45 protein-coding genes (1 of these 45 running past the window's edge) are annotated in these 52,096 nt (G+C 34.5%); 20 read left to right on the forward strand and 25 right to left on the reverse strand.

Translation table 11 applies throughout. The features are described from left to right. On the forward strand, positions 1-184 hold the end of the coding sequence (locus A8143_RS13670; protein WP_070138388.1) for a VWA domain-containing protein. The gene continues 1,271 nt to the left of window position 1, outside the view; 184 of the gene's 1,455 nt are visible here — the last part of the coding sequence; the start codon falls outside the window, past its left edge; the stop codon is at positions 182-184. Positions 185-460: 276 nt separating this feature from the next. On the opposite strand, the gene A8143_RS13675 is transcribed toward A8143_RS13670, so the two are convergent. Further along, entirely contained in the window at positions 461-1,930 is a 1,470-nt protein-coding gene (locus tag A8143_RS13675; RefSeq protein WP_070138389.1) for a glycosyltransferase family 39 protein, read from the reverse strand. Between the two features lie 19 nt (positions 1,931-1,949). Beyond that, positions 1,950-2,660, reverse strand: coding sequence for a TapB family protein (locus A8143_RS13680; RefSeq protein ID WP_070138390.1), 711 nt, complete (start codon positions 2,658-2,660; stop codon positions 1,950-1,952). Positions 2,661-2,841: 181 nt separating this feature from the next. Here A8143_RS13680 and amaB point away from each other — a divergent pair, with 181 nt between their 5' ends. Next, on the forward strand, positions 2,842-4,398 hold the full coding sequence (gene amaB, locus A8143_RS13685) for an L-piperidine-6-carboxylate dehydrogenase (protein WP_070138391.1): 1,557 nt from the start codon (positions 2,842-2,844) through the stop codon (positions 4,396-4,398). A gap of 75 nt (positions 4,399-4,473) precedes the next feature. Here amaB and A8143_RS13690 read toward each other — a convergent pair whose 3' ends face one another. Beyond that, positions 4,474-8,490, reverse strand: a complete 4,017-nt coding sequence (locus A8143_RS13690; protein WP_245676513.1) for a T9SS type A sorting domain-containing protein — start codon at positions 8,488-8,490, stop codon at positions 4,474-4,476. A 119-nt stretch (positions 8,491-8,609) separates the two neighbouring features. Between A8143_RS13690 and A8143_RS13695 the strand changes: the two genes are divergently transcribed. Genes A8143_RS13695 through A8143_RS13710 form a run of 4 tightly spaced genes read left to right on the forward strand, consistent with a single transcriptional unit; the run spans position 8,610 to position 12,932 of the window. Further along, positions 8,610-10,346 (forward strand): DUF255 domain-containing protein, encoded by a 1,737-nt coding sequence (locus A8143_RS13695; protein WP_070138393.1) that lies wholly within the window; start codon positions 8,610-8,612, stop codon positions 10,344-10,346. Between the two features lie 40 nt (positions 10,347-10,386). After that, complete coding sequence (locus tag A8143_RS13700; protein WP_083261396.1) at positions 10,387-11,610, forward strand: MFS transporter; 1,224 nt, start codon at positions 10,387-10,389, stop codon at positions 11,608-11,610. 18 nt (positions 11,611-11,628) lie between these two features. Further along, positions 11,629-12,447, forward strand: a complete 819-nt coding sequence (locus tag A8143_RS13705) for a UbiA family prenyltransferase (protein WP_070138395.1) — start codon at positions 11,629-11,631, stop codon at positions 12,445-12,447. Then, positions 12,444-12,932: a hypothetical protein gene (locus A8143_RS13710; RefSeq protein ID WP_070138396.1), complete on the forward strand. Its 489-nt coding sequence runs from the start codon at positions 12,444-12,446 to the stop codon at positions 12,930-12,932. The genes A8143_RS13705 and A8143_RS13710 overlap by 4 nt, the downstream gene beginning before the upstream one ends. On the opposite strand, the gene A8143_RS13715 is transcribed toward A8143_RS13710, so the two are convergent. Beyond that, on the reverse strand, positions 12,907-13,788 hold the full coding sequence (locus A8143_RS13715) for a hypothetical protein (protein WP_070138397.1): 882 nt from the start codon (positions 13,786-13,788) through the stop codon (positions 12,907-12,909). The genes A8143_RS13710 and A8143_RS13715 overlap by 26 nt on opposite strands. 25 nt (positions 13,789-13,813) lie before the next feature. After that, positions 13,814-15,439 (reverse strand): hypothetical protein, encoded by a 1,626-nt coding sequence (locus A8143_RS13720; protein ID WP_070138398.1) that lies wholly within the window; start codon positions 15,437-15,439, stop codon positions 13,814-13,816. Positions 15,440-15,469: 30 nt separating this feature from the next. Here A8143_RS13720 and A8143_RS13725 point away from each other — a divergent pair, with 30 nt between their 5' ends. From A8143_RS13725 to A8143_RS13765, 9 genes are all read left to right on the forward strand, one after another. Then, positions 15,470-16,381, forward strand: coding sequence for a histone deacetylase family protein (locus A8143_RS13725; protein ID WP_317040036.1), 912 nt, complete (start codon positions 15,470-15,472; stop codon positions 16,379-16,381). A 132-nt stretch (positions 16,382-16,513) separates the two neighbouring features. Continuing rightward, positions 16,514-16,849: an arsenosugar biosynthesis-associated peroxidase-like protein gene (locus A8143_RS13730; RefSeq protein ID WP_070138399.1), complete on the forward strand. Its 336-nt coding sequence runs from the start codon at positions 16,514-16,516 to the stop codon at positions 16,847-16,849. 1 nt (position 16,850) lies between these two features. Beyond that, entirely contained in the window at positions 16,851-17,903 is a 1,053-nt protein-coding gene (gene arsS / locus A8143_RS13735) for an arsenosugar biosynthesis radical SAM (seleno)protein ArsS (protein WP_070138400.1), read from the forward strand. A gap of 80 nt (positions 17,904-17,983) precedes the next feature. Beyond that, the gene (locus A8143_RS13740; RefSeq protein WP_070138401.1) at positions 17,984-18,472 is read left to right on the forward strand and encodes a hypothetical protein; all 489 of its coding nucleotides are present in this window, start codon (positions 17,984-17,986) and stop codon (positions 18,470-18,472) included. A gap of 40 nt (positions 18,473-18,512) precedes the next feature. Further along, positions 18,513-19,220, forward strand: a complete 708-nt coding sequence (locus A8143_RS13745) for a PKD domain-containing protein (RefSeq protein WP_070138402.1) — start codon at positions 18,513-18,515, stop codon at positions 19,218-19,220. A gap of 63 nt (positions 19,221-19,283) precedes the next feature. Then, a complete protein-coding gene (locus A8143_RS13750) occupies positions 19,284-20,018 on the forward strand; it encodes an SOS response-associated peptidase (RefSeq protein ID WP_070138403.1) in 735 nt (244 codons plus the stop codon). A 103-nt stretch (positions 20,019-20,121) separates the two neighbouring features. Beyond that, positions 20,122-21,867 (forward strand): helix-turn-helix domain-containing protein, encoded by a 1,746-nt coding sequence (locus tag A8143_RS13755; protein ID WP_070138404.1) that lies wholly within the window; start codon positions 20,122-20,124, stop codon positions 21,865-21,867. 99 nt (positions 21,868-21,966) lie between these two features. Then, positions 21,967-22,965, forward strand: a complete 999-nt coding sequence (locus A8143_RS13760) for an NAD(P)-dependent alcohol dehydrogenase (protein ID WP_245676514.1) — start codon at positions 21,967-21,969, stop codon at positions 22,963-22,965. 2 nt (positions 22,966-22,967) lie between these two features. Continuing rightward, on the forward strand, positions 22,968-23,597 hold the full coding sequence (locus tag A8143_RS13765) for a DUF4386 domain-containing protein (protein WP_070138405.1): 630 nt from the start codon (positions 22,968-22,970) through the stop codon (positions 23,595-23,597). 188 nt (positions 23,598-23,785) lie between these two features. Here A8143_RS13765 and A8143_RS13770 read toward each other — a convergent pair whose 3' ends face one another. The 3 genes from A8143_RS13770 to A8143_RS13780 form a co-directional block, all read right to left on the reverse strand. Next, positions 23,786-24,274, reverse strand: coding sequence for an AAA family ATPase (locus A8143_RS13770; RefSeq protein WP_070138406.1), 489 nt, complete (start codon positions 24,272-24,274; stop codon positions 23,786-23,788). Continuing rightward, complete coding sequence (locus A8143_RS13775) at positions 24,271-24,738, reverse strand: DUF1801 domain-containing protein (RefSeq protein ID WP_070138407.1); 468 nt, start codon at positions 24,736-24,738, stop codon at positions 24,271-24,273. The genes A8143_RS13770 and A8143_RS13775 overlap by 4 nt, the downstream gene beginning before the upstream one ends. Before the next feature lie 61 nt (positions 24,739-24,799). Continuing rightward, entirely contained in the window at positions 24,800-25,702 is a 903-nt protein-coding gene (locus A8143_RS13780; RefSeq protein ID WP_070138408.1) for a hypothetical protein, read from the reverse strand. 121 nt (positions 25,703-25,823) lie between these two features. On the opposite strand from A8143_RS13780, the gene A8143_RS13785 reads away from it, so the two are divergent. Further along, entirely contained in the window at positions 25,824-26,456 is a 633-nt protein-coding gene (locus tag A8143_RS13785) for a hypothetical protein (protein ID WP_070138409.1), read from the forward strand. A 120-nt stretch (positions 26,457-26,576) separates the two neighbouring features. Here the strand turns inward: A8143_RS13785 and A8143_RS13790 are convergent, their stop codons facing one another. The 4 genes from A8143_RS13790 to A8143_RS13805 all read right to left on the reverse strand — a co-directional run bounded on the left by A8143_RS13790 (position 26,577) and on the right by A8143_RS13805 (position 33,465). After that, the gene (locus A8143_RS13790) at positions 26,577-27,899 is read right to left on the reverse strand and encodes a hypothetical protein (RefSeq protein WP_070138410.1); all 1,323 of its coding nucleotides are present in this window, start codon (positions 27,897-27,899) and stop codon (positions 26,577-26,579) included. 79 nt (positions 27,900-27,978) lie between these two features. After that, on the reverse strand, positions 27,979-28,722 hold the full coding sequence (locus A8143_RS13795) for a LytR/AlgR family response regulator transcription factor (protein ID WP_070138411.1): 744 nt from the start codon (positions 28,720-28,722) through the stop codon (positions 27,979-27,981). A gap of 36 nt (positions 28,723-28,758) precedes the next feature. Then, positions 28,759-31,722, reverse strand: coding sequence for a sensor histidine kinase (locus tag A8143_RS13800; RefSeq protein WP_070138412.1), 2,964 nt, complete (start codon positions 31,720-31,722; stop codon positions 28,759-28,761). Positions 31,723-32,340: 618 nt separating this feature from the next. Beyond that, positions 32,341-33,465, reverse strand: coding sequence for a Fic family protein (locus A8143_RS13805; protein WP_070138413.1), 1,125 nt, complete (start codon positions 33,463-33,465; stop codon positions 32,341-32,343). A gap of 210 nt (positions 33,466-33,675) precedes the next feature. Here A8143_RS13805 and A8143_RS13810 point away from each other — a divergent pair, with 210 nt between their 5' ends. Next, positions 33,676-33,888, forward strand: a complete 213-nt coding sequence (locus tag A8143_RS13810) for a helix-turn-helix domain-containing protein (RefSeq protein ID WP_070138414.1) — start codon at positions 33,676-33,678, stop codon at positions 33,886-33,888. 315 nt (positions 33,889-34,203) lie between these two features. On the opposite strand, the gene A8143_RS13815 is transcribed toward A8143_RS13810, so the two are convergent. After that, on the reverse strand, positions 34,204-34,797 hold the full coding sequence (locus A8143_RS13815; RefSeq protein ID WP_070138415.1) for a type I restriction-modification enzyme R subunit C-terminal domain-containing protein: 594 nt from the start codon (positions 34,795-34,797) through the stop codon (positions 34,204-34,206). Positions 34,798-35,464: 667 nt separating this feature from the next. Between A8143_RS13815 and A8143_RS13820 the strand changes: the two genes are divergently transcribed. Continuing rightward, positions 35,465-36,127, forward strand: coding sequence for a hypothetical protein (locus A8143_RS13820; protein WP_070138416.1), 663 nt, complete (start codon positions 35,465-35,467; stop codon positions 36,125-36,127). On the opposite strand, the gene A8143_RS13825 is transcribed toward A8143_RS13820, so the two are convergent. The 12 genes from A8143_RS13825 to A8143_RS13885 all read right to left on the reverse strand — a co-directional run bounded on the left by A8143_RS13825 (position 36,124) and on the right by A8143_RS13885 (position 49,691). Further along, entirely contained in the window at positions 36,124-37,602 is a 1,479-nt protein-coding gene (locus tag A8143_RS13825) for a DUF3883 domain-containing protein (protein WP_070138417.1), read from the reverse strand. The two genes, A8143_RS13820 and A8143_RS13825, sit on opposite strands and share 4 nt — an antisense overlap. A 24-nt stretch (positions 37,603-37,626) precedes the next feature. Further along, the gene (locus A8143_RS13830; RefSeq protein ID WP_070138418.1) at positions 37,627-38,328 is read right to left on the reverse strand and encodes a M48 family metallopeptidase; all 702 of its coding nucleotides are present in this window, start codon (positions 38,326-38,328) and stop codon (positions 37,627-37,629) included. Further along, positions 38,328-41,456 carry a type I restriction endonuclease subunit R gene (locus tag A8143_RS13835; protein ID WP_070138419.1) on the reverse strand — a complete coding sequence of 1,043 codons (3,129 nt, stop codon included), beginning with the start codon at positions 41,454-41,456 and terminating at the stop codon, positions 38,328-38,330. Before A8143_RS13835 ends, A8143_RS13830 begins: the two co-directional genes overlap by 1 nt. Next, positions 41,449-42,567, reverse strand: coding sequence for a PDDEXK nuclease domain-containing protein (locus tag A8143_RS13840; RefSeq protein ID WP_070138420.1), 1,119 nt, complete (start codon positions 42,565-42,567; stop codon positions 41,449-41,451). The genes A8143_RS13835 and A8143_RS13840 overlap by 8 nt, the downstream gene beginning before the upstream one ends. 434 nt (positions 42,568-43,001) lie before the next feature. Then, positions 43,002-43,736, reverse strand: a complete 735-nt coding sequence (locus A8143_RS13850; protein WP_070138422.1) for a DUF3800 domain-containing protein — start codon at positions 43,734-43,736, stop codon at positions 43,002-43,004. Positions 43,737-43,747: 11 nt separating this feature from the next. Further along, positions 43,748-44,842 (reverse strand): protein kinase domain-containing protein, encoded by a 1,095-nt coding sequence (locus A8143_RS13855; protein ID WP_070138423.1) that lies wholly within the window; start codon positions 44,840-44,842, stop codon positions 43,748-43,750. A 2-nt stretch (positions 44,843-44,844) separates the two neighbouring features. Then, the gene (locus tag A8143_RS13860) at positions 44,845-45,264 is read right to left on the reverse strand and encodes a DUF3010 family protein (protein ID WP_070138424.1); all 420 of its coding nucleotides are present in this window, start codon (positions 45,262-45,264) and stop codon (positions 44,845-44,847) included. A 4-nt stretch (positions 45,265-45,268) separates the two neighbouring features. Next, positions 45,269-46,489, reverse strand: a complete 1,221-nt coding sequence (locus tag A8143_RS13865; RefSeq protein ID WP_070138425.1) for a restriction endonuclease subunit S — start codon at positions 46,487-46,489, stop codon at positions 45,269-45,271. Between the two features lie 88 nt (positions 46,490-46,577). Further along, positions 46,578-46,928, reverse strand: a complete 351-nt coding sequence (locus tag A8143_RS13870; RefSeq protein WP_139134364.1) for a hypothetical protein — start codon at positions 46,926-46,928, stop codon at positions 46,578-46,580. 172 nt (positions 46,929-47,100) lie between these two features. Further along, positions 47,101-48,618: a type I restriction-modification system subunit M gene (locus A8143_RS13875; RefSeq protein ID WP_070138427.1), complete on the reverse strand. Its 1,518-nt coding sequence runs from the start codon at positions 48,616-48,618 to the stop codon at positions 47,101-47,103. Between the two features lie 21 nt (positions 48,619-48,639). Next, entirely contained in the window at positions 48,640-49,134 is a 495-nt protein-coding gene (locus A8143_RS13880; RefSeq protein WP_070138428.1) for a hypothetical protein, read from the reverse strand. A gap of 2 nt (positions 49,135-49,136) precedes the next feature. Beyond that, a complete protein-coding gene (locus A8143_RS13885; RefSeq protein WP_070138429.1) occupies positions 49,137-49,691 on the reverse strand; it encodes a restriction endonuclease subunit S in 555 nt (184 codons plus the stop codon). Between the two features lie 324 nt (positions 49,692-50,015). Here A8143_RS13885 and A8143_RS13890 point away from each other — a divergent pair, with 324 nt between their 5' ends. After that, positions 50,016-51,125, forward strand: coding sequence for a DUF4268 domain-containing protein (locus A8143_RS13890; RefSeq protein ID WP_070138430.1), 1,110 nt, complete (start codon positions 50,016-50,018; stop codon positions 51,123-51,125). A gap of 83 nt (positions 51,126-51,208) precedes the next feature. Then, on the forward strand, positions 51,209-51,631 hold the full coding sequence (locus A8143_RS13895) for a hypothetical protein (protein WP_070138431.1): 423 nt from the start codon (positions 51,209-51,211) through the stop codon (positions 51,629-51,631). The last annotated feature ends 465 nt before the right edge of the window (positions 51,632-52,096 follow it).

The raw sequence follows: 52,096 nt of genomic DNA on the forward strand, positions 1-52,096 counted from the left end.
ACATTACGAGAAACAAGGCATTATTTTTTCAGTTGTAGGAATAAAAACATCGAAATACATCACCAGTCATATGGAAAATGTAGTTTCAAAAGGCGGAGGAGATTTCATTGAAGTTCGGTCGGTTGAGGATGCCGAAACGAAAATCATTTCTGAAATCAAAAGAACATCATTTAGAGGAAGATGATCTATACCTAGCAGCCAATTATTTTAATTCATTACAATTACTTTAAGGCAAGTGCTTAAAAGTCTAGCCTATTCATTTTACTTAAGCTAAAAAGCCAGAAGCAATAATGAATACAGCCAATAGCAATATCATTAATCTTGTACGCATAGTTTTTTGTTTGTACTTTCAATAACGAGCAAATTGGGTTTGGGTGCCAGTGATTTTAAATGGAGTTACTCACAAGTTTTGAACAAAATCAGTAATCATGCGGGATAAGGAAGAATAGAAACAAGTTATCTACACACCTGTTTTCCAAATTTCTATATATTCATTCCGATTTCTAGGGTTAAGCCAACGTAATAAAGCATCTACCAAGCTAGGTTCACAAACTTTAACAAGATGCATTTTCGGGTAAATGGTCTTGTATGCTGAAATTCGCTCTTCTAACATCTCATCGTCACAAAAGAGGATGTAATTATATTGATAGCCTTCGTGCACACTCAAGCTTTGTTCTTGATTTATTCGTGGGATAATTTTTAATTCCCAATTTGTAGAATAAAACTTAGGTAACATTGAAGGATCAGCTTTACCACTCGACTCCTGTAAAATCATCATTTCACGCGTATCAATATTCGCAAAATAATACATTGATTCTACACGTGACTTTTTAGTATAAGTTAAACTCGCAAAGATTAATAGCGGTATGTTCAAGATCCAAAATAGGCGCCACGACAAGCGCTTAAATTTTAGCACAAAATTCGTTTGTTTCAAAAGATCATAACCCATGACACCGAGCATAATAAAGAAGGGTAAAACCGGTAGAATAAAACGTTCTTGTTTACTCGGATAAATCGAATGAAAAATAATAAAAAACAACACGGGAAGAAATAAAAGTAAATACTTTTTCCAGCTTCTAAAAAAGCCTATACCCAAGAGAATTCCTAATGGAAACAAAGTAGCTCCCATCAAAACCAACAAATACATGAAATAATTATTATTTGGAATATAAGCAGTACCCTCATTTACATTATAGGTAGTATAACCAATAAATTCAGCAAAAGGATAACCCCAGATCAAATAATCAACCAATCCTTGAGTTAAACCGATGCAAATAAAAATACCTATTGAAAACAATATAAAGCCACGCGATTTCTTTTCAACGAGCAATACTAATCCCATTCCCAAGGCAAATACTGCAACTTGATAACGAAAAGAAACTGCCATTCCAATTAATAATCCTGCAAAAATAAATCGACTTCTATGATCAGATTTAATCAACACCCAAACACTCCATAGCATAAAAGGAATACAGGTTATTTCGACCAGATTACGAACGGATAAAAAAGGAAGAATCCATAGAATCGCCAATGTCCAACCCACCAAAACAGCTTGATGCTTATTACCCAGTTTTTCTGTAATCTTATATCCAAAATGAACAATGAGCAGCGAAAATGCGCCGTGAATAAGACGACTAATCAACATGAGTAATTTAGGATCCTGTAAACCTATTGATTTAAAAAATAAAAAGATAAAATAATTTAGACCAACGTAAGTAAAACTATGACCCTCGGGGCCATTATTCAATTCAGACCATGGCAACCAATTATTATAATCAAACCCATCAACCCAAGACGCGGAAGACTCAACAATCAAAAAATGATCATCATGCATACCATAGCCCTGTGAAAAAATAGCAGCTATTAACCGAATGATAATAGCTGCTAATAAAATTGTTTTATACGATGTAAAGTCTAAATTTTTCGTCATTAATTAAGGGGGGAATAATCTATTTAATGGCTGAAAGAATACGAACAAATTCTAGCTTATCCTTATCCGTATATGTTTCAGAGCGCACAGCACCTAATTCTTCAACCAACCAAGTTTTAGTCTTCGATTTTCTATTCATAAACATCATTTTGGTTTCTTGAGATTCGGTTAAAACCATTGCACTAAAAGTACCTGCTGGCGTCGTTATCTCTTCTATTCCTTCAACTTTTCGATCGGTAATATCAATATTCATGGTCATCATCACTGAACCGTTTGCCTTTATTTTCATTGTCAGATTAGCATCAGGTAAAGATTCCCCAACAGCGATTGAACTCGGAATTACTAATTCAGACTGTTCAATTTCCATCTCCATATCTTCATATGCCTCTAACATGTCTTGTTGTAGGTAAGACTTAAGGTCCATTTTAAAATTACCATCAACACAAGCGTATTCCATTTCTTGCTCTGATGTTAACTCCCCTTTTTTATCAAAAGTTTTTGCCAGAATTCCAATCTCAATGTTTTCGCCAACCTCTTTTATAGATTGAATGGTCATTTCATCCGATCCTGTAAGTTTTTCCTTACCATTAAAATTTTCATACCGTAAAGTCACACCTTCCTCTAAAGGAATAAAGACTTTACATATATTCTCTCCAGCTGAAATTAACGAGGCTGAAAACGCAAAAAACGTGAAGATTAGAGCAGTACTTAAAAGAAATAATTTTTTCATTTTGAATTGTATTTAATTTTCTCCTTTATGCCACGATTTAACATTAAAGTAACCGATTTTCGGTCTAAAATTAATTAAATCCTGTAAATTCACTTCAAAAAATAAGAAAAACTAAGGAACAAACTAACCCTTTGTTTTACACAAAAATCCTTACTTTTGTTAAGAATTTAAACAAGAAACTATGGCTACAATGACAGTTGGGACCGAAATTAAAGAAGTTTTAGAACAACTCGGTTTAAAAGAAAATAATAATGGTGCATCAACCGGAAAAGGTTGGTTTTCATCTAACGGGGAAGAAATCAAATCATTCTCACCAGTAGATGGTACCTTAATTGGAAGTGTAAAAAGTGCAACACTCGCAGATTACGAAACAGCAATAACAAAAGGTCAGGCGGCATTTAAAGAATGGCGTGAAATTCCTGCTCCAAAACGAGGAGAAATTGTTCGACAATTGGGTGATAAACTGAGAGAATATAAAATTCCACTTGGTAAATTGGTATCATATGAAATGGGAAAATCATACCAAGAAGGATTGGGAGAAGTACAAGAGATGATTGATATCTGTGATTTTGCAGTTGGCTTATCGAGACAATTAAATGGATCAACTTTACATTCTGAGCGACCAGTTCATAGAATGTACGATCAATATCATCCACTTGGTGTTGTTGGTATTATATCGGCGTTTAATTTTCCAGTTGCAGTTTGGTGCTGGAACACAGCTTTAGCTTGGATTTGCGGCGATGTTTGCGTTTGGAAACCGTCTGAAAAAACACCTTTAACTGCAATTGCATGCCAAAACATTACGCAAGAAGTTTTTGATGCGAACGATGTACCTGAAGGAGTATCAAGCGTATTAATTGGAGATGCTGAACTTGGAAAGGCTATGGCAAATGACAAACGTGTACCTTTAGTTTCGGCAACAGGATCAACAAGAATGGGAAAATCAGTTGGTGAAGCAGTTGGAAAACGTCTTGGAAAATCATTATTAGAATTAGGTGGAAATAATGCCATCATCATTACACCATCAGCAGATTTAGAATTAGTAATTCCAGGTGTGGTTTTCGGTGCAGTTGGAACAACGGGACAACGATGCACATCAACCCGCCGATTAATTATCCATGAATCAATCTACGATAAGGTAAAAGACATCCTCGTAAATGCTTATGGACAAATCAAAATTGGTAATCCATTAGATGAATCTAATCATATGGGACCTTTGATTGACAAAGATTCAGTTGAAACCTATCTTGCTGCGATTGAAAAAGTGAAAGCAGAAGGCGGAAAAGTATTGGTAGAAGGTAAATCTTTAAGCGGTGAGGGATACGAGTCTGGATGCTATGTATCACCCTCTATTGCTGAGGTTGAAAACAGTTATAGCATCGTTCAAGATGAAACATTTGCACCATTGCTCTATTTAATTAAGTATAGTGGAGATGTTAATAATGCCATTGAAATTCAAAACGACGTTAAACAAGGACTATCTTCTTCTATTTTCACAAATAATATTCGTGAGTCTGAGCGCTTTTTATCAGCTGGCGGATCAGATTGTGGAATTGCCAATGTAAATATTGGAACATCTGGTGCTGAAATTGGTGGAGCCTTCGGTGGAGAAAAAGAAACCGGTGGTGGTCGTGAGTCAGGATCTGATGCTTGGAAAGTATATATGAGAAGACAAACGAATACGATTAACTATTCGTCTGAGCTACCTTTAGCACAAGGAATTAAATTTGATTTTTAAGCTTCCTTTAGGTAAAAAATATAAAACCTCCATCAGTAAAGCTGTTGGAGGTTTTTTTATTTAGAATAATTTATTTTATAGTTTAGAAATATCAATCAATCGCATAGCGCCATACCATTTGATAATTTTCTCTCCAACACCTGGTACTTCAATATGCACGATATACATTCCACTTGCAATCGGCACTCCCAAATGATTCTTTAAATTCCAATCCTGAAAAGTTAAATCATTTGCTTTGCTCAACTGCCTCACTACACCTCCATTCATATTAAATATAGTAATATTACACACTTCTGGAAGGTTTGTTATTTTGACACGATTATCTATCGAATTGGTTTCATATTCGGAATAAGCGTAATACGGATTTGGAACAATTCTAATCTGATCTAAAGCTGAGGTAGCTGTGGATAGATCATTATATACAGATTGAACTCCATCGGTTGTGAAACGATAAGCAGGTAGGCCATTATTAATTCCTGTAAATTCTTTAGTTTGATAAGGATGACTAACGCGCATCGACATACGAACATCTGTACTTAAAAACTCTTCACCTGGGACAAGTATCGGTTCAAAAACCCAAATACAGTTCTTCCAAGCATTGATATAATTCCCTGTTGTTTCGTTAGCCAATTGATCGTACAACCAAGCCCCTTCATCATAAACTGGCATACCACTATCGTCTACATCTTCACCAAAAATGTAAACAAAGTGTCCTCCACCAATTATCGGATCACCAGACAAAGCACTCCCTATTTCATCAGTTGGATTCCAAAGCATATCTGAACCATTAGACCCATGATACCATGAATTCTCACCGAAAGCCAAATTTAATCTTTTACCACTTTCCACGTCAATCGCATAACCAGGAAACCAACTCATTCCAGTAGTTTCAAGCTCATTGCCATTAATATCTTTAGATTTTGAAGACCTCAATTTCATAATTGAAGAACCGCCTATCGCTTGATTTTTATTGTGCCCAGTTTCAATAACAGGACATTTTGACCATTTTGACTGATCAGACGTTATTACTAAATCTACGCCATGTATATCCGCAAAACTCACTTTAGATTGACTTATTCCTGGACTGTACCAAGAAGTTGGGTTACCATCGGCATTATAGACTACATCAGGATAACCAATTGGCATGCCTACATATTCATTCCCTAAAAGATTAAATGGGCCAACAATCCCATTTAACAAATTTTCAAAGTTTTGCTCTACATCTTTATTCTTATCCCTATAGAAACATGGATTATTAGAAACCACACCAATACACTCATCGGCATCCGGAATGTTGATTCCTGATCGAATCCAATTCGTTGCGTTATAGAGATCAGAATCAGGACTACCAGTTAACCATCGTTTTGATGAATCTGCAAAAACGATTTGTCCGTCAATTGGATCAGTTTCATAAGCATAATAACCCGCCGTCCTATTCCTATATTTAGTTTGAATTATTTCAACTGAAATTCCCCACTCTGGTATTAATTGATCACCCGCAAAATCAATGGTTTGTTTTGCAAAAACTGTATCATTCATTCCCTTATTCACAATATACCAGGATGCTGTATCCAAATCATCCGGATCATCGGCTGTAAAATACAATTCAAAGTCGGCATTTGGCAAATTCAATGGGTCAATAACTTTTATTATAATCGGTCCTGCACCAGGTGCATATGTCAATTCATCTAAGGATTTATTCGTTAATATCTTTTCTTCTGACTTTGGGTCAAGCACCGTCCAATTCCCTCCATTACCCCAACCGTCAATTCGCGTAATGGGCAATTGATAGCCATATGGGACAGCTTGAATAGTTCCCCCACTTTCTGGGTTGGGCGAATGGGGAATTCCGAGATAAGACACTATTTCCCCAATTGCGGCTTTCCTGCTAGATAAGTAGGGTAATTTTTGTCCATCTATTAATGTTGGATCATCGGGGTCATAGGGCTTAAAATTATTACTTGCATAGGAAATTGCCATGTAATAGTATTTTTTAAAATTAATCAACTTTCGATCACCAGTCGCAAATTGATCAGTTGTCACACTAAACGAATGACGGATTCCTTCATTGGCACCATCGACTTTAACTTCTGGCAAAGCAGCTCCAATTTCTTCATCAAAAGTGTAATTTACTAATTTGGTGATTGTATCTCGAATGTCACATTGGAAAACCAGACGTGCTTTTGAGATATCACTTAATTCAGTGGGAGAAACAGTTTCATCAATAATTTGAAATACCTGATACCCCTGAAAGCGGTATAAATTGTCAAACCCCTCAACACCGTCTACATTAACAATAAATGGATCCAGCTCTGCATAGTTTTCATCAAAATTATTAGAGCCGGTTGCATTATATATAGAAATTACTAATTCATTTTCAAGTTCTTGAATTGATAATTCAGGCGCATGTGGACCATCCAAGACTTTGAAACAATTATCAAATAATGCTTGGGCTTTATCATCCGCCTTTTGCAATGCAATAACCGATTGAAAAGGATCACCTTCGTTAGAGCGAGCCCAAACAATACCGGTTGTAATATTATTGACAGCACCTGGATCTAATCTAAACGGTCCAGCAGATTGAGCAAACCTTCTATCAAAAGGAACATTTCCAGCAGTTTGCTCTGTCCATACAGCTTGCGGATCACCGTCCGTTCCCCAACCCAATGGATCAGTATCACCAGGAAACATATAATTAGAATGAACTGAAGGCAGAGCACCATCACTACTCACGTGCCCACTGCCCCCATACACAAAAGGAGTACCATCTTTCCAAAATCCACTCAAATAATTATAATAATCTTGCCCAGTTGTTGGATCAGTTTGCGCTTCAATGCCGCCCCCTCCAAGATTATTATAATATAAAAAACGTCTCATTCCTAAACGTTCATTATCAACAATTCCATCACCATAGCCAATTCCCAAACCAGCGTAAGGAATACCGTTTCCAGAGTAAACCTCGCTCATGGAGACACTATCTTCAACATAAATAGGATTATCTATTCCATCATTATCCAAGTATGGACCTTCAAAAAAATCGACCCCAGCGGCAGGAGGATTAAAACCATAACCTAAATAACCGCCATCAGTTGCATCGTAAGCATTTCCGTTATATGTGTATCCGAGGCCCCGACTTACATCACAACCCACATAATCATCATTTGGACCACCTAAGGCACCATCAATAAAAACGCCAAAATAAGTGTCATATAAGGTTTGAGTAGAACGATTCACTAACTCATAATTATAAAAAGTCATATTATTAATGTCATCATTGGTAGCGAACGCAAAAGCCTGACATCGAATCTCCATTCCTAGCGGGTCAGCTCCTGTTTCGGTATGAATATTCCCTTTATCGTTCATTACCCACCAGATCGTTTGATCTCCGTATAATGTCACAGCCCTATTCGTTTTACAATCAATTTCCTTTTCAATATCATACAAGGGGTAATCACCTTGTTCGGGTTCATAAATTCCGTTTTCATCTCGATCATAAAAAGGTGCTAAATAAAAATCTTGATTTAAATCCGGATTACCGTGGGCTGGCCATTCAAGAATAGATTCTGGAATTATGTAATCCCCAAATTCATCTTCCTGAGTTGATGTACCATTTTCTGCATCAAATAATCCTGCTTTAAACCAAGCATCAAACTCTCTTACCTCATCCTGACTTATGACAAAATGGCGATCATACTCCTCACAAACTTCAGGCGTAATTTCAGCTTCTCCCGTTGTGGTAAGTGGGCCTGTCCAATAATCTTGACCATTACGATATCGCACGGCAGCAATCTTTAATTGACCATTAAAATCAATACCACCTAGCCAAAGAGCAGAAGTAAACAACGCCATTATTCCGGATCCTTTTGGTACCTCGTATTGCGAAAAATTTTGACCAGATATCTGCCATAAATTTCCACCGGTATGTATCAAAGCACGAACATTGTTAAACTCTAAATAAGTTGTACCAGAGGCTGGCGCACATCCAGCCGCACGTTCATCTTCGACAGGATGAGGTACATGACCATTATTATACAGTTGTCCTTTTGCTACCCCACCTAAAAGAAAAACAAATACCAATGTTAAATATCGCATAATGCGCAATTTATAAAAATTTAACATTTAAAGGCATTCGGATTTGAATCAATCTACTCAAAAATATAACGATCTAAAATCCATAATGATAAATCAGCCGTAAATTGAAGTAAATCGTTATGAAAAATTCAATTAAAATCATCTTAATAACCTTGTTTACCATACTTTTTTCAGGCTGTAATGAGCCGCAAAAAGAAGAAAAGTTTGAATGGTTAGCATTTACCGAACAGGTTTATGAAAAAGCAAAGGAAAAGAATAAACTAATTTTATTGGATATAGGTGCCAATTGGTGTCATTGGTGCCATGTCATGGACGATAGTACATATTCAAACAAAACTGTTCAATCATTTTTGACTAAGAACTTTATTTTAACAAAAGCCGATCAAGATGAGCGACCAGATCTTTACGCTGCTTATCGAAAATGGGGATGGCCTGCAACAATTATCATGAACAGTAAAGGAGAAGATATTCTTCGTTTAAGAGGGTACCAAAATCCAGAAAAATTCATTTCCATCCTTAAAAACGTAATTCTGCACCCTGAACCCATCACCCAAAAATCTATCGATCAATCAGAGTCTAGGTTAACAATTAAGGAATTAGACGAACTTTTTAAGGGAACACTAGACACTTTAAAAGGCGGGTACCAGTGGAGCAATAAATCTTTATACTTAAACGGAATCAATTACGCATTAAATCAAAAATCAAACCCAATATTGTATAAATGGGCTAACCTCTCTATTCAAAATTCAAGAAATATATTGGATACTGTTTGGGGAGGCGTTTATCAATATAGTGCAAGAGGTAATTGGAATAACCCGCATTATGAAAAACTGCTAAAATACCAAGCGCGGTATATATCCATTTTTGCAAAGCATTTTTACAACGAAAAAGATAGTTCTTCTTTAAATAATGCAAATCAGATAGTTGGATACTGTAATCGCTTTTTAAAAAACTCAACTCCATTGTTTTATAATAGCCAAAATTCAGATTTAGTTTCAGGTGTTCATGCAGAAAATTATTATGCGCTTGATGAACAGAGTCGTTTAAAAAAAGGAGTTCCATCTATAGATAATAATATCTACCTGAAAGAAAATGCACTTTTGATTCAGTCTTTTATTCATTTATGGGCTGCAACAAGCGACACTACATACTTAAATCAAGCAAGAAACATGGTAGACTATATCATGACACATTATAGAAGCGAGAACAACCTCTACCTCCGATCAAAAAAAGACAAAGGAATATTTTCTTTAACTGACAATATTGAATTCTTAAAAACGCTAAACATAATGACACAAATCTTTCCAGAGCACGATTATTTGGAACGATCTCACGAATTAGGAAAGTCGATTATTTCAAATTTTAAAAGTGCCAATGGTTTGAGATCAAGTATCGGGCAAAAAGCTATGCGATCAAACATAGTTTCAACAGCTAATCTAGATGCTGCAATCGCTCTAAATAAACTGGGCTATCTCACAGACAATAAAAAAATTATAGATTTTTCTCGATCTATTTTTAATAAACTAGACGTTAAAGCACTCGCATCATCTGCCGCCACTATACCTACTTTAATTGAAGCAAAAAGACTATTCGCCCAAGAACCCTATCAAGCTAAACTAATAATTGATAAGAAAATCGACAATACAGGAAAGACTTATTTACGCAAACTAATTCTTAATTCAACCTTACCAGTATATTTTAAAGCCGAATCTATTAGAAGTATGACCAAAGAAAACCAACAGTTTTACAATGAATTTTCATTGAACACACTTCTAATGTGCACGTCTACTTATTGCTCCATGCCTATTACAACAGAAACCGAATTAGATAACTTTATTTTAACACTAAACAAATAAAACAACTTAATTCAACCGTGATATTGTGTAAATTTGCACAATGAGCAAGAAGCTACTTCCAGCTTATCTTTTAACATTTGTAAATGTTTTAGGCATAAGCATACTAATGCCTGTTCTCCCTTTTATTGTCGAAGAATATGGAGCTCCAAAATGGGTTTTTGGGTTAATGTTAACCCTTTATTCCAGTTTCCAGTTTTTAGGCTCTCCATATTTGGGTGCAATGTCTGATTCTATTGGCAGAAAACCTGTTTTAGTCATCAGTCAAATTGGAACGCTAATCAGTTGGTTTATATTTTTATTTGCCTTGTTTTTACCGAATACCTCGCTAATAGGAATTTCTATTCCTTTGATCATCATAGGGTTTGCTAGAGCCCTCGATGGTATTACTGGAGGAAACACATCTGTTGCAAACGCTTATGTATCAGACATTACTACCCGCGAAGAAAAATCCTATATTTTTGGGTATTTGGGCGGTATTGCCGGTATAGGAATGATTATTGGACCTGGTATTGGAGGAATGAGCTCTGCAGGATCAATGGGCTATAAAGGAACGATAATAGCCGCTATAATTATCTCAATAATTGCATTAATTGCAATTTTTTTATGGCTAAAGGAATCATTAATAGAAGAAAACAAAAGTGATCGTCAAAAAGAATCCGTTCTTAAAAGTTTTCTAATTTTCAGAAGAATTCGTGAAATCAATCCCAAACCAATTATTAAGGTATTGTTCTTAACCAAATTCTTCTTTTCGGTTATGATGGCATTCTATATGGGTACGATATCTCTATATTTAATTGATTTATTTCAGTTTGATTCATCAGAACTTGGTGTTTTCATGCTTGTTGTTGGAATATTCTTGTCATTTAACCAAGCCTTTATGGCTCCAAGAATAATTAAAAAACTTGGAGAATTCCCAACACTTTTACTGGGATTAGGCTTAAGCACACTGGGATTGATTGCCATTACTTTGACCGATAATTTCTGGCTTTATATTGCGTTTTACTATATCATGAACCTAGGACTTTCCTTAAGTTTTCCAACATTTAATGGGCTAATTTCTATTCATGCCGACCCCAAAAAGCAAGGGGCAGTTATGGGCATAAGTGAATCAATAAATTCTTTAGCCATGGCAGTATTCTTAACAATAGGGTCTGCGCTATACGACATTATTCACTTTCAAGTTTATTATATTATGGCAGCATTGCCTTTCACAGCATTTTTAATTGCTTATACAAGCTTCAAGCGATATAAAGCCAAAACATAAATTTTGTACTTTTAGCGAGTGAAAACACCTGCTAATCCATCATTTAATCGCTTATCTCTATTCGGTATTGCCGCAGTATCTTTATCTTATTCTGGCTTATTGTTCAGAAAATTCATCGCAAGTGATATTATACATTTAGGGCTACTAGTGTTTTTTGGAGTCATTTTAGTTTACCGCGTTAACCATGCTTTTTATTTCAACAACCAACTGCGAAAAAATCTAGTTCATTTTTTCTCATTCCCTCTTCATCTTCTAGCTTTTCTCATTGCGATATTTACAGGCATCCACTATTATACTTACGCCAATCAAATGCCAATATTAATTCTAATTATTGGCGGTTCTGTAGGAGGGTTATATGCAATTCCCTTAACGATCAAATCAAAAACGGTCCGATTAAAAAATGTCATATTTATGAAAAATATTGTCATTGGTTTCGTTTGGGGCACCTTAGTTATTGCTGGGGCATACCCCATAATTAGTAGGGACGTTCTTTGGTTTTTCTTTGCCGTTTTTATGCAAGTTTTTATGGGTAGTGTTATTCGTGATATGCCCGACATAAAATCAGATGTTAACTTGAATATCAATACCATTCCTGGTAAATATGGTAGAAAAATGACATTAATTTTACTTCATTCAACGAACTTATTAGTTTTATTAACTCTCTTTTTATCAAATGCTTCCTTCAACATTCAAATCACTTTTTATTTTATATTCATCGCAAGAGCAATAAATCTTATTGGATTAGCGCATGGAAGCAACCATATATTTTGGACGCAATTCTACAACCTAAATATTTGTACGTTAATTTTTATACTCTTCTTAATATTTAAATTATGACGCTAGCTGAAATTACACCTATAAATTGGGCCAGAATAGTATTAGTATCTGCAATATTATTTTCGTTTTTTTGGGGGTTAGATGCGTTAACACATAAACGCATCGCAGAAAAAGAAATAACCGATAAAGAGTTAAATGTACATCGCATTATCTTACTTTGCTCATTATTAATGGAAATAAGTCTTGTAGGCGTATATTGGTTTGGCTGGATTATGCTACCTCTTTTCATTGCCACTTTTATTACTCGAACAGCACATGAATTTATTGATGAACTTAAGTTTCATGTTGGCCGATGTACACAAAAAGAATCATACCTTCACTTAGGGATGTGGACAACTGTTCTTGTCAAAACCTCTGCATTATTTATTTGGGGTTTTATCTACAATTATAACGGTATAACGGATTTACCGTTTTACTACTATCTAATTGCCGTGCTTGTTCTAATCACGATGTCAATCATTAGTTACTTTGAGTGGCAGAGATAACTTGTTTATATTTAGAATAATGCTCTTTTACTAACCCATAACGACTCGCTATTAAAGTCGAAAAATTATACAGATAAACGCGATCTTCAACAGGAAAACTTGCCTTATTTTCAATCTCAAATTCATTAATTTCAAACTCCATATGATTATTCTCATGAAGTACTTCAAATATACTTCGATCGAATGATGTTTCCATCAACCAACAAACATCCTTGTGTTCTTTAAAATACTTAGGTTGCTTTAATTGATCACTTCTTTTGTCCAGCTTACAACCATTATAACGATTATTTACCACATGACTTCTCATTCTGAATGAAATCCCTTTTAAAACAGGTTTTAACTTAAATACTTTGTCAATAACGCCCCTTTCTTCCAATTCCCGTAATTTCTGAAATGGCGCTAAGGGAGCTTCATATTTATTGCTGCACCATTGCGCAATACCTTTTAGAAAATCGTTCACATTTTCGCTAGACTCATCAAATATTGCGTCCAAACCATGAACTAATTTAACCCACTGTTGCTCAATTTCTATCTCATAAATATCCAAATCAAATTGATCTACCTCTATGCGTTCAACACCAAATAAATTAGCTTCACTTTTTAGCTGAAAACTGTAAACGCTATTATCATTCAATTCTTTACGTCTAAAACGCAAAGAAAATCCACTTTTATACAATTGAAAATCTTCTGTATCTAAATACAAATCGTTATATACAAGTGTATCGTAGGTAATCATCTTAAACCCTTCTCCTATTTCAATCGAATGAAAAAGTGGTTCAAATGACTGAACATCTTTTACTTTTAACTTCAATTGATGCTCATTGTTACTTTGCATCCAACCATTGGTTAATGTCATGCACAAGATTATAAAAACAGAAATTTTAATGACCATAATTTCTAAACCTCCCTTTTTTGCTTATCCATCCCTCAGGGTGATCTTCACCGTTATAATTAACCAATAAAACGCCATCCTTAACAATCCATTCATTATTTTCTTTAATTGATATATGTCGATTGAAATAAATAGGATTCTCATCTTCAATTAAAAATGACTGCAATATTGAAGCTCTTCGCGCGGCTAATTTATGAAAATACAATTCTGCTACAGGAAATGGCCAATTTGCTGCTAAAACAATATTGCGTAATGCAATTGAATCTATTTTCTCAATTTGTTTTGCTACAAAAAATAAATCGTGATAATCAGCCTGTTTATAAGGAATTGGTTCTGCATTCATTCTAGACATAACACGAATTTTATTCCCTTTGCGTTCACAAACTTCCCAAGCCAATTGATTCACTAAACCAACCTTAAAATCACCATTTATAGGACTCACAGATACCCCTAAACTTGTTCCAAGGTCTGAAAAAACAGCAGAAACCCTGTAACGATGCTTACCTTTATGAACCGTACTCAACAACGTGTTGCGCGATCGAGTATCCCAATTGTCAATAAACGCATGTGCAAGTAATGCCCCTCTCAACAAAGCATTTTCTTCCAATTCAATACCCTCCAACATAAAAGGACCTATTCGTTTAACACGATCAGGCCTTGCTTCTAATGCACATTTTTTAAACGTACAATAAAACAAACCTTCGAAAGAACGTAAACTTTGAATAGAATCCGTCATTTCAACATTTACCACGCCATAAGAAGATACAAATGGTTCAAGATTAAAACCGTATTGATCCTTTAATTTCACTTTCAAAGCTTCTAAGGACTTTACTTGGCTATATTCATCAAAAACCAAATAAACTTGATCTTTCAAAAAGGCATAAGGGTGATCGACATCATAGCCCAATGCACTAAAAATTCTTGATCCTACAACATCTGTATGAACTTCATCTCCCCATTTCAAATTCCATTCATTATCTAAATCCAAATCACTGACACGAACCTTTGGAGCAGAGCCATCGGTTCCTATTTTATCCATTAAAACGACCATTTTTTTATGGACCTTTATTTTTTTCTGTTTTGCGATATAATCAAATCGGTCTACTGGCCGTACTTCTGTAAATGAATGCCAGAAAGGGGAGTCGCTATGAATGACTTGTTCTATACCATCAGTGATTTTAACCTTTCTACCAGAACAGTGTTTATAAGTATTGTAAAGCATCCTTAATTTATCAAAGAAATTAACCCGATTAAATTTTCGCGCAGATGCAGCACGGAAAGCAAGGTAATAGAAATGTAATTCATATAAACAATCACGTTGAAATGGACTTAGCTCCTTACCTTTAAAATAAGATTCTTCAATTGCCTCAGTTAAAAATTGAACATGTCTTATAAAAGCCTTTTTACGCTTAGGCAACTTATTCCCATTTAAAAAATTACAGCTTTTGTCCGTTAAAAAATTCGCTGTAGCCCTGAGTTTAGAGAGGTTTAAAGAATCATTTACATAATATAAATCGATGACATTTCCGTAATCAGCTATATTCCCACGAGAAATTTGAGCATGTAAAGTGACTCCATTTAAAATCGATATGATTAGCAAGAATATTTTGAACATTTATTTACTATCAACTAAAATAAGGTAAATTTGACAATTGCGATGCGAATTTCTTATAGTCCAATATATACTTATTCAAGATTGCCAGAAGGCCATCGTTTTCCGATGGAGAAATATGATTTGTTACCTCAACAATTATTACACGAAGGCACTATAACAGAAGCTGATTTTTTTGAACCTGGTCCTTTAACTGAATCGCAGATTTTACGAACTCATAAGGTTGAATATTGGGAAAAACTAAAGTTAGGAACGTTAACACGTAAAGAAATACGTGCACTTGGTTTCCCTTTTCATGAAAGCCTTGTTAATCGAGGACGTCACATATCCAACGGAACCTTAGACTGTGCTAAATATGCATTAAATCATGGAATCGCATTGAATATAGCAGGTGGAACTCATCACGCCTATGCCGATCGCGGTGAAGGTTTTTGCATGTTTAATGACTTCGCAATTGCTAGCAATGAATTACTTTACGAAGGCCTAGTAAAAAAAATTTTAATTGTTGACTTAGATGTTCATCAAGGAAATGGAACAGCTAAAATATTCGAACAAGAATCCCGTGTATTTACTTTTAGTATGCATGGTGCCAACAATTATCCCCTAAAAAAAGAAAAATCAGATTTAGACATTGGCGTTCCTGATGGAATTGAAGACAAAGATTACCTTGAGCTGCTTACAAAAACCCTCCCCGACCTAATTGATGATGTCAGACCGGAAATTATCCTTTATTTAAGTGGTGTTGATGTTTTGGAAACCGATAAGCTTGGTAGACTTAAACTAACGAAAGAAGGGTGCAAAAAAAGAGATGAGTTTGTTTTAACCACAGCACAAAAAAAAGGTATACCTGTCGCTATTAGTATGGGCGGTGGTTATTCACTAAAAATAGCAGACATTATAGAAGCTCATGCCAATACTTTTAGACTAGCACGGAAAATATTCTAATTTTCGAAAGGGTATTAATTCATTCTTCACAAACTTTTTTGTTTGGTAAAATCCAAAACCATAATTATACCGTATTTTTAATGAATTGTAAGCTATTTTAAAACTATTCGACAAAATTTAAAAATATCAATTATGGAAAAAACATATTATAACCCAGCAGATTTAGCAAAATTCGGTAATATCTCAGAGTTTGAGCCGAACTTAGCCAAAAAGTTTTTTGATTATTACGGGGAAGTATTTAAAGCTGGTGCATTAACGGAGCGTGAAAAAACATTAATTGCGTTGGCTGTTTCACACACAGTTCAATGCCCATACTGTATTGATGCTTACACGCAAGAAACTTTGGCAAAAGGATGCACTGAAACCGAAATGATGGAAGCTGTACACGTAGCCAGTGCCATTCGAGGAGGAGCATCATTAGTACATGGTGTTCAAATGATGAATAAAGCAAAAAAACTCAGCATGTAATATGACGAAATCTCTTTTAGCTCAATCACATACTTTTGCCAACTCTCAAAAACAATTGGCACATCTAAATGGTCCATTTTTTGAAAATGATAATTTAACTTTTCAGGAACATTTAAAGAACAATGGTCATTCTACTTTAAAACCAACAGGACTTGATATTTTCCAGATAAATCTGGGTTATATGTGTAATCAAACCTGTAAACACTGTCATGTAGATGCAGGACCCGATCGTAAAGAAATTATGACACGTGATACCATGCAAATTTGCGTGGATTTAGTCCGAAAACATAAATTTTCAACGATTGATCTAACAGGAGGAGCACCCGAAATGAACCCTGACTTTAGATGGTTTGTAACGGAATTAAAAAAGGCCGGTGCAAAGGAGATTATCGTTCGTTGCAATTTGACCATAATTGTCGCAAATAAAAAGTACCACTCATTACCAGAATTTTTTAAAGAACATGAGGTACGCGTAGTAAGTTCATTGCCTTACTATGCAGCTTCCAAAACAGATCGACAACGAGGTAATGGTGTATTTGATCGTTCAATTAAAGCACTAAAAATGTTGAACGATGTGGGTTATGGCCAACCTGGAAGTGGATTAATACTAGACCTCGTCTACAATCCGGCTGGCGCCTTTTTACCGGGCAATCAAGTGGAATTGGAAAATAATTTTAAAAAGGAACTTATAGAGCGGCATGATGTTGTTTTTAATCAACTCTTATGCATCACTAATTTACCCATTAGTCGATTTTTAGATTATTTGGTGAAATCCGAAAATTACGAGGATTATATGAATAAATTACTGACTGCATTTAACCCTGGAGCAATAGAAGGTTTAATGTGTCGAAATACAGTTAGTATTGATTGGGAAGGCTATTTGTACGATTGTGATTTTAATCAAATGCTACATCTGAAAGTTGAGAAAGCGGCTGGACAACATATCTCGGAATTTGACTTAGAAGCCTTGAACAAAAGAGATATTATAGTAAATCAGCATTGTTTTGGTTGTACTGCTGGTGCAGGTTCAAGTTGTCAAGGCACGACTACATAAGCAACCAAGTACTAAAACCATTGTTTTCCACGAAGTCTATTAAGCGGAATAATTATTATATTGTTTAAAAATAATAGACTATGAAAATAAAAAACTTACTGATTTTCGCCTTTGCCAGTTTAACTTTAGTAGGCTGTAAAAAAGACGATCCTGAAACCCCAGAATCGCATTCGTGTACGCAAGGTTGTACAGATGTTAGTGCAGAAAATTACAATGTTAATGCGACAGAAGATGATGGTTCATGCACCTACGTGAGCGACAAGTATCTTGGGACATACACCGTAGCACAAAACTGCAGCTATGATGGGGAATCAACCTATACACTCCAAGTATTAGCCGGTAGTGATAAAAACAAAATCATATTAAAAAACCTAAATAACGAGGTCGAAGTGCAAGCAAATATTTCAGAAGGAGAATTTACTTTCAGTGAAGACAAAGCAGGTTTAACATACGAAGGAAATGGTTATCTCGTTGGTGATAATCAAATCACGATAAACCTTGAACTATGCGAAACCTTCTATTACCCTTGTAGCGACCCAGAACTTTGTACACTAACTTGTACGAAATAATATTTAATCGTATTTTTAGTTTTTATTCTAAAAACATCTTATGAAAAATCGATTATCGAAAATCGCGCTTTTAAGTGCGACTTTCACCCTACTCTTTGCGGGTTGTAAAAAAGAACCAACCGCTTCATTTGCTTATTCTGCAACTGATGATGGCGTTGCTCATTTCACTAACACCTCTGAAAATGGTGTTTCATATGAATGGGATTTTGGTGACGGAACTAAATCAAAAACTGAATCTCCAACTCACTCTTATGAAGCGCCAGGAACTTATTTTGTGTCAATGACCGCTTATTCCAAAAAAGAAAAAAAATCTGACAAAGTGAGTCAAAATATCGTAATACCTGGTCCAGCGATTAATATATGGAATGGACCAACTATGACTTTCACTAAAGCAGATGGTGCAGACTGGACCTTAGCTGCAAATCAAGATCGTATCACCAATAACGTTTGGATTACACGTGCAAATAACCGTGGTCTTTTTAATATTGCTGACGAGGTTGATTATTCTGACTTTGTAAGTCCTACCAAAACAGAATGGGCGTATGGTTCCTTATTTGATGCGGAAGATTTAACTTATAATAGCTGGGAAAACCTCCATGGAAGCTCCCCTAATTCTATGATTGGAAAAGATGTTGTTCTACACTTAACTGAAGATGATATCTATCTAAGCTTTAAACTAACTAGTTGGGCTTCAGGTGGTGCAGGTGGAATGGGTGGATTTTCTTATGAACGTTCTACACAACCATAAAGTACATTAAAAAAGAGGTTGTTTAGTCAACCTCTTTTTTTTACCCTAACTCAATCTTAATTCATGTGTTACGACATTTCCGCTCAATTAAAAAGTCAATTAAAACATGCGCAACGTTATGCTCCACATTTGGTAGATGAGATAAAAGAAAAATTAGCTCCTTACCTCGATGAAGATGAACAAGCTCAATATCGAGTTTCAGGATTTGATCATCCCCGTTTAATTATTTATACCGACAAGAAAGGTTTAACACCGGTAATTTCTAAATGGGGCCTTATTCCTCACTGGGTTAAGGAACCAGAAAAAACAATCGAAATATCGAATAAAACCCTAAACGCAAGAATAGAAACAATCCATGAAAAACCATCATTTAAAAATGTAGCTCAAGAACAAAGATGCCTGGTTTTAATTGATGGATTTTTTGAGCATCATCATAAAAACAAAGAAAAAATCCCACATTACATTCATAAAAAAGATGAAACCTCATTCTTAGTTGGCGGTTTATATGATGAATGGACAGATCCCAACACTCAAGAAACCACACATAGCTTCACCATTGTTACAACAAAAGCAACTGGCTTTATGCAAACGCTACACAATGGTGTAGCCGAACCTCGAATGCCATTAATTTTAAACGAAAATCAATCAAAATTATGGTTAGCCGGAAAAGAGGATTTTTCAATAAATTTAAGCGATTTCGAACACCATGAAGTTCGACCAATTAGAGGTAAAAATGCCTCACCTAACACGGTAATTGCCCAAGAGTATTACCCCAGTCAACCCGACTTATTTTCCTAAAATCCATTTTCAACTTGCAAATGTTACTCATGCTTCTTATGTTTGCTAAGCTGTGAAACCAATCAATAATTCTACTTCAATTGCGGTTCTCCCATTTGTTAACATGAGTGATAACAAGGAGGATGAGTATTTTGCAGATGGAATGACGGAAGAATTAATCAATGCACTCGCAAAAATCACGGCATTAAAAGTCACATCCAGAACATCTTCATTTCATTTTAAAAATAAAAACATTCCTATTCCTACAATTGGAGAAGAGCTAAGAGTATCAATTATTTTAGAAGGAAGTGTTCGAAGAGCTGGCAATACGGTTAGAATTACCGCCCAACTTATTCAGGTTAAGAATGATTTTCATTTTTGGTCAGAAACTTGGGATCGGAAAATGGATAATATCTTTGCTGTTCAAGACGAAATTAGCCTTTCCATTGCCGATCGAATTCGAGAAGAATTTGGGCACCTCGAATTGAGTGATCATTTAGTTCTCCAGCAAAAAGTAAACATAAACGCTTACGAGTTGAGTTTACTGGCTCGATTTCATAAAAATAAATGGAATGCCGATGACATTAAACTCGCTAAACGTTATTATTTGGAGAGTTTAAGCTTAGAGGAAAACAATGTTGCTGCCTTAGTTGGATTAAGTGATACCTATAGTTTTTTGGCGATGACAGGCCTAATGTCATTTGAAGAAGCTTGGAGTAAATCCAATGAGTTGGTTGACAAAGCCCTGCAGCTCGACCCTCAAAATTCAGAAGCCTATTACCAAAAAGCAAACAAATCATTTTTTACGGAAAGCAGCTACAGTAAAGCGATGGAACACGCTTTACAAGCCATTCATTTTCAACCAAACTACGTCGAAGCTCAACAATTTTTAAGTTTCTTATACATCTTGGCAGGTAATAAAGAAAAAGCATTAAATCACTTAAACATTGCTTTATCAATTGACCCTTTATCTCAAGAAACACATTTTTTCAGAGCCTATTACCATTATATGACCGGTCAATTTGAATTGGCCTTAAACGAACTGAATGCTTGTTTAGCAGTAAATCCAAAAAACATACCTGCCCACGGCGTTAAACCTCTTTGCCTTTTATTATTGAAAAGATACGATGAGGTGACTCATTATTTCAAAGAACATGAAATATCAATGAACCCCGGCGATGAGAATGGTGTTATTGCATTAGCTTATGCAATGAAAAATGATCAAGAACAGTTAAATCGGTATCGAAAAATCCTACAAGACCTCGCTGCAAATCCCAATGGATTCTCTGCGGACTCTTATCTGTTTAACTTAAATGTTGTATTGGGCGAATTTGATGAGGCATTTAAATGGGTTGAGGAAGGAATTAAAAATAAAGCTTCGCTGCTTATATTGCGATACCCTGATCCTATTGTAAGTCCTCTTAGGAAAGATCCCAGATACCAAAAATTCCATGACATTATTTTTAAACTACATCAATTAGTTGACGATAAAAAAGTGAGCAAATCACTACTCGATGAAGAGCAAGCCAATCAGTTTCAATTAAAATTATTGAATTATATTAACCAATACGAACCTTTTCTTGATGCAAGTTTAAGTCTGCGAGAACTGGCTAAACAAATCGATATTCATCCTAACCAATTATCATGGTTACTCAATGCCAAGCTAGGAAAAAGTTTTAGTGAATTCATTAACAGTTATCGATTAGATCGATTTAAGCAATTGGCGCTAAACCCAGAAAATCAGAAACTAACACTTCTTGGCCTTGCCTATGACAGTGGATTTAATTCGAAAACAGTATTTAATACTTATTTTAAAAAATCCGTTGGGAAAAGTCCCAAAGCCTGGTTATTGGATACGAAAAACAATTAAAAATGTTCGAGATTATAAATCCGAACTATCCCGTTAAATAACCGAACTTTTATCCGTTATTCCCACCTTAGCTTTGTGCTCAAATCAAATCTAAAAAAGATGAAAGCACAAAATACAACCATGAAAGCTGTTCATGTAAATGGATATGGATCGACTGAGCACATCTCCATCAAACAGCTTAAAAAACCCATTGCAAAAGACAATGAAATTATTATTAAAAATTTCGCGGCAACTGTGACAAGAGCGGACACTATGATGTTATCCGGAAAACCCTATTTCGCCCGGTTGATTATTGGATTACGCCGTCCTAAACATCCGATACCAGGAACAGGTTATTCTGGCGTGATTGAAAGTGTTGGAAAAAACGTTAGTTTGTTTAATGTTGGCGATCTTGTTTTTGGAGAAACGATATTCAATTTTAGTGCAAACGCCGAATATATTGCTATTAAAGAATCGGAAGTAATATTGCACAAACCAGGATTTTTAACTGATGATGAAGCCGCTACAGTTGGTGATGGTCCAGTAACCTCATATAATTTCCTAAAGCTGATTGGCAATATTAAACCTGGACAAAAAGTATTAATAAATGGAGCTTCAGGGGCGTTAGGAACCGCAGCCGTTCAAATTGCTAAAAGTTTTGGCGCTGAAGTAACGGGAGTTTGTAGCTCCAAGAACATTCCGCTTGTTAAAAACCTGGGAGCTGATCACGTAATTCCTTACGATATAAAATCATTTGAGAAAAGTGATGAAGATTACGATCTCATTTTTGACACAGTTGGAAAAAGTAGTTACAGTTTATGTAAATCAATATTAAAAACCAATGGACAATACTTATCACCCGTTTTAAATGGTCGTTTATTGTTTGATATGTTTTGGACCCGTTTAGCTGGAAAGAAAAAGGCAAAGTTTGCTGCGACAGGAACCAAAAAACCAAAGGACATTAATCATATTTATCAGCAACTCATTAAAATTTATGAGCAATTCGAGATGAAAACTATCATCGATAAAACTTATCCTATCGAAGAAGCTAAATCAGCGCATGAATATGTCAACAAAGGGCACAAAGTGGGCAATATTGTAATCCAATTAAACCGTTAATTATGAATAATCAAATTAAACTCGCACGTCAAGCCGGATGGCTCTATTTTTTACTAATTCCATTCGGTGTTTTTGGAATTTTATATATCCCGCATCACTTTTTTGTCGAAAATGACATTAAAGCCACTATTGACAATATCAAAGCATGTGAATTGCTATTTAGATTTGGAATTATAAGTGCAATAATCACTCAATTGATTCAAATTGCGGCTGTACTGGCCTTATTTAAATTATTAAAAGATGTACATAAACACGCTGCTATAATTATGCTCGTTTCGATACTAGTGGCCGTTCCTATCGCCCTCTTGAACGAGCTAAACTTTTTTGCTGTACTTGAAAGTTTAGACAATCCACAGCTAGTTAGGTTATTTATAAACTTGCACGAAACTGGTGTATTTATTGCACAAATCTTTTGGGGGATTTGGCTTTTCCCAATGGGATGGCTTGTTTATCGTTCTCAATTTATACCAAAATGGATTGGTATTTTACTCATGATTGCTTGTTTTGGCTATTTAATTGATTCTTTCGTAGAATTTCTAAATTATGATTTAGGATTTGTTTTAAGTGAGATAACTTTTTTGGGGGAACCAGCACTTGTTTTCTATTTAATTATAAAAGGGATTAAAAAATAGCGTTATGAGGGGTCTAAAAATCACACTACTGGTAATCGCTAGTTCATTCTTTATGGCTGCTTTTACCTCAGTTTATTTAGAACAATCAAGCTATAAATTATTGAAGGTAAAGCAAGATTCAAAATGCCGACTTAAATTTGCATGTTGCATTTAAATTTAACCCAATTCATTTCAATGGATTGGGTTTTTTAATCTTTAAGATGAACCGCACCTAATAGCTCTTCATTTTGTGGTGGTTCAAACCAAGTTTCCATAAAATCAAAATCTGCTTGACTTACTTCAAATGTATAGGTTTCACCTTTCTCCCTATTGCGTTTCATCACCCTCTCTTGACGCAAGTCTTTAGAATAATCTAAAAAATGCAACTGTGTTTTAAGTCCGTTATTTTCGGCAAATTTTCGAAATTTATCGCGATGACTTTTTTTAGATAAACCCAAATCCAAAATAACATCCACATTAACTTCCTCTAATTGAGTAATCAATTTGGTGATCATTTCCTCAATGCGTTCAATTCTCTCCAAAATCCAATCTTCCTTATCATTTTCTGTTTTATCCTTAAAAAACAAAGTATTATTCCATTCATCGATTGAAAATATTATTCCCCCTGTCTTCTTCCGCAATTCTATGGCATAAGTTGTTTTACCAGCACCTGTATTTCCGACAATTAAATGAATCATTTTTTCTTTGCGTTCGCCAAATTAGTCTCGTAAATATTGACCCATTCATTAACCGTCATTTTAGTGGCCAATTCTGCAATTAGCTCAAAAGGTATATCGTCCAATTTTTTAAATCGAATACAAGATTTACCCATGTCTAATTTCCGTTTGCAATGTTTCGGATACTCTTCAACAAACCACTTGTGTAAATCTGGATGCGCATAAATGCCACTATGATACAAATTTATTGAGTTTTTCTGCGACGCAAAACTCATAAAAGGCAAAGGCTCACTCGGTGTAACATGATATCCTTTTGGATAAATACTATGTGGAACATAATAGCCAACCATCCCATACTGAATTCCTTCTTCAAACCCTTCCGGTAAATTCTCTTTGATAATTTGACGTAATTTTTTAACGACTTCCTGCCGTTCTTCAGGTATTTGGCGGATATAATCTTCAGGTGAACTTGCTTTATATTGCATGTTATAAGATTTAGAATTTATACGAAGTTAAAGAAATATCCCTGCACTTAAAAGGTCTTTACTAATTATAAACAAAATCGTAACGATATACGATCTGCTTACCATCAAATGAAAACAATTCAATCACTTCTTGAGATTCTACGAAGTTTTTCACTTTAAAAAGATGTTCAGCATGCGATTTCATCCCTTTAAAATATCGAATTCGTTCAAAATAATTATAACCGACGTATGGATCATAGAAAAATCCATTTAGCTTATTTACAACCTCCCCTTTTTCATTTACATCATAGGCTTTGGCGAAGTTCTTTCTTTCAAAAGGATCGGGATTAGCGTTAAACTCTGCATAAATAAATGATAAAGGAACATTGTTATTCGCAATCCATTGAGCTTTCTCTTCGTGTCTTAATTGACCTTCGACAAAACTTTGTTCTAATTCTATTTCTTGCTCAAAATCGTATGAATATTGCCAATAAGTTGTAGAATTTAATCCATTTTGAAATCTAACCATTTTAAATATCGCACTATCTTCCCTAGCGTGAGACTCATAACTCAACACTCCTCCATTCCATTCTTGATACAATATACTTCCATCTCCGTTAACCGTAGATTTGCTCCTTGCTAAAACTTCTCCTTCATGATCAGATGTTACGGATTCGCACATACGTTGCTTAACATCATATGAATAAACTATTTTTTTGTAATAACCTTCGAGAGTAGGATAAAAATAAATGGAATCTATTCGGCCTTGACCATTTAGATAATACCGTTCCAGCGTTCTCATGCTTGTATCAAGTTCTTCTTTTATAGGACGCTCATTCATATCAACCATTCTTAAAGCCCGCTTATTTACGTCAATTGATCGAATGCCTTCCTCGGCTAAAACCTCAAAGCTTGGCAATTGAAATTGGGTAAAAGCAAAACGCTGAAGAACAAAAAGTACGAATGCCAATTTATAATTTAACATAGAATTCAAGCTATAAAACGCCACTGTTTTAATTTATAAAGTTACAACAAACAAAAAACTCCATTTTTCGAAGAAAATAATTACTTTCGGTATAGAAGATAAACACTGGAAGTTGCAGAAAATGAATAAGCTTCAAAATTTTTTCTTTTCAAAAGAAACCCGGTTTGCGAAGTGGGATTTTTTAGTCTTTATGTTTTTAACACTGGCTGCCTTATGGCAACGCCAAACAACAGTTTTTTACCTGATTTATTTCTTTTGGTGGACCGAACTGATTACGATAAGTATTGACAAACTATTCTATCGAAAAAATCCAAATGCCAAACTATTTGAAATTGGGAAACACAGTTTCTTCACTTCTGTTCTCCTATTAGCCATCTATTTTATATTTATAGTTCTCATTTTTGGATACTTTGCCGTAGCTAACCAAAGTGCTGAATTATTAGTCAATTTCCAAGTTTTACGATTTGAAAACTGGTTTTTTAACGCCAACCTACTCTTTGTTATTATTGAACGCATTTTCCAACATAAAAGTCATCAAAAAATGCACGTTGGATTTGGAGGTTTCACAATGAACATGATAGTCATTCACCTCTCAATTATATTTGGTGCAATAGTGCTCTTTTTTGTTGTAAAGGCATTCCCTAACACCTTTACCCTGGACAACAGCTGGAGCATCCTCCTCATTGCACTGCCTTTCTTACTTTTAAAACTTGTGGCCAATTATTTATCTAACCGACTTGTTAAGTTGGGCTAATCGAATGGGTTATAACATTAAAAAAACACCTCCCATATAGAATTGGGAGGCATTTTATTTAAATACTAACTGATCGATATAAAGAATTCGTCGTTAACTATTATTAGGGTTTCGATACAATTAGTGATTAAAATTTAATGCTTGTTCAATCACCCTGTAGTCACCGTCCCTTCCAAAACTTGCACTAGAACCACCAGGCGCTCCACCTTTGGTATCATATTTAATTCTGAATGAAGAAACGCTAGGATCTTTGTACACGATAATGTCTCCACCGTCTCCACCATTATAAAATCGTGAATTGTCTTCTCCACCTTTTCCACCGTACGTTTTAACTATAAAACTTTGATTGGGACTTAGACTAAATTCTTTCAATTTAGCCCTTTCAGCTGTGCTTGTCAACCTAACCCGCAATACAGGTTCTCCTGTTACCGCATGTTTATCTTCAATTATTTCAATCTCAACATCTTCACCGTCCTCGCCTTCTGATCCACTCCATCCTCTACCATACAATAAAAATACGGGTCCTTTATTATAACTCAAGGTTGCGCTCCCTTCCGCCGTAATTTTTGAATCATATTTAGATACGACCTTAACAACAGCTTGATCTCCGTCAATAAAGCCAGACTCTATATTCCCACTAAAATCCGTTGTAAAGTTCTTCGTGATTATATAATCTTCATAAAAACCTTCATCCGGTCGAGTTTTAATGATAGACCCATCAGTTAAGGTAGTTTCAATGATAAAAGAAACATTCATGAAATTTCCATTCTCTTGGGGTAAGTTAACAAGCACTTTAGCCGACTTTATGGACTTATCATGCAATCCATATTTTGCTTTTCTTGCAGCGGCTTTTTCAGCTGCAATTCTCTCCCTTTCCGCATTGGCTCCTGCCACATCCTGATCAATCAAAGATGCAGTATACGCTAAATAAGCCTCAATTTCTGCAGTTACTTTTTGCGCGTTTTCCTTTAATCCAAATAGCTGTTTTATAAAAACATCTCCTTCTTCATTTTGACCATAAGTCACGAGTTTATCTTCAGAAAAGTATAAAATGATTGACGACCATTGAAACTTAAGAATTTTATCAGAATCAGCGTTTTTAATGGGAACATACTTTTTACCATTCACCATTACATATTCATATTCATCACCATTTTTACCCACAACAATTGTTTGAGCCTCCTTCACATAGTAACGATTGTCCCTCGAACTCCAATTATATGTTTTTACGGTCTTATTATTCCAGCCGTCAAGATATGTCATCATATCAGGAAACTCTTTCCCTTCGAACTCTTCAGAATAATCTTTATTGCCACTCGTTTCATTTAAAGAGTTATTTACTTTCTCTTTAGTAGCATTTAATTTTTCCTTCCATTTTTGTGCACTTAAAGGTTGAGCTGCAACAAACAAAACCAGTACCAGTGCCATTTTTAATCTCTCCATAATAAATAATATTTCTACGAAAATATATTGATTACAGGTGACCCAAGCATTGACTTAACCAAGGTACTGGTTCACTAAACTAATAGACTTTTTCGCCTAAAAATTTCTTGAATTCTTCTTTTTTATATTTGGAAAGCTTCGCTTTTATAGCGTTGGTCAATGTGATGATAGAATAACTATAACTACGAATATGATTTTTGTTAACCGACCAAGACTTATGCGCTCTGAAAAACAAATGATTTTGAGGCAACATTCGTTCTAAAAAACCAATATTTTTACTCACTAAAAAAGGATTACTTGCGTTCACTAAATGAAGTTTTGAATAAGTTCCATCAGCCTCAATTGCAATTATTTCATTCAAATTAAATACTCTTTTATTTCCAAGTTCACTAATTATAAGTGTTTCCCGACCATTGTTTTCAATGTTCTCTAACAATTTAGTGTATTTATTGAGCATTAATTTTTCTTTAGATAAGGTTTGAACATTCTCTACAACTTTATGCAAACGTTCCCTGTCCACTGGCTTTAAGAGATAATCTATTGCGTTTATTTCAAAGGCCTTTATCGCGTATTTGTCATAGGCCGTTACAAAAACAATATGAAAATCTATTTGCGCAAAAAACTCCACAATTCGATATCCTTTTATTTCTGGCATTTCAACATCCAAAAAAACGAGGTCAGGCTCAAACTTTTTAATTTCTTGCACCGCCTCCAAAACATTGGAAGCAGTAGCAATTGCTTCTATTTGGTAGGGTGAACGACCGAGTAACGATTTCAACACATCTTGCGCATCTTTTTCATCATCAACTATTAATACTTTCATGTGGATTCTGTTTACTTTTATCTTCTTGTGTGTTTATCAGCTTAATTTTCGAAATGGGAGTTTTACAATTACCTCCGTACCCGCAACTTTTCCTTGTTCATATTTATTTTTTACGATGTAGTTATAACTCCCATCATATTGCTTCGTAAAAATCTCAAGTCGTTTTTGAATGGCTGAAAACGAAAATGAATTATGCTGATCTTTATTCTTCTCCTTTATCTTTAACGCCTGCTCTTGTCCAATACCATTATCACTAATTATACACGTTAACTCTGTTGTCATTTGGATTGTGACTTTAAGAAACTTATGTCCCTTTTTATGCAACAACCCATGTTTTAATGCGTTTTCTATAAACGGTTGGATAACCAGAGAAGGCACTTCAACTGATTTTTCTACCATACAAACAATCTCGTAGTCAAAGTCTTTTTTAAATCTTAATTTCTCTAACTCTAAATACAACCTTATAAACTCCACTTCCTTTGAAAGAGCAATAAATTCTTGTTCTGAATAATTTAATGTATTTCGAACTAACCTCGAAAACATCGTGATATAATCGTAAGATTGATCGGTCTCTTGTTTAAGAATCAAACTTTGTATGGAATTTAAAGAATTAAAAATGAAATGAGGATTCATCTGACTTCTCAACGCCTTCAGTTCGGATTCCAGTAAGTTTCTGGATAAAATCTCTTTTTCTAATTGATTTTTACTCTTTCGATTATTAATCATGACTCGCCATCGAACAATAATTATCACCCCACTAATCCCAAGTGCAAAACAGATTAAATAAAACCATGGCTTTTTATAAAACGGTACATCAATTGTGAAAACATGATAATAGTCGCTGTGCACCTCATTATTATAGTGTAATTTAACGATGAGTTCGTAATTACCAGGGGGCAAATAATCAAAGGTGATTTCATTTTCAGTTGCGGGAATTGTTTTTACATCAGAATTTAATCCTTCAAGTTGATAAGTATAGTAAGCACGCGATAAATTTGCGATATCGTTAGACACAAATTGAAATAAAAAATTATTCTCTTTTGTTGAGAAAGTTCGTTTGGATTGGCCCACTGAATTACCATTCACTTTAACATCGGTCAACTGGAAAGTTAACTTGCTTTCTTTGGCCAAATGAGTGAGTGGAATATCATAAATTTTTTTATCGGTAGCTATCCACAAATCATCCTCAATTATTTCAAAATCAACAAGGTTACCATCATCTAAACCATGGGATGCATCGATATTTATTAATTTATTCGATTTTAGATGATACACATGTATAGAGTTCGATGTCAAAATGAAAAGTTTTAAACCTTGAACCCTAAGTTTTTTTATATCATTTGACAGAAGCCCATTTGACCGATTGAGAACCTTATGGACCAAATTATCTTTAACAAATAAAACTCCTTTTCTTCGGGTACCTATAATTAAGGTTCCGTTATGACACGACAGTGCATTAGTGTAAAAATCAGAATTATAAGGTATTAAACCTTCATTATTCGACAAATTTATAAGGTTGCCATCTTGTGCTACAAAAATTCTGTTGTTGACCTCATCGAAAGTAACTGCATTGAATCTACCTCGCTTATGATATTCACAATAGTTTAGATTATTATCACAATTGAAGTTTGATAATATTCCTTGTTTTTTATCGCAATCCTGAACAATGGCACCTACCGCAAACTGGTTCACGAATAAAAACATAGTACTGTCGACATAGTGAACATCTTTTATTGCGCCAAAAGGGCTTTTATTCTCCGTAAATACTATTTGATTTTCTCTTTGCAATTGACTTCCCCATGGAATAGGAGTATAAAACACCTGATTAGGAGCATTGGTCATTTGTCCCAGTTGAACTAAAGAATCTCCATACTCATAAATACCACCCTGTCGTGTCGTAAAAACAGGAAATCCTTTATTATTCTTAGCTAATCCTGTTATTTGTTCATCAATTGAGATACTCTTTTGCAAAAAATTAGGCACCATATAAATACCTTGACCAAAAGTTCCAAGAAACAAAGCTCCCGAAGTATCGAGATAAAAGGATGAAAAGAATTCATTTTCAAAATAATCACGTACAGACTCAATTTTGCCTTTACCGAATTTTACAATGCTGAAACCAGACACATCACTAAAACCAATTACACGAGAATTATCAAGTGCATAAAAACGTTCCTTTCCAGGATAATCAACGGCTAAAGTTCCTGCTTCTGGTGAGTAACCTTTACCAAAAGAATCAAAAAAGTAACGTTGATTGTCTTTTTCAAATAAAAATAAATGGGCACCATAACTTTCTTTCGAAGCGACAGGTTCAACCTTATGATCTTGATACAAAAAAGTTTGTTGGCCAACAGAATCTTCATTGTAAACGGCGTACGATACAAAAATAGCTCCAGATTTAAGTTGATTTGAGCTAATACTATATCCATTTTTTGATTGCAGAAAAGGCACTGAATCTATGCGTTTTATAGATTTATTTTTGTCAAGACAATAGAGTCCTTTTGCCACAATAATTATATTGTTCTGGTTATCGAAATAATAATGAAAATTTGAGGTTAATTTTTCTGAATCAACTTGATAATAAAGCTCCAACTTATTGTTAATTAGTTGATATATTTTACCATCAAGGGATTTACAGAAAAGATTTTTGTTTTTATCTTCTTTCAAATCAAACAAAGATGCAATGTTTCCATCTTTAAATTCAACAGGAATAAATTGTTCGCCTTTTTGTTGATAGAGTCCATTTTCTGAGCTTACATAAATTAAACCTTTATGTTTGATAATGGAGTAAATATGCTCTCCCACCAAATCGGGTAGACCAATTTTTATATAGTTTGGAGATTGCGCTAGAACCCGATGTGTTTTTAACCCACTACAAAGGCAACAACAAAACAGAATAGTTTGAACCCATTTTTTTAAACACCAGCCTTTTTTTCCGAATCTCAAAACGAGAGTAAAAATATATAATTCTGATAGATATTTTTTGGGGCTTTCTTCCATTCATTCATTTGAATGGCCCGTTTATTAATCAAAGACATTTTTTAAAGACGATATAGGTCTGTCGCCGTATTGTTCAAAGTAGTTTTACCTACTGATCATGCTAAACTAGGAATAAGTGGATTTCGATCAGGGTCTGTCTTCCAATTCACCAATTGAGGTTTTAGAAATCTTTCAAATGTCATAATTGCTATAAACAAGAAGGATTTGTAACAAAGTCAGGGTAATTTTAGACGATTTTATCTATATGTTCATAAGTAAAAACTCCAATTAGTGCAAAAAAATTAATATTGCGTTTCAAAAAGATGATTAAGTCTTAAATTCTGACAGTAAAACTGACAGTATAAAATAAAAAAGCCCCGCAAATGCAAGGCTTCTTGTTGTCCCACTGGGAACAAATATCATTTGGTGTTTACTAGGAAACACGGCACTTTCAAAGGGTACTTAATTTTCTGTTGTCTGATTTGTTGACCGAAATGAGGTACGAATTCAACAACACAAATTCAATTAAATTATAGTTGTTAAAATCAAGTGCTAATTATCATTATTTAAATGAGCGCTACCCTATAAAAGTACTGAAAATAGGCTTATTGATAAAACAAATAACGGTAAATTATATTACTATTTAAATATTCGGATATAATCTGAAAACCAGTATTGTTTTCCTCTTTGGCCTCCAGTAACTTCTTCTAAAATATTAACCTTTTCTAATTCAGCAATTAATTTATACGCTGAGGGGGGTGACACTTCTGTTAACTCACAGACTTTGTTCGCGTCAATCATTGGTCTCTGATATAAATAAGAAATTACCGTACGTGCATTGTTCGTGCGACTTCCTAAGGTCTGTAGCTTCTCATCTACTTCTTCCTGTAATTTTAATATTTTATCGAAAGTTTCAATACTACTTTTCGCAGTCTCAACAACCCCTACTAAAAAGAACTTAAACCATTGCTTAATATCATGACTAGTTCTCACTTTCATTAAATTGTTGTAATAAAGTTCTCTATTCCTTTCAAAAAAGTCGGATAAATAAAGTATCGGTTTTTTAAGGATCCCCTTTTCGACTAGGTAAAGTGTTATCATCAATCTACCAACACGACCATTCCCATCTAAGAACGGGTGAATTGTTTCAAATTGATAATGAATTAACGCAATTTTTAATAAATCAGGGAACGGAAATTCCTCATTATGAGCGAACTTTTCCAAATCATTCATTAAAGTTGAAACTTCTTGATGGATTGGAGGTACGAATACGGCATCTGCTATAGAAGCTCCCCCTATCCAATTTTGACTTGTTCTAAATTCTCCTGGAATCTTATGCTTTCCCCTCACACCTTGCAATAATATTTGATGTGTTTGCTTAATTAACCTTGAAGAAAATGGTAGGTTGTCAAGTTCTTTAATTGCTGAATTTAGCGCTTCAATATAATTCTGAACTTCCTCCCAATCATCTCTTTTTTCTTCAGAGATATCCGATATGTCTTGTAAGGCTTCTTCAATGTTGGTTTTCGTCCCTTCTATCTTACTTGACTGCGTTGCCTCCTTCAAAACATGCATACTGATAAACAATTCGATATTTGGAACATATTCTGAATACATATCCAATCTTCCAAGTTGCCTATCTGCCTTGCTCAGTAAGGTTATTACCTCAATATCTTCTAATAACCATTCTCTATTTATTTTTTCAGGTTGAAAACTCTTATATGTGCCCTGGCTAATGTATGTCCCTGATTTAAATTCTTTCATAATATCTTTAACAAAGATAACTCTTATTTAAGAAAATGACAAAAAACTTAATTAACGGCTGTTGTTATTTAATTTTTTATTAGAATTCTTAAATAAGAGGAGGGCTAATTTAAGTGAAATGGAAATTATTTACTCTTAAGACCTATAAATTATATGCAAGAACATATATTTTAGTCATATTTACGCTTTTTATATTCATTTGCATATAATATGACTTCATTAGCGGAATTTGTTAAAGCAAGAAGAAAAGCTGTAAAACTTACCCAAGAAGAGTTTGCTGAACGTTCTGGAACTGCTCTAACGGTTATTAGAAAAATAGAGCAAGGTAAAACCAATTTAAACCTAGACAAGGTGAACCAAGTACTCTTAATGTTTGGACATGAAGTTGGGCCCGTACAAATTGAAAAAACCATTGAAGAATAGAAACCATTGTAAATAAAGGGTTCTAGGTTTTATTTGTAACAAAGTCAGGGTAATTTTAAACGATTTTTGTAACAAAGTCAGGGTAATTTTGAAAACAAGCTACAAAATACAAGTCTGAATGTCATCTTCATTTAAGTCCATTTAAGCGCAGAACTCTGAGATTGAAACGACTTGGTGCTGCTCTGTGTTGAAATGTTTAAATACAATGAAATCAGCTTATCCTTACTTTCAATATCTTAGACATAGGTGCAGCCTTTGGATAAAAGTAAATCCCTTTGATACTTCAATCCTTCATATACATTATGTGGTGTAGTTTTATGCGCTATTACCATGTTTATTTACATCTTCAATGATTTTGAAAATTTTATCGGCTTGCTCATCATTAAAAACTCCGTCAACACCTAGGCTGTGGAAGTTCTTGAAAGGAGCATCATAAAGTTTTAATGAATCAATTTTTCCATTTTTTGTCAAGAATAATTTGATAGTGTCAAGGAATTGAATTTGAACGGAGCTTAATTGGTACTCATTAATAAATTTAGCGAACGCTTTATCTACGCTATTTGCTGACAACCCCATTAAGCTAATAATAAACTCAACCAAGTTCAATGAGCCCCCTAGCTCATTTTCAATTGATGTTTTGTCGATCCCTTCAAATAAAATATCCTCAAGAGACTTTAACTCCTCTTCGGTGATTTGTTCACCCTGTCTAATTCTGCTAATTGTAATGTTCTCATTATTAGCTCGAATTATTTCTTCTAACCTATGAACGCTATTAGGAAAAGGGGATGCGTAATCCCCTGCGGGATCGTTTACTTCAAAATCTTTGACTTTTACTTCATCCTCTTTCAATTCATCCTCAAAGTCGGTTGTAGCGTATTTCTGGTCGGCAGGATCTATATATTTTACCAAATCTCGTATTCCTGCTCTTATTTTTTCAAGATGTCCGATACCATCATTCTTCCAAAACTCTTCTTCAAGTGGTTGCTGTATTAGGGCTAGAGAAAGACATACTACTGATAGCTAAAGATGATGAATTAGGTAGGAAGATTCAAGATGCTAAATTGGTCACAAAAGAACGTGCTCCAAAAAAGAGTTAAGCAATGAACAAACCAGTAAATCGAAGAAGTTAAAACTGCAGTTCGTCAATGGAGAAATGTTGCAAAAAAGTACGGAATATCAAATGCGGAGCAGGAATTAAAGTCCATGGCGTTTTCACGAGTTGTAGAATAACGTTTTTTAAAATGAATTTATATACCCTTTTGATTATGGTTTGCGAAAAAAATGAAGGGATTGATGAACGCCTTATAGCCTGTGAGTTTTTTTGAGAAAAATTTATACCGCTTACTATCAAGACATTACGGTTTTAACAAAGATTATTTCCAAATTCAAAAATGAAAGCTAATATGTTTGAATCAAATTAAAATGAAAACGTATGAAAAAAGATGACAGAGAGTATGTTTACTCACAAGATGATTTAGACAATCGTTCAAGACAACTTAATCCAGAACATGATGAATATTATCGCAGTAGAGGATTAATTGATTAAATTTAAAGGAGGGTCAAACCTCCTTTTTTTATGGATAAAGAAATCAAATATTTAATAAAAGAGTTTGAAAAAACGGAGCCTGATTTATTAGAACTAATTTCATTGATTACTGAAATGATGTTTTTACAATCTGAAGAAGTTTATGATGTTAAAGTGCGATATAATAAATCATATTTTTCGAATTATTATAATGCTGACGTTTCAGTATTTAACAAATGGATCTCCTTATTTTGTCCCAACCTCTCTAATAAAAACTACAAATCAAAAAGACGTTTTAATGAATTCGAATTCAATTATATAATAGAAAGTCTAGGAATATGTGATAATAGAAAAATGAGACCTTATAAAAGGTCTGAAATTATTGCTGAACTCTATGCAAACACCAACTGGAAGGCAAGTAGAAAGTTTCATGAACTGAATATGGAGCTTGACAAAATGTACCCTCAAGATCTGACTAAGCTACGTATTTTACCACCGCGAATCGTTCACGAACTTTTCTCCAATTACATTGAAAAGAACCTTGCTGAAACAGTCTATCAATCACAAACTAAGTTCACTAAAGAGGTTAAAATCAAACAACTGTTTAAATTGATGAGTCAGAAAAAAAATAGGAGTCCTCAAGAAAGAATTAAGGATAAAAAATTGTTTAAGAAAGAAGTTTTAAAGTTCTCAAAAGAGTCGGGATGGATTTAATCAAAGGAAACCTTGAATGTTTGCGGCTCAAGTAAAAAGCTATCGGAGTTGTTTAATTCTGGAGTAGAAATGACTCGAATCTCTGTTCGCGTCTCCTCTCGTTTAACCAGGTATATATAGTACAGTGGATCCTGTTGAGAAACCGCTAATTCATTTGCAGTTATATAAAATGAATTTGAATTGCAATTCTTCACCTCAATATGCTTTTCTTTCCCTGCAAGTGTAAAAGAGAGTACATCATATCCCATACCTAATCTGCTAGAACAGTCTAGTACTTTTGCCGCTAAATCTTCTCTGCCTGCTGAATGTAATTTGTCTTTTTCATATTCAATTACCACTTCTTCTGCTTTTCGTCCTGACTGTCGCCTAGCTTCTTCTATTGTAGCAAAATCAACGGAGGAAACAGGTAAAATTGAACTTGATGTTTCTCGTGTTGTTGCTTGACGAGTGTTTTTAGGTGAGATGTCAGATTCTATGATTTGCGGTAATGCTTTTTGACTTTGATTAGTCAACCAATCCTTAAATTTGTTTTTATAACCAATTAACCAAAGAAATGAATGTGCATCAATTAGCGTTATTTCTTCATCCATTTGAACCTCTATCAATTTTTGAACTTCTCTAACTCTATTCAGAAACGAAAGGTAGGTTGGCCAATTGGCTCTTGACTTCAATTTAAGTCCTAATCCAACTTGATTAAACGCGTATTCAAAATTAGAAGTTGAAATGGGCAAAAACTTACGACCATCTTTTAAAAAGAATAAATAGGCAATTAGAGAAAATCGAGCCCCAAATAATTGCTTTAACTTTTCAAAATAATCTTCATTATTAACTGATGAAGTGTAAAATCTAAAGAGTATCTCTTCAACCTTGTCTAAGTTTGTTTTTTCTTCATGCAGCTTTATCAATGCAGAATGCTCTGCCGTATAAGGACCCCATTTGTGATGAATTTGAACTAGGTTATTCCCTTTAATCTCAATTGCAGAGATCAATTTTTTCAATATTTTACCAGAACCAACATCACTTTCATGCCAATTTTTTGTATCCATTAGCAAGAGAGCTGCACTTCTAATCTCCATTTTATATGCTTCTCTATAATGCATGTAACCAGCAGAGAAGTTGACAAATGGTTTGTTCGACAACTCTTTTATGTACTCCTTAAAATTCTCGAAAACAGTTTCGAATCGAAGCGGGGAAATTGTCTCTTCAATGACTGAGCTTCTATTTTTAAAAAACCAATTTGTGTTCATTTTCTTCTTTTCACCATATGCTGATGGAATCAAGTTTAGTTCATTTTTTTCTGAGAGTTCTCTTAAAACTTGTCTAATTTCTAATCCGTCTTTTTGATCTGAATTGAAGATGCCAGCAGCAATAAACTCAGGCATTAAATCTTTGGCTTTCGTTTCCTTAATCTCTGGATTAAGGTTAAAATATACGGTTACTACTTCATTAATTCGATTTATTTTCTCACGATCCATGTTCCTAATGTTTAACCTATGAAATCATATTCCAAAATTTTCTAATCGCTCTTTTAATCCAACCCAATCGGGGCAGTACTTGTTGAGTAAATTCCAAAATTCTGGACCATGATGGTGAAACTTCAAATGACACAATTCATGGACAATGACATAATCGACACAGTGAATTGGTGCTTTGATTAGGTCTGAATTGATAACGATATTCCCTTTTGGTGTGCAACTGCCCCAACGTTTTTCTAATTTACGAATGATGAGTGAATTCATCTGTAGCCCTTCTTGCCGCAGGATGTGATCAAATCTCTTTATCCTCTCTTCAAACTTAATCCGGGCATGCTGCAGATACCAAGCGTTTACTAATGTTTCAATTTGCCTCCTATTCTTTTTATTTGGAACGGAAACCAACAAATACTTGCCTTTCAATTTAACATCTGGTTTACCCAAAACAACTTTTAATCTATACTGCCGACCTAAATAATACATGTTTTCGCCACTTACCCATTCCTTGACCTGTGCTATATCAGGTTTACCGCTAAAAAAACGTTGTTGTTTTGCAATCCATGAAGCACGCTTTTCAACTTTACTTTGAATTTTTTCATCAGTTGTATTAATTGGTGCCACCACCAAAACAGAACTATCTGGGTGGACTTCAATAGCCAATGTTTTTCTATCCCTATATTCTACTGAATAGGCGATATTTGTTGTTCCGTAACTAATTGATGCGCTCATTAAAATACCGTTTTAGCTACGCTCATCACTTTGTCTAAAATAATATCCAATTGTGTAAAACTGAGTTCAACACCATATTCTGATCGGTGATCTAACAAATAGTCTTCAATATCATTTTTCATTTGCTTTTGAATGTCATCATTCTTTTTCCAATCCCGTATTAAAAGTCGTTCAATTAGGGTACATAAATCTGTACCAGCGCTTGCCAATTTTTCATCAATTTCTTTCGAATTTGTTTCCGGAATTTGATCATTCAAGACGTCTTTTACTATATTGTAAAATGCTCTTGCTTCTGGATTGCCTTGTAATGAGCCTGGGGTATCACTGAATCGTCCTGCAGTTAAATCTTCCCTTGCTTTGAGTATCTGTTTTAAATATTCTGCTTCAGTAATCCGTTTATCGATAAAGGCCTGTATGGCATCACTGATAAGTTTACTGAATTTGGTATAAAAAACGGGATCTTCATCCATTTTTTCAGCAATAACCTTTTTCATTTTATAAGCAATTGCATCTGCTTTTGAAGCGGTTGTTCCGGTTAGTTTTTCTACTTCCTTTTTGAATACTTCATCATTAAAAATGTTGATGCTTTCGGTGGTTTGTTCCACTGCTTCCACACCAATATGCATGTCTAGCAATTTTCTAACCCTACCTTCATATTCTTTATAATCAATTTTTTCTGCATACCGCAATTGAACAGCTGTACGTAAGGCTTGAAATAATTTTAAATCGGATATGAATGTTTTTTGTCGATCGGCTGAATAAAGGCTATAAAACACATCAGAAGCCATACCAGCTTGCAAAGATTTTGCGAACAAAATCAACCGCTCTCTAAATTGATCTCGTAGGTCTTTGGGTTGTAAAAATCGACCTAAAGCTTCAAGATCTGATTTGTTTGAAACAGATTTAAAAAGGTCCCAAACAGCCGAATGGTATTGTGGTATTTTATTGATTTCTTCGTCCACTTTTTTAATGGCACCCGCTAAATCAGACTCGTCAAAATCTTTTAAAGCACTATAAGATGTCAAAGCCTTGTCTAAATCTCCTAAAACACCTACATAATCGACAATGTACCCAAAATCTTTCCCTTCTCTCAGTCGATTAGCACGTGCTATGGCTTGTAATAAACCATGTTCTTTTAGTGGTTTTGCGATATATAAAATACCACATCTTGGCGCATCAAAACCGGTGAGTAATTTACCTACTACAATTAAAATATCAACTTCATCATCTGAGTCTTTAAATTTGTTGGTCATTTGCTCCTCATAAGCTTCCACAGAACCATAAGTAGCGTTTATTTTTTTAAAATATTGCTGTACTTCACTGGTTGATTCTTCCTCCACTTCATCATGGTCCGGTCGTGTATCGGATTGAGAAATGATCACCGCCGTGTCCATTTTTAATTTAGGGTTGGGTTGATTCTCAAAATATTTTTGATACTTAAGTGCTGTTTCTTTTAGGGGGACAGCTATAATGGCCTTCAATTGTCCTTTCCAGTTTTTGCAATAATGTTCAGAAATATCATAGGCAATTTCCTCTACCACTTGCTCCGATTTGTAAATTTCGGTAATGGATGAAAATTTTTGTTTTAAGTCTTTCTTTTGGTATTTGTTCAATGGTTCGGATAAGCGATCGAATCCTTTGTCTATTAAGCCTTGGTTGACGTTAAGCTTTGCAGAACGACCTTCGTATAAAAGGGGGAGCACTGCACCGTCAGCCACGGCTTGGTCAATGGTATATTGGTGAATGTAACCACCAAATTTATTCGCAGTATTTTTTTCTGCACTCATCAGCGGTGTACCTGTAAAACCAATGTAGCAAGCCATAGGTAAGGCTTTTTTCATGAGGGCATGATTTTTACCGTATTGAGACCGGTGACTTTCATCTACCAAAACAAATATATTTTCGGATTTATTTCTAAAATCCTTCCGTTTGAGTGCCGACTCAAATTTGTCGATTATGGTAGTAACCACTTCGGTATTGCTTTCTTGAATTAAGTCGATTAAATGGTTGCCACTTTTTGCACGCATGGGTTTTTTACCACATTTTTCAAAGGTAGTGGCAATTTGTTTATCCAGTTCAACCCTATCGGTAACCACTATCATTCGTGCGTTGGAAATGTTTGCATTTAAAATAATGGATTTGGCGAGCATCACCATTGTCAACGATTTTCCTGAACCTTGTGTATGCCAAATCACGCCTCCTTTTCGTTGTCCATCTTCTTTTAATTCCAAAACACGATTTACTCCATTCTTTACGGCAAAATATTGTTGGTATCGTGCCACTTTTTTTATCCCCCCATCATATAATGTGAACATGTAGGCCAGTTCCATTACTCTTTCAGGGCGACATAAACAATAGAGCATTCGATCTTGTTCGGTAGGCAACCTGTTTTCAGCCGGTTGTTGGTTAATTTCGTTGTGAATCAAATAATGTGTTTCGGTTTCAACTTCGGTTTGCTCTTTCCAAAAACTCCAGAATTTAGCGGGTGTACCAGTGGTGGCATATTTTACTTCGTTCGGCTGCACGGCTAATAAAAGTTGGGTATAGTGAAAAAGCTTGGGAATGCCTTCATCTTTTTTTTGATTTCGGATGAATTGGCTAATGGCTTCATTTGTGGACTCCTTTTTGTCGCGGCGCTTATTTTCTATCACACAAAAGGGAATGCCATTAATGAATAAGACAAGATCTGGCCGGCGCGTGACATTAACACCTTGCACTTCAAATTCATCTGTGATATGGTAAACATTGTTTTTAGGATGCTCCCAATCGATATAATTAATGGTGAAACTTTTTTTATCACCTTGTATATGTTCCTCGAAACTTTTACCCAGGTTCAACAAATCAAAAACATGTTCAGAGGTTTTTAATAAACCATCATCTGGCACATTTTTTAGGGCATGAATGGCGTTGTGAATATTACCTGAGGAGAATTGATAGGTGCCACCTTTGTATTCAAATGAATTTATTTTTTCTAGCTGCTGTGCTAAAATATTTTCCAGGATCACGCCGCTTAATAATCCTCCTCTTTCTTTTTCAGTTTGTTCGGGTGATATATACTTCCAGCCCATCTTTTGGAGGAGCTTTAAGGCGGGGATTTGAGAGTCTTTTATTTCGGTGTAGTTACTCATGCTCTTTGTTTAGGTTCATGGTGTTTTCAAAATCGGCAGCACTTGGCAATTTACCTTTCATATGTTTTGGCAGATCTTTGCTTAAGGTGTATTCAGCTACACCAATTGGTGCCTTATTGTCTTTTAATGCATATTCTACCACAATATGATTGGCCTCTTTACACAAAAGTATTCCGATACTTGGTTTGTCTGTATTTGATTTTACAAGTTCATTTATGGCTGTGAGATAAAATTGCGATTTGCCTACATATTCTGGCTTAAATTCATCAATTTTTAATTCAATATTCACGTAGCAATGCAATTTGGTATGGTAGAATAATAAATCTAATCTATATTCTTGACCACCAACTTCTATTTTAAATTGTCGACCCATATAGGCAAATCCTGCGCCTAACTCAAGTAAAAAGGAACTGATTTGTTGAACCAATGTTTTTTCAACTTCTAATTCACTGGCTTCGTCTCCCAATTTTAAAAAATCAAAAAAGTAAGGATCTTTAAAGGTGTCTTTTGCTAAGTTAGCTTGTTGGCTAGGTAGGGTAGTTTCAAAATTATTGCTTATAGCACCTTGTTGTAAATGTAATTGACGGTCTAACTGGTTTAAAAGTATTTTCCGTGACCAATTATTTTCACGGATTTTTACACAATAGAATAATCTTTCTGTGGGCGTATCTAATTTATCCAGTAATACCATATGGTGCGACCATGGTATGTTTGCAATGGGGTGTTTTTCAAAATTATTAAATTGTGCAGCACCCTGCTGCACAATTTTATCTTCCTGTTTATTAGTGTCTTGCATTTGTGCAGCGCCCTGCTGCAGAAATAGAGTAGCAGGCCATTCTGCTGCAAATTTTTGCATGTATATAAGGTTACGTTTTGAAAACCCTTTCATACCTGGCATTTCAGAAGTTAAATCTTTTGCCAATTGTTCAATTACTTTTGCACCCCAACCTTGCGCATTTTGTTCTTTTAAAATTAACTGCCCCGTTTGCCAATAAGAAAAGAGTAAACGACTATTCACCGCCATTGCTGCTTGCTGCTGGGCCGTGTTAATTGCCAATTTGATGTTTTTCAGCAATTGAACGTAATGGGTATTTTCCGATTCCTTGTGCATGTGTTTAATTTTGTATATTTGTGAGGTACTTTACCATGTGTAAATTGCCTACAAAGGTTTCCAACGCTGAACCCAAATCAGCGTTAAAAGTATTGGATCGGGGTGTCCCTAATCGGTAAAAAGCTGTACAATTTGTTTGGCTTTTTGTTTTTTTACTATTTACATTTCTTACATTATTTTTATTCATCTCTTTTAGTAAAATGAATCCCGTTTAACTATTAAATACAACCCATTGTATTTGTTATTAAAAGCTTAAAACTTGACATTCATGTCAAAAATGTCATATATTTGCAGTGTTCATTCTTCCATAATAGGAGAAAGGAAATTCGAAACACGATTGACCAAGAAGTTGACCGTGTTTTGCGGAATTAAAAAATTTGGATCGGGGTGTCCCCAATCGGTAAAAAGCCATGCCTAGTGTGTGGCTTTTTATTTTACGGAAATATTTTAAGTCCATATCTCTTGCCATTTTTACTATAAAATTTTTGTTGGAAAACCTCGAAAGAGGGGTTTGCTCTTTTAGGATCAATTACATATCGAGCGACAGGATAAGCAATCAAATCAGCTAATTGAAGGCCATTGATATTATCACGTTTATCTTTAAAATCTATGTCAATGTTGTAATTCTTTAACCTTTCAGAAGATACAAATCCTGTTCCTCTTGCCAATAATCGCTGAAAATGTTCATGCAATTGACGATCCTCTTTTTTACCTCTCTTCTCAATTACGATATTCAACTCAATTCTATTTTTATTTAAACTATCAAGGTAAAATACAGCCCTCTCAATTATAAAGGACAAGGAAAGCTCGTACACATCATTTCCTAATCGACCATATTGTTTGATGTATCTATTTTTATTTATTGCTGAAGCTATGATTTTATATTGAGAGTTTGAAATGACCTGATTAAGTTTTTTATAGAATTTTGCTTTTAATTTCATGTCAAAAAGTACCTGAAATTCTTTTTCACACTTTCTGATGTCCCTGGAGTGAAAAATCACCTTTTTATCTAGCCATATTTCGGTTTTCAATTCATTAAACTCTTGACGCAAACTTTCATATGTGCCTTGATTAAAAAGGACACCACATAAGAGAAATACAGGAAAGTTAGGGTTGATATTACTCAAGCCATGATCTCCGCTTTCATCTATGTAGAGGTAGTGTTTCATTTAGATGAAAATTATAAAGAATGGATGTATTTGATTTGTGATTTGATATCTTTAGACATTTCATGACATCTACGCCACTTGTTGTTCTTGCCCATTTTTTCTGTTCTATAATCGGATTTATATTTAAAAATCCTGAACCTTCCTTTTTTTGGATGCTCAGCAATTAACTCATTTTCACATTCAATCCAGTTAATCATGTTTTGTTGAGTTTTATATAAATCATTCATAAACTCACCGACATTGGCATATCTTACGCGTAGCTTCGGGTTTACTGCTTTTTTTATGATTCTGATAATCCCTTTGTCTATATATGATGGAAGCGTATCAAATTGTAATAGTTTATGTTGACGCACTCGTTTTTCTATAATTGATTCAATATATTGCCACTGATCATACTGGCTTTCAATTGCACTTAATTTATTTTTCTCTTTATCATCCAGCCACTCTACATAAGCTCCTGGAAAAAAACCGCCTAATGTCTGGAACATGGTAACGCCTACTTGATAAATATCAGACTGAACAGTATATTGATTCATTTCAAAAACCTCCTTCGGCTTATAGACCAGAGTTGAATTTGAACCAGTTACAGAAGATTGAGATGAGTTAAAGTGTTTAACCGATCCAAAATCTGCAATTAATGGAGTTTTTGAATCTCGTTTTACAAGTATGTTTTTTGGCTTAATATCTCTATGAACCAAGGAATTTTCTGGTTTGTGTAGCTCACATAATCCACCAAGTATGCCAGAAATGATAGATAGTTTGTCCTTTAGATCAAGATTACCTTTTCTAAGATTTTTTTCCAAATCACCTCCAAGAATTTCATCCGTCATAAAATAATTATAAGCTTCACCTATTTTCTCTGCATAGTGTACTTTTAGAATATTCTTATGTTTGATTTTCGCCAAGATTTTGGGTTCATTATGTGTACTGCTATCTTTTGAGCCATAATAAATCTTTAATGCAACGCGTTTATCCAAGATCTCATGATATCCAAAAAAAATATCACAATTCCCCCCTTCTTGCGAAACCGCATCTATTTTAAATTGTTTTTGAGTGTTCAGATATTCCTTCACTGGTTCATCCAAACCTAGTTTTGATAAATCCATAATTAGTTATTTGATAAATAGTAATAAGCATACTTTAGAGCGTCATTTTGATATGTGTACTTGGCATTAAGAGAAATTCTATTCTTTTTGAAATATGCAGAAATTGTTTGCGGAAAAACCATTAAAATTGGACAATGCTCATATAATTGAATTATGCCTTCAATTTTAAATGATATTGGAGAAGGAGCCCTGTCTCCCTTGCCTTTAGGGTTTCTATATTTTATAACAATAGCATCTGGACTAAAATTATCAAAGCATGCCAGAAGGGTATCTTTGAACATTCTTAAATTTTGAGCTTCGGTATCGTTTTCCAACTCAATCGGTTTGTATGTCCCAGTAATATCTGTAATTACACCTCCTACCTTTTCCAAGGCTACAATAATCACTTTTCTACCTTTAATTTCTATTCCTAATGTTTTCATATCTTTATACTTTAACTCTAATCTTCCCTGTTAATAATTGCTGCATCAATCCTTTCTTTTGTAGTTTGATAGCTTCTAATTCGTCTTTTAGTGATTGGATTTCAAGATCACAAGCTATCAATGTATTTGCTATTTTTTCTTGTTCCTTTATTGGAGGAAGCGATATTTCAATAGTTTTTAATTCCTCAAGTTTTATACCTTTAACTGTACTGCCAGTGCCTAGATTTGAAATGCTTTCACTATAAAAATTGAACCATTGATAGAGAAACTCATTTTTTGCCTTATCATTTAAGAATAGTGCTTTGAGATCTTGGTTTATTGCAACATCAACATTAAAGATTGCTATTTTTCCAATTGCCATTCTGGTAGGAATGATTAAGGTTCCTTTTTGTACGAGATTACTCGCACTCGATTTTAGTCCTTGTTCGGTGATTGTTTCTTGTGTTTGATTTGGATTAAAATTGGTAAAATCTTTTACTGTGCACCAAAATATATCACCATTCCAAAATAATGGATTTTGTCTTGAAGGGGTTCCTCCACCTATGATTTTATTAAAAATGTCGTTCAATTCAAGTTCCTCCCACTCCCCCTCAAACCCGGGAAACCGCAACTCCCCCGTAAGGAGTTTTTGCATTAAGCCTTTCTTTTGCTGCTCTTTTGCTGCAATGAGTTGGGTTTGGGTTTCAATCAATTCATCCCATTTTGAAAGGATTGCTGCAATTTTTTTTTGTTCGGGGAGGGGAGGGAGGACAACTTCCAGTTCTTCTATATTTTTCCCATACAAATGTACAACTGAGTGCCCCTGGGCGAATTGAAACTTTTGTTGATTGACATAATCGGAATTCAACAAATACCCTAAAAACTGACCGCATTCATTATATTCAGGTCTAAAAATAACAATATCTCCACCGGCATAAGCTTCATTATTTGAAACATATGCTATTGCTCTTCCAATGTCTTCAGGTGTCTCTCCGCTTCCTGCAAAAAGTACATCTCCCATTTTTATTTGCATGCTCTTTAAGGCAGAATCCTTTGAAATAAATGAAACGGTATCGGAAAACCAGTCTTGATATTCCGTATAAATCTCACCATATCTTACGCACGGTAATCCTTCGGACTGTATTTCAGATTTTGAGATCCCTTTTCCTTTAAATATATCGCCAATATTTTTGAGCTTTACTGGTTTCCAGTCATCAGGAAATGATATTTTGTTGATCAGTTTCATCTTAGTTCAATCCTAACTCTTTTAAATACTTCTGGATATCAGCTTTCACCGCTTCGGTTTTGTTTTTCTTTGTTTTTATTCGTTTCATCTAATCAAATTTTTCTAGGTAAAGTGGTTTGTTTTCCAGGTCTAATACTACCGAACTAAAATGGCAAGTAAACCATTCTGTAAAAAGTGGCCAGGTTAATTTTTGGGGCCATGTACTGTCATCTGTACAAATGCCAAATAGTTCGTTTTCAAAAATAAATTCCCAGTAATTTTTTAGGGCTTTTTTAGCTTCATCAAAAAGCAATTCGTCATTCAACAAATAGGCATTGTGTTCATTAAAGGAGTCTGTTTTAATAGGGTCATCTGGAAACACAGCATTTGCCCAATTGTAATAGGCTTGTTTGGGTATAACCATTACAACACTTCTGTTTATGGTAGCGGGATGGCTCATTTTTTAGTTTTTTTGATGTTTAATACTTTATTTTATTGAATGGACTTACCTATTTCTTGCAGGCCTTCATTGAAAGTGTTTGACTCACTTTGTACTTGGCGCGCACCTTCCGTTTGAACTAACCGAAAATTTCGGAAAGCAGGGGTTACGTAAAAAAGCACTTCTATCTGATTCATAAACCCAATTCTTTTAAATACTTCTGGATATCAGCTTTCACGGCAGTGAGGTTTGATTCCAATGTCTCTATCTCAGTTTTAACCTGGTCTAAATCCACTTCTTCTTCAGCTTCAAAGGTGTCTACATATCGGGGGATGTTGAGGTTAAAGTCATTTTCTTTAATCTCTTCAAAAGTGGCGCGGTGGGCATATTTCTCAATATCCTCAAAACCTTCGTAAGCATCCAGTACTTGTTGGATGTGTGACTCACGGAGTTTATTTTGTTTTTTACCACTTTCAAATTCTTTGCTGGCATCAATAAACAATACGTCATTGTGCTTTTTGCCTTTATTGAACAATAGAATGGCTGCTGGGATACCCGTTCCAAAAAATAAGTTTGCCGGTAAACCTATTACCGCCTCAAGCAGGTTCTCCTTGATTAAAGCCTCACGAATAGATTTCTCAGAACTTCCCCTAAACAAGACACCATGCGGAACAACCACGCCTACTTTTCCTGATCCTTCTACGGCAGAATCAATCATATGCAATATAAAAGCGTAATCCCCTTTAGATTTTGGAGGTACGCCTCTTGAAAATCGTTTGTATCTGTCATCACCGGCTTTGTCAGCTCCCCATTTATCAAGGGAAAATGGCGGATTTGCCACTACTACATCAAACTTCATTAAGTGATCGCCTTCAATTAGCTTGGGGTCATTGATTGTATCACCACGAACAATTTGAGCGGCATCCATTTCATGCAAAAACATGTTCATTTTCGCTAAGCCCCAAGTACCCCCTTTACTTTCCTGACCATACAATGAGCAGTTTCTAATATGCGTACCTTCTTTAAAAGGCACCTGTTCGGCTACTGTGAGCAATAAGGAGCCTGAACCACAGGTTGGATCATAAATACGTGCACCTGCCTCTGGTTTCATCAATCGCGCTAATAAAACCGATACTTCATGAGGGGTGAAAAATTCTCCACCTTTTTTGCCAGAGTCTGATGCAAATCTTTCGATCAAATACATATAGGCATTACCTATAATGTCTTCACTGCCAATAACAGATGGGCGGAAATCTAATTTTGGCTTATCAAAATCTTCAATAAGATCTTTTAGGGTTTGGTTTCTCTTTTTAGCTTCTCCCAATTTTGCGCTGGAGTTAAAGTCTAGGTCTCCAAAAACACCCTCTAATTTTTTCTTGTTGTCATCTTCAATTTTCTCAAATACCTTGTTCAGGAATTCGCCCAATTGAGGATTGTTTTTGTTTTCGACAACATGTTCGAACGTGCAATCTTCTTGCAATACAAACGGCTCACGACTCATTTTACGTTTGATCAATTCTTCATCATCACCATATTGTTTTTGAAATTCCTGGTATTTATCTCTGTATTTATCGCTGAGGTACTTGAAGAATAGAAATGCCAGAATGTAATCTTTGTAATTCTGAGAATCTAAAGATGTTCTGAAAGTATCACAAGCAGACCATAGGGCTGCGTTGATTTCTTCTGAGGAGGGTTTTATATAGTTTTGCATAAATTTATTGGTAAAATTTGGTTAAAATGAACCTGAATGTTCAAGTGGTTTGCTTTTTACTGGGTGAGGTAGTTTTAATGACTTCCACTCAGTTGTCTCCAAGTCCGAGGGAAGTTGGTTTTTTGCTATATAGTTAGTGTCTTCGATTATAACATATCCCTCTTTAATATTTAGGTAAAAGTATACTCGGTCTATATTTTTTGTTTGCGTTGTATGAATGTTTCTAATTAGGGAGTTAGAAACAAAATAGTTTTCAATATCTCCATTTTCCAGTTCACATTTTATCTGAAATACATCTGGTACTATTATTTGATGTTTACTGTCAGCATAATCAATCCCCTCAATAACCAATTCCGATTTTTCAATTTGGTTTTTTGATTTTACATTATCAATTCCATATTTCCATGTGTCATGATACTTCATGTTACCTGGACCAGGTTTACCCCAATTATATTGATCGGCATATTCTTGATCATAATCATTGTTTACCACTTTATAACTTACATGTAGTTTCATAATTATTGAATTAAGTCTAGTATTTTTTGATTGATGTAATTTTCTTTTTTTTCCAGATAAGCGTTGGTCAGTTGTTTCTCTTTAATCATAGCCTGATGCAGGGTTGAAATCTGTTCTTGGGTTTTTAAATCAGGTAGTAAGATAGGCATATTTTCAAGAACCGATTTTCGAATGTTTCCCACTGCGGCACCCATTCTATGTTGTTCTAAATAATGTTGCCCAGGTTTAGAATTAATATACCAGGCTAAATATTTTGCCGAAACTTTGCTATGATCAGGTCGCACAACAAAGAATAATGAAATGGCGATTGCTGAAAAATCAGCATCAAATACCATAGCGTAATTATTATTGCCTTTTGCCACAAAAAGTAAATCCCCGTGCTTTAAGAAATGACCAGTATCATCTTCCTTGCAGCGTATTAACATGGGGGAATCGATAAATCCTTCTTTCGACACATCTTTAATTTGAATCAATCTGCATGTTCCATCATTGTCGAAGACAGGCTTTCGCCGATAAGATTTTCCTGATTTAATTGAACAAACAGATTTTAATTTCATGTGTAGTATTTCTTTACTGTTTTCAAATTTAAGAATAAAATTCAAATACTTTCAAAAAAACTCAAAAAAAATGTATAGTTTTATTTTACTGTACTGTTTAAATATATTTGAAGTAGTATTTTGAATTTTCTAAATCACCGAATTCCCATATTAGAGGGCTTATTAAATTGAAAAAACACTAACCTTAGTGATCGACCAAGATTAAGATTCACACACTGTGTTTTATTCAACCTAAAATAATTAACCCTTAATGGAAATAAAAGATTTCATTTATATCACAACTGAATTTAATTATTAACTTCTAAGGCAATCAAAACTTAATTCATGTATAAAATCAATAAAGAGAAAAACAAGTTAACTCCTTTAAAAGCAAGAAAATTTGGAGATTTGAATTTTCGCGAAAGAGAGCATTTACAAGAATGGATAGCAGATCGTCCTGAAGTATTAGAAGAACTTTTGATAATTCAAAAAGAGTTTGACGGATTTGACCAAACGAACGAAAGACTGGATTTATTGGCACTTGATAAAGAAGGTGATTTAGTTATTATTGAAAATAAACTTGATGATAGCGGTAAAGATGTCGTTTGGCAAGCACTTAAATATACTTCTTATTGTTCTACTCTGAGGACTGAAGACATTTTACGTATTTATCAAAAATATTTGGATGCCAATGAACCGGGCACGAATGCAAAAGAAAAAATTCTTGAATTTTTAAATCGTGAAGATGATATAAGTTTACAGTTGAATACCGGAGATCAAAAAATATTTTTAGTCGCGAATGATTTTAGACCAGAGGTAACTTCAACTGTTCTTTGGTTAATTGATCACAAAGTTCGAATTCGTTGTTTTACAGCAATTCCATATAGTCATGAAGAAGACCTTTTTCTACAAGTTAATCAAATTATTCCACCGCCGGGTACTGAAGAGTTTATGATACATCTTAAAGAAAAAAAAGATGAGGAAAAGGGAATAAGTGAAAAGGCTGCTGCAACAAATGCTCTTCTTGTTGAATTCTGGGCAAGTTTGAAAAAGAATTTAAATGAACACAATATAACGTTAATTGATAGGGTTACTCCAAAATCAGAATGGAACATTGGGTCTTATTCTGGACAAGGTCGATATAATTATTGTATTGGGAGAGGTTCAATAAGAGTTGAATTGTATTTTGGAAATGATAAAGATAAAAGCATATTTGATGCTATTTCTCAATATAGAGAAGAAGTCGACAGTAGATTACCCAACAAGCTATTATGGGATAGAAAAGAAGGTAAGAAAGCTTCACGAGTTGCATTAGAGATAGCTCCAGAAGAATATATTAAGTTTGATGGTGATTTTTATGAGAAAACCAATTGGAACGATTACATTGACTGGTTCAGAATTCATATGGAAAAATTTTATCATGTCATTAACCCATATTGGGAAAAGATTAAATGATTAAATATTTCTATAAACTTAGTTGCACGAAAACTAATTTCATTAATTCTCACTGATATATTGAAGTTTAACAAACGCGATTGATGATTTTACTCGAAATACCTTTACCTGTTATCGGAATGTTAATTCTTATTGGAGGACCAATTCTAATTTTCGTATTTGTAATCCCATTTTATAAGGGATATAAACAAGGTATGGATGAAATGGAGAAAAATAAACATCTCGGAATAAAAGTACTTCGCAAAGGTAAAAAACTTGGATTCAAAAATTTTCTTTTAGTCTGCGTTATGGTGATCTGCCTCTTAATTATTTTTACCAAAAACCTAAATGATATTAATCCGAATCAACATATTGTGAATAAAAGTGATGGAACATCCTTTACAAGAACAAATCCAAACAGTACGAAGAATGATAATATCGGTAAAAATACGTTTGATATTTTTATTGGTTCCACCTTGTTAATTATCGGAGGGATTGTAGTCTTTTCATTTATGAATAAAAAATAGCTTTTTTTAAAGCTAATTATGTGGATAAAAATAGACTTATCGGAAACATTCTAATTTTTGTTTTTTTAATTGGACTTCCAAATTTGTCGAAGATCTATCTCAAATTAATTAGTGAGCCCTAAGTTTAGTATGATTTTGGTTGAATATCTTCTGCATGTAGGTCTATATTCACTTTATGAGGGGTTAAGAAAGTAGAATTAGTTTTAATTCTTTAAGTTTTATGTTAAACATCCAAACCACAATTCGTCCAAGAAAAAAAAGAACCCAAAATCCCCCCGCCAAGGATGGCAATGGCAGCGCCCGTGAATGAAAAATAGGTGCAAATGCATTTGATCCGTAGTTTTATGCGCTATTAACATGTTTATTTACATCTTCAATGATTTTGAAAATTTTATCGGCTTGCTCATTAGTAAAAACACCAATTAGTGCAAAAAATTAATATTGCGTTTCAAATAGATGATTAAG

The sequence above is a fragment of the Crocinitomix algicola genome (assembly GCF_001661595.2).
In the GTDB taxonomy this organism is placed as follows: domain Bacteria; phylum Bacteroidota; class Bacteroidia; order Flavobacteriales_D; family Crocinitomicaceae; genus Crocinitomix; species Crocinitomix algicola.

Bases quoted from the DNA above. Each gene is read 5' to 3' on its own strand.
- amaB (WP_070138391.1), top strand. From the start codon at position 2,842: ATGGCTACAATGACAGTTGGGACCGAAATTAAAGAAGTTTTAGAACAA.
- A8143_RS13780 (WP_070138408.1), bottom strand. From the start codon at position 25,702: ATGTTAAATTATAAATTGGCATTCGTACTTTTTGTTCTTCAGCGTTTT.
- A8143_RS13765 (WP_070138405.1), top strand. From the start codon at position 22,968: ATGAATAATCAAATTAAACTCGCACGTCAAGCCGGATGGCTCTATTTT.
- A8143_RS13835 (WP_070138419.1), bottom strand. From the start codon at position 41,456: ATGAGTAACTACACCGAAATAAAAGACTCTCAAATCCCCGCCTTAAAG.
- A8143_RS13880 (WP_070138428.1), bottom strand. From the start codon at position 49,134: ATGAAACTACATGTAAGTTATAAAGTGGTAAACAATGATTATGATCAA.
- A8143_RS13745 (WP_070138402.1), top strand. From the start codon at position 18,513: ATGAAAAATCGATTATCGAAAATCGCGCTTTTAAGTGCGACTTTCACC.
- A8143_RS13730 (WP_070138399.1), top strand. From the start codon at position 16,514: ATGGAAAAAACATATTATAACCCAGCAGATTTAGCAAAATTCGGTAAT.
- A8143_RS13865 (WP_070138425.1), bottom strand. From the start codon at position 46,489: ATGAAACTGATCAACAAAATATCATTTCCTGATGACTGGAAACCAGTA.
- A8143_RS13750 (WP_070138403.1), top strand. From the start codon at position 19,284: ATGTGTTACGACATTTCCGCTCAATTAAAAAGTCAATTAAAACATGCG.
- A8143_RS13850 (WP_070138422.1), bottom strand. From the start codon at position 43,736: ATGAAACACTACCTCTACATAGATGAAAGCGGAGATCATGGCTTGAGT.
- A8143_RS13860 (WP_070138424.1), bottom strand. From the start codon at position 45,264: ATGAAAACATTAGGAATAGAAATTAAAGGTAGAAAAGTGATTATTGTA.
- A8143_RS13855 (WP_070138423.1), bottom strand. From the start codon at position 44,842: ATGGATTTATCAAAACTAGGTTTGGATGAACCAGTGAAGGAATATCTG.
- A8143_RS13890 (WP_070138430.1), top strand. From the start codon at position 50,016: ATGTATAAAATCAATAAAGAGAAAAACAAGTTAACTCCTTTAAAAGCA.
- A8143_RS13830 (WP_070138418.1), bottom strand. From the start codon at position 38,328: ATGAGCGCATCAATTAGTTACGGAACAACAAATATCGCCTATTCAGTA.
- A8143_RS13825 (WP_070138417.1), bottom strand. From the start codon at position 37,602: ATGGATCGTGAGAAAATAAATCGAATTAATGAAGTAGTAACCGTATAT.
- A8143_RS13720 (WP_070138398.1), bottom strand. From the start codon at position 15,439: ATGTTCAAAATATTCTTGCTAATCATATCGATTTTAAATGGAGTCACT.
- A8143_RS13700 (WP_083261396.1), top strand. From the start codon at position 10,387: ATGAGCAAGAAGCTACTTCCAGCTTATCTTTTAACATTTGTAAATGTT.
- A8143_RS13795 (WP_070138411.1), bottom strand. From the start codon at position 28,722: ATGAAAGTATTAATAGTTGATGATGAAAAAGATGCGCAAGATGTGTTG.
- A8143_RS13790 (WP_070138410.1), bottom strand. From the start codon at position 27,899: ATGGAGAGATTAAAAATGGCACTGGTACTGGTTTTGTTTGTTGCAGCT.
- A8143_RS13800 (WP_070138412.1), bottom strand. From the start codon at position 31,722: ATGGAAGAAAGCCCCAAAAAATATCTATCAGAATTATATATTTTTACT.
- A8143_RS13740 (WP_070138401.1), top strand. From the start codon at position 17,984: ATGAAAATAAAAAACTTACTGATTTTCGCCTTTGCCAGTTTAACTTTA.
- A8143_RS13810 (WP_070138414.1), top strand. From the start codon at position 33,676: ATGACTTCATTAGCGGAATTTGTTAAAGCAAGAAGAAAAGCTGTAAAA.
- A8143_RS13840 (WP_070138420.1), bottom strand. From the start codon at position 42,567: ATGCACAAGGAATCGGAAAATACCCATTACGTTCAATTGCTGAAAAAC.
- A8143_RS13870 (WP_139134364.1), bottom strand. From the start codon at position 46,928: ATGAGCCATCCCGCTACCATAAACAGAAGTGTTGTAATGGTTATACCC.
- A8143_RS13805 (WP_070138413.1), bottom strand. From the start codon at position 33,465: ATGAAAGAATTTAAATCAGGGACATACATTAGCCAGGGCACATATAAG.
- A8143_RS13775 (WP_070138407.1), bottom strand. From the start codon at position 24,738: ATGCAATATAAAGCAAGTTCACCTGAAGATTATATCCGCCAAATACCT.
- A8143_RS13710 (WP_070138396.1), top strand. From the start codon at position 12,444: ATGACGCTAGCTGAAATTACACCTATAAATTGGGCCAGAATAGTATTA.
- A8143_RS13755 (WP_070138404.1), top strand. From the start codon at position 20,122: ATGAGTGATAACAAGGAGGATGAGTATTTTGCAGATGGAATGACGGAA.
- A8143_RS13760 (WP_245676514.1), top strand. From the start codon at position 21,967: ATGAAAGCACAAAATACAACCATGAAAGCTGTTCATGTAAATGGATAT.
- A8143_RS13785 (WP_070138409.1), top strand. From the start codon at position 25,824: ATGAATAAGCTTCAAAATTTTTTCTTTTCAAAAGAAACCCGGTTTGCG.
- A8143_RS13895 (WP_070138431.1), top strand. From the start codon at position 51,209: ATGATTTTACTCGAAATACCTTTACCTGTTATCGGAATGTTAATTCTT.
- A8143_RS13690 (WP_245676513.1), bottom strand. From the start codon at position 8,490: ATGCGATATTTAACATTGGTATTTGTTTTTCTTTTAGGTGGGGTAGCA.
- A8143_RS13680 (WP_070138390.1), bottom strand. From the start codon at position 2,660: ATGAAAAAATTATTTCTTTTAAGTACTGCTCTAATCTTCACGTTTTTT.
- A8143_RS13695 (WP_070138393.1), top strand. From the start codon at position 8,610: ATGAAAAATTCAATTAAAATCATCTTAATAACCTTGTTTACCATACTT.
- arsS (WP_070138400.1), top strand. From the start codon at position 16,851: ATGACGAAATCTCTTTTAGCTCAATCACATACTTTTGCCAACTCTCAA.
- A8143_RS13715 (WP_070138397.1), bottom strand. From the start codon at position 13,788: ATGACATTAACCAATGGTTGGATGCAAAGTAACAATGAGCATCAATTG.
- A8143_RS13820 (WP_070138416.1), top strand. From the start codon at position 35,465: ATGGATAAAGAAATCAAATATTTAATAAAAGAGTTTGAAAAAACGGAG.
- A8143_RS13770 (WP_070138406.1), bottom strand. From the start codon at position 24,274: ATGATTCATTTAATTGTCGGAAATACAGGTGCTGGTAAAACAACTTAT.
- A8143_RS13875 (WP_070138427.1), bottom strand. From the start codon at position 48,618: ATGCAAAACTATATAAAACCCTCCTCAGAAGAAATCAACGCAGCCCTA.
- A8143_RS13885 (WP_070138429.1), bottom strand. From the start codon at position 49,691: ATGAAATTAAAATCTGTTTGTTCAATTAAATCAGGAAAATCTTATCGG.
- A8143_RS13675 (WP_070138389.1), bottom strand. From the start codon at position 1,930: ATGACGAAAAATTTAGACTTTACATCGTATAAAACAATTTTATTAGCA.